This is a genomic window from Dyella mobilis, assembly GCF_016904945.1.
Taxonomy (GTDB): Bacteria; Pseudomonadota; Gammaproteobacteria; order Xanthomonadales; family Rhodanobacteraceae; genus Dyella_B; species Dyella_B mobilis.
The window spans coordinates 1-49,893 of sequence record NZ_JADIKF010000027.1; the positions used below are offsets into that span (position 1 = coordinate 1).

Consider the following 49,893-nt stretch of genomic DNA (forward strand, 5'->3'; position numbering starts at 1 on the left):
CGGGCACTCTCCCCACGTGCTTTGCCCACCATGATCGCGCCGCGCTCTTCGGCACTTAGATGACTGTAATTCCTCGCCATGCAGCACCTCGGTTGGGGGTGTTGCACTTGAGTCTAGAGACCGCCAACCAAAGAGAAGGGCACCCCCAGGGCGCGCTCGCCGGGCATCCATGCCCGGCAAGTGCGTGAAGGGTCGAAGGGGCTTTTCGACAGGGCATCCTGCCCTGACGAAAAGGCATGGACATCCGTGCCCATGCCCCCTGGCGGGGCCTGATCCTTCGCCCCTTCACCGCGCCCAAGGGGGCCCACAAAAGCTAAGCGCGCATCCATGCGCGCACTCGGTGCCGGCGCGTTGCGCCGGTAGAGCGCAGAGCGAGTGGTCGCAAACGTGGAAGTTGCAGCACTAGGTGCGAATGCGTACCAAGTGAGCAGGTTGGGTGACGACAAGCGAGGGCCGCTAGCGCTACTGCACCTTCACACTCTGCGCAGCTTCCATGAACTGCCTCGGCGTGCAGTTGTACTCGCGGCGGAATACCGCATACATGTATTGCAGCGAGGTAAAGCCGCTGCGCACGGCGACATCCGCCAATGGCATGGACGGATCAGCGAGCATGTTGCGAGCCATTTCCAGCTTGTGCTCGAGAATGGTCTGGTGCACCGATTTTTTCAGCTCGCGCTTGAAGTGTTCTTCCAGCAGCGTGCGCGAGATGCCGACGTAGTCGGCCACTTGTTCGGTCTTGATGCCCAGGCAGGCGTACTGGCGGATGTAGTGGCGCGCACGCATCACGTGCGGGCTCTTCAACGGTTGGTGCAGGCTGGTGGCTTGCACGTTGATGCCAACCGGAGGCACCAGGATGCGGGTGGTGGAGCAGTCGCCGCCGTGCAGCATCTGGTGCAGCACTTGCGCGGCCATGCGGCCCATTTCCTCGGCGCCCTGGATCACCGAGGTGAGCGGGATGCGGCTGAGCAACTGGGCGATCGGATCGTTGTCGATGCCGACGATGGCGATCTGTTCGGGGATCGGCACGTCCGCCACGATGCATGCCTGCAACAGCTGGCGGGCGCGGGCGTCGGTGACGGCGATGATGCCGATCGGCTTGGGCAGCGAGCGTACCCATTCGGCCATTTCTTCCTGCGAGCGGCCCCAGCCGCCGGCGCTGGTGGAGGAGCCGCGATAGACGATCCCTTCCAATCCGTCTGCATCGATCATGCGCTTGAAGGCCATTTCGCGTTCGCAGGCCCAGCGGTTGCCGGGCGCGGGAGGCAGGCCGTAGAAAGCGAAGCGTTGCAAGCCTTGTTCGATCAGGTGGTCGTAGGCGAGCCGCACCAGTTTCTGGTTGTCGGTGCCGACATACGGCGTGTTGTGCGGATATTGCGAATCGTCGGCATAGGAGCCGCCGACGGCGACCACGGGAATGGGCATGGCGGCCAGCGCTTCGGCCACCACGGGGTCGTCGAAGTCCGCGATGATGCCGTCGCCGCGCCAATGGTGGATGCCCACCGTGCGGCTGCGGAAATCCTCTTCCATGAAGAGGTCCCACTCGACCCGGGTGGAAGTGAGGTATTGCCCGATCCCCGAGATGACCTGCCGGTCGTAGACCTTGTTGGCGTTGAACAGCAATGCAATGCGATGAGGCGACATGTCGTAACCAGCCAGAAGAACCAGGCGGCGCTAGCCGTGCACCGGACGCTAACAGCTCAGTTGCCCTGGTACATGACGCATCGCGACAAAGAAAAATCTGGCACGGCTGGCGGATTTCGCAATTGCGGGCGGTAGTGGGCGGTTGCAGCATCCGAAACTCCACAGGAGCCCCGCATGAGCTATTTCGAGTCCATTTCCCCCATCCGTCCGGCGGGAGCCGACAACCCGAGCGCACTGGCTTTCCATCACTACGATCCCGCGCGCCTGGTGCTGGGCAAGCGCATGGACGAGCATCTGCGCCTGGCCGTCTGCTATTGGCACAGTTTCGTGTGGCCCGGCATCGACATGTTCGGCAGCGGCACGTTTCATCGCCCCTGGCAGGGCGCCGGCGAACCGATGGCGCTGGCGCGCCAGAAAGCGGATGCCGCGTTCGATTTTTTCCAGCGCCTGGGGGCGCCGTTCTACACCTTCCACGACACCGACGTGGCGCCGGAAGGCGACAGCCTTGCCGACTACGTGCGCAATCTCGCGGCGATGGTCGACGTGCTGGAGGCCAAGCAGGCCGAGACCGGCATGAAGCTGCTGTGGGGTACGGCAAATCTGTTCAGCCACCCGCGCTATGCGGCGGGTGCGGCCAGCAATCCGCAGCCGGAGGTGTTTGCCTGCGCCGCCACCCAGGTGTTTCACGCCATGAACGCTACCCAGCGCCTGGGTGGTGCCAATTACGTGTTGTGGGGCGGGCGCGAAGGGTATGACACGCTGCTCAATACCGATCTGCGCCGCGAGCGCGCGCAGTTGGGCCGCTTTTTCCAGATGGTGGTGGAACACAAGCACCGCATCGGCTTCAAGGGCACGATTCTGATCGAGCCCAAGCCGCAGGAGCCGACCAAGCATCAATACGACTACGACACCGCCACGGTCTACGGCTTCCTCAAGGAGTTCGGCCTGGAACAGGAAGTTCGCGTCAACCTGGAAGCCAACCACGCGACGCTGGCCGGGCATTCCTTCCATCACGAAGTGGCGACGGCCATTTCGCTCGGCGTGTTCGGCAGCATCGACGCCAATCGCGGCGATGCGCAGAACGGCTGGGATACCGATCAATTCCCCAACAGCGTGGAAGAACTCACGCTGGTGATGTACGAGATTCTTCGCCACGGCGGATTCACCACCGGCGGTTTCAACTTCGATACCAAGGTGCGCCGCCAGAGCAGCGACCCTGCCGATCTGTTCCACGGCCACATCGGCGCGATCGATGCGCTGGCCCTGGCGCTGGAGCGTGCGGCCGCGATGATCGAGCAGGATCTGCTGGCCGCGTTCAAGGCAGGGCGCTATGCCGGTTGGGAAGCACCTTTGGGCAAGCAGATACTGGACGGCGGTTTCACTTTGCAAGCGCTGGCCGATGAAGCCGTTCACCGCGATTTGCGTCCAGCGCACGTATCCGGCCAGCAGGAGTATCTGGAAAACCTCGTCAACCGCTACATCTACCGCTGAGCGCGCGCGTGTTCCTCGGTATTGATCTGGGCACCTCCGCCGTCAAGGCGGTGCTGCTCGACGGCGCGGGCGAGGTGCGTGCCCAGGCTGCGCATCCGTTGCCCATCTCCCATCCTCAACCGCGCTGGTCGGAGCAACAGCCGCAGGACTGGTGGTTGGCCGCACAATCGGCGATCGAACAACTGCTCGCCGCCATCGACAAGCAAGGCATTTCGCCGCGCCGGATCGCCGGCATCGGCTTGAGCGGGCAGATGCACGGTGCCGTCGTGCTGGACCGGGACGACCGCGTATTGCGCCCCGCGATCCTGTGGAACGATGGACGCAGCGATGCGCAATGCCGCCAGATGGAAGACTGGCCGGATTTCCGGGCGATCACCGGCAATCTGGCCATGCCCGGATTTACCGCGGCCAAGCTGCTGTGGTTGCGCGAGCACGAACCGGCCACCTTCGAACGCATTGCCAAGGTGTTGTTGCCCAAGGATTACCTGCGCCTGCGCCTGACCGGCGAATACGCCACCGATGCATCCGATGCCGCCGGCACCTTGTGGTTGAACGTGGCGCAGCGCAGCTGGAGCCGGCGCATGCTCGATGCCACCGGACTGTCGCACGACCACGTGCCTCCGGTGCTCGAAGGCAACGCGATTACCGGGTATCTCAATGCGGCATTGGCCGATCGCTGGGGCATGCAGCGCGTTCCGGTTGCCGCCGGCGGTGGCGACAACGCAGCGGGTGCGGTGGGCGCAGGTATCGTCCGGCACGGCCACGCGATGCTGTCGCTGGGAACCTCGGGCGTGTACTTCGCGGTATCCGATGGCTATCTCGCCCGGCCCGAGCAGGCCGTGCACAGTTTCTGCCATGCCTTGCCCGACACCTGGCATCTGATGTCGGTGATGCTCAATGCCGCCAGTTGCCTGGATTTCACCGCCAGGCTGGGCGGCTATCCGGATGTGGCGCAACTGCTGACGGATGCCGAACAGGCAGGGCAGCCCCGCGAAGGGCCGATGTTTCTGCCCTATTTGAGCGGCGAGCGCACGCCGCACAATGATGTGCACGCGTGCGGCGCTTTCACCGGATTGCGCGTGGACAGCGCGCGAAGTGACCTGGCCAATGCGACCCTGGAGGGTGTTGGCCTGGGCTTGCTGGATGGTATCGAGGCCGTGGATGCGGCGGGCTTGCGGGCCGATGACATCACCGTGATCGGCGGCGGCTCGCGCAGCGCCTATTGGACGCAGATGCTGGCCGATATCATCGGTCGCCCATTGACCCTGCGTGCAGGCGGCGAAGTAGGGGCCGCATTGGGTGCCGCACGACTGGCGCAGCTGGCGGTTGAACCCGGTGCAAGCCTCGACGAGGTATGCCGCATGCCCGAAACAGTGGCGGTGCGCGAGCCGGACGCCGCGCGTCACGCGTATTTTCGAGAGCGTCGCCAGCCGCGCTTTCGCTCGCTATATCGCCAACTCGCAGCGGTATACCGGGCGGAAGAGGGCGGGGCATGATGCGCATCAAAGCGTTTCTTCCCCGATGCCTGCTAATGCTTGCCGGGCTACTTTTTACCTTTGCGGCACACGCCAGCAAAGATCATCCCGTCATCGGCTTCTCCATCGACGATCTGCGTCTGGAGCGTTGGGCGCACGATCGCGACTATTTCGTCGCCGCCGCCACCCGGCTCGGTGCAACGGTCTACGTGCAATCGGCCGATGCCAGCGAAGAGCGCCAGGTGGCGCAATTGGAAAACCTGATTGCGCGCCAGGTCGACGTGCTGGTGATCGTGCCGTTCAATTCCAAGGTGCTCAGCAACGTGGTGGCCGAGGCGCGGCGCAATGGCATCAGGGTGGTTTCCTATGACCGCCTCATTCTCAATGCCGACGTCGACGCCTACATCACCTTCGACAACGAAAGGGTGGGCGAACTGCAGGCACAGGGCGTGCTGAATCTCGCACCGAAGGGCAATTACTTTTTGCTGGGTGGCTCGCCCACCGACAACAATGCCAAGATCATCCGCCAAGGCCAGATGAAAATTCTGCAGTCGGCGATCGACAGCGGCGCGATAAAGATCGTGGGGCAGCAGTGGACGCCGGACTGGGATGCGTCCAAAGCCTTGCGCATTATCGAAGATGCGTTGACGGCCAACGCCAACCACATCCAGGGCATCGTCGCGTCCAATGACGGCACCGCCGGCGGCGCCATCCAGGCGCTGGCGGCGCAGAAGCTGGCGGGGAAGGTGCCGGTATCGGGACAGGATGCGGATCTTGCCGCCGTGCGCCGCGTGATCGACGGCACGCAGGCGATGACCGTGTACAAGCCGATCAAGCAGATTGCCACGCGGGCGGCCGAGCTTTCCGTGCAACTGGTGCGCGGAGAGACGCCGCACTACGACACCGCGCTGAACAATGGCAGCAAGAGCGTGGACACCATCCTGTTGACCCCGATTCTGCTGACCCGCCAGAACGTGGATACGGTGATCGAGGACGGCTTCTATACCCATGCCCAAATCTACGGTCATTAGGGGCGCACCACGTGAGCGATTACCTGTTCGAAATGCGCGGGATCAAGAAGTCGTTCAACGGAGTGCCGGCCCTGAGCGGTATCGATTTGCGCGTTCGCCCGGGCGAATGCCTGGGCTTGTGCGGTGAAAACGGTGCCGGCAAGTCCACGCTGATGAAAGTGCTGTCGGGCGTTTATCCGCACGGCAGCTGGGAGGGCGACATTCTTTGGCAAGGCCGCCCGCTGCAGGCGCGTTCGGTGCGCGATAGCGAGCATGCCGGGATTGTGATCATTCACCAGGAACTGATGCTCGTGCCGGGTTTGTCGGTGCTCGAGAATCTGTTTCTCGGCAACGAATTGACCCGCCCGGGCGGACGCATGGATTACGAAGCCATGCAGGTGCGCGCCAAGGCCTTGCTGCAGGAACTGCAACTGGAGGATGTGGACGTATCGCTGCCGTTGATGCATTTCGGAGGCGGACATCAGCAGTTGTTCGAAATCGCCAAGGCCTTGGCCAAGCACGCCCGACTGCTGATCTTCGACGAGCCGACTTCTTCGTTGACCGCAAAAGAGACCGATGTCTTGCTGGGCATCATCGAACGACTGAAACGGCGTGGCATCGCCTGCATCTATATCTCGCACAAGCTGGACGAAGTGGCGCGCGTGTGCGACACCGTCAGCGTGATTCGCGATGGCAGGCACGTAGCGACGCATGCTGCGCACGAACTCGACGAGAACCGGATCATCGCCCTGATGGTCGGGCGCGAGATCGAGACGCTTTATCCCCGGGTGCCGCACGATATCGGCGATGTGCTGTTGCGCGCCGAGCACGTCGTTTGCCACGACGTGGCCGATCCTGCGCGCAAGCGCGTCGACGACGTTTCCTTCTCGTTGCGGCAGGGCGAAATCCTCGGCATAGCGGGCCTGGTCGGGGCGGGTCGCACCGAACTGGTCAGCGCGATCTTCGGCGCATATCCCGGGCACAGCGAAGCCCAGTTGTGGCTGGAGGGCGAACCGTTGCGGATCCGCTCGCCGCAGGATGCCATTCGAGCCGGGTTGGGCCTGGTGCCGGAGGATCGCAAGCGGCACGGCATCGTGCCGCTGATGGGCGTCGATCAGAACATCACGCTGGCGACCTTGCGCCACTACGCGCGGGCAGGGCGCGTCGACCGCGAGCACGAGGAGCGCGAAGCCGAGAACCAGATCGGCAGGATGCGCGTCAAAACGGCGAATGCCGCGCTGCCGATCGCCCTGCTTTCCGGCGGCAATCAGCAAAAGGCCTTGTTTGCGCGGATGCTGCTGACCAGGCCGAAGATCCTGATCCTCGACGAACCCACTCGCGGCGTAGACGTCGGCGCCAAGGCGGATATCTATCGCCTGATCTTCGAGCTGGCCGCCGAAGGCGTGTCGATCATCCTGGTTTCTTCGGAGCTGCCGGAAATACTGGGCGTAAGCGACCGCGTGCTGGTGATGAGCGAAGGACGCCTCACCGGCAACTTCGTCAATGCGGGGCTCACCCAGGAACAGATCATGGCTGCGGCGATCGGTTCGGCTTCGACCGCCGGGCCGGCAAACGTGCCTGGGCGCCAGGTCCACGAAGGCGAGCAACCGTTGGTTTTTTAGGCAGGACCGGTCTTCCACCCTGACGCTCTTTCCGTACCGGAAGGAGACTTTCGAGAGAGCCATCGCCCACCATGCACGCCCAAGACTTCCGCCGCCTGTTCGTCCGCTACAAAATCCTCGCGTTGCTGCTGGCTTTGGCTGCCATCTGGATCTTTTTTCACGTCGCCACCGGCGGCGCTTTCATCAGCGCCCGCAATCTTTCCAATCTGCTGCGCCAGACCTCGATCACCGGCATGCTCGCCTGCGGCATGGTGTTCGTGATCATCGCCGGCGAAATTGATTTGTCGGTGGGCTCCCTGCTGGGATTGCTGGGTGGCGTGGTGGCGGTGCTTACGGTCAACCTGCAGTGGTCGTCCTGGAGCGCCGTGCTGCTGGTGTTGCTGCTGGGCTTGGCAGCGGGGTTGTTCAACGGATTCATCGTCACGCGGCTGCGGGTGCCTTCGTTCATCGTCGGCCTTGGCGGCATGCTTGCGTTCCGCGGCGTTTTGCAGGGCATTACGCACGGTGCAACCATCGCGCCGGTACCGGCCGACCTGGTGTATCTGGCCGAAGGCTATCTGCCGCCGTGGCCATCGTCGCTGCTGGCAACGGGTGCGTTTGCGGTGTTGGTCGCGCTCACGCTGCTACGGCGTCGCCGCCGAAAGGCGCAGTCGATCCCGCAGGCTGCGGCATGGCTGGACGTGCTGAAACTGGCCGTGGCCGGCGCAGTGCTGGCGATTTTCACCAGCATGCTCAACCGCTATAGCGGCATACCGTTGCCGGTACTGTTGCTGCTCGCGCTGCTGGTGATCTTCAGCTACGTGGCGAGCCAGACGGTGCTGGGCCGGCACATCTACGCCGTGGGCGGCAACGTCGAGGCGAGCCGGCTGTCCGGCATCCGCGTGTCGGGCGTAAAGATGGTGGTGTTCGGCCTGATGGGACTGATGTGCGCCTTCGCCGGCATCATCAATACCGCCCGTCTTGCAGCGGGTTCGCCTTCGGCGGGAACCAATGGCGAACTGGATGCGATCGCGGCCTGTTTTATCGGCGGTACTTCCATGCGCGGCGGCGCCGGCACGGTACATGGGGCGTTGATAGGCGCGTTGGTGATGGCCAGCCTGGATAACGGCATGTCGATGATGGATGTCGACAATTACTGGCAGCTCATCGTGAAGGGCGCGATCCTGGTGATTGCCGTATGGGTCGATGTGCTGTCCGGCGCCAAGCGCGATTGACGCGCGGCGCGACGGCTGGAACGGGGTGCAAAAAAACGCGCCGGGAATGTAGGCGGTACATTCCCGGCGCTGCCAGTCCAAACGACGGTTATAAACGGGAGTAAAAAAACCGTCGTGCGAACTACGAAAAGGTCAATCGATCAAAGGTCGTCGGAAATCACGTCTGGCCAGGTAAGCCCTTGGAGAGGGTGGGGTGTTGCCGGGTTGCTGGTGCGTATTTACTACCGCGCATCAAACGCGGGTCAGGGATGAAAAAGTTTCAGGTCGATGGCATTGGCCATGGCCTGGTAGCCGGCACTGTTGGGATGCAGGTGGTCGCCGCTGTCGTAGGCGGCGAGCATGCGCTCCGGGTGCGCCGGATCGCGAACCGCCGCCTCGAAATCCACCACGCCGTCAAACGCACCCGACGTGCGGATCCAGGTATTCACCGCTTCGCGTTCCTGCTCGCCCACGACACTGTGGTAAGGCCATCCGGCGCCCCCGAACGGCGTAAGGGTGGCGCCGTAGATCTTCACGCCCTTGGTGTGAGCACGGGCAATCAAGGTTTTCATGCCGTCGATGATCTGCTGCGCGCTGACTTTGTCTTTGGCGGCGATGGCGTAGCCCGATCCGCCGATGTCGTTGATGCCCTCCAGCAGCACGACCCAGTGCACGCCGGGCTTGTCCAGCGCGTCGCGGTCGAATCGCGCCAGTGCGCTGGGGCCGAAGTTGTCCTGCAGGATGCGGTTGCCGCCGATGCCGGAGTTGGCCACGCCGATCGTTGCCAATGACTTGTCTACTTGCAGGCGTGCGGCAAGATAGTCCGGCCAGCGCTGGTTCGCGCCCGGGGTGGAGCCGACGCCATCGGTGATGGAATCGCCGAACGCGACGACGGTCTGCCGGGCGACGGGGCCGCTCACCGCGATATCGGTGATGAGGAACCGGTTGCCGCTGGTTTCGTCGGCGGGGAAGTGCACGGTTGATGTCGCATCGCCGCTTTCGTTGACGAAGGCGGTGGCCAAGCCTGCGTTGTGAATGGTCGATGGGCCGTCCACGCTGCCGGGCGGCACGTAAATGCTTACGGCCAGTTCCTGCAGTGCACCCACGTTCATGGCAACCGGATCGCTCCACACGCTCTGGCCCTTGGGGATCGTCACCCCGGATTTGCCTTCGAAGCGCAGCGCGTGATCGGTGCCAGGCACGATATCGGCGCCCGTTGCGTGCGATGCCAGGTGCACGTTGCCGACGGTAAGCGGGCCGCTGCCGAACAGGTTGGACAGCCGGATGCGAACCTGGGTACCGGCGACGCTGGTTCGCACGATCTGCCGCACGGTCTGTGCTTTGAGCAGCGCACCTGCGGAATCCGGGGCGCAGGCCCAGGTATCGACCCAGGCGGTGCGATCGGCGCCGATCGCCACAGTCGTGGCGACGAGGCCGCAGAGAGATACGGCGATGGCCCGTTTCAATATCCAATGCTGCACGAGGCGATTTCCCGGATGAGGGCGAAGCGACGGCGCATATAAGTAGCAGAAGGCGATTTAACTTAATGACGGCCGGGCTTTATAAAATTCACCACCCCGACCCATGACGAATGGGCCATCTCGGGTGGCGGCTCGCCATGCTGGTCTACAATCGAACGACTACGGCCAGGCCGGATCGGATCGAGGAAGCGAGTCATGAAAAACGAATATCGCGCAGGGCTGATGGTGGGAGCGATGACGGCCGCACTGACCTTCGCCACCTCGGCGTTCGCCGCGCTTGCGCCGGGCGCCCAGGCACCGGATTTCACCGCGCAGGCGAGCCTGGCCGGCAAGGGCTTTACCTTTTCCCTGAAGCAGGCTCTGCAGAAGGGGCCGGTGGTGGTCTATTTCTATCCCTCGGCCTATACCGGCGGCTGCGATATCGAGGCGCACACCTTCGCGACCCAAAAGGCCAGCTTCGACGCGGCCGGTGCAACCATCATCGGCGTCTCCGAAGACAGCCTGCAGCGCCTCAATACTTTTTCTGCCGACCCCAACTACTGCGCGGGCAAGTTCCCGGTGGCCTCCGATGCCAACGGGGCGATCGCCACCTCCTACCAGCTCAAGACCGAGGCGGCCCAGGCAGGCGCGAAGGACGTGCGAGGTGTCGAGATCGGCCATGGCTTCATCGAGCGCACGACCTTCGTGATCGGCAGCGACGGCAAGATCGTGGCCACGCTCTCCTCGGAGGCCGACCATCTCCATCCCGCCGACCACGTAAAGAAGTCGCTTCAGATCGTGCAAGAGATCAAGGCGGGCAAGGCGCCGTAAGGCTTGCAAGAGCTGAAAGCTTTCGGTCCGAAAGGATCGAAAGCTTTTGAAGCTTTAAGTCCACGTTTCAATCGCTGTGGCAACGCCTCGGCGCGTTTGCGAGCGTGCGGCCGATCACTCTTTTCAATCGGCAGGCAAGCATTGCTTTTTCAGTGCGCAATAATCGGTCGACAAGGCAGCTGAGTGTTTTTTAGGCAAAACCGACAGGCCCATTATTCAAGTGGCTGATTTGTAAGTTCATTGCTAATACGTTTCGGCAAGCGGTTTAATTCACGCAAATTTCACGCCGCAAAACACCCGTTGCCAGCCGATTCGATTAAGCATAAATTTATGCTGGTAACAGGGAGTGTCCTCACGAGTCGGAACGGATGACTTTGCGGCGTTTGCGCTGCCAGATCAGCTCGCTACGCAGACCCGCGAGGGGGAGCTACCAAAGCTTAAGTCGTTCACGGTTGCAGCATTTGCTCCGTCGGGTGACGCACGCCTGTCATTTGGCTGTCAATCGCCGGACCCGGCGAGTGGGTTCGAATGTTGCAGTTCTACTGTGGGTTGATCCTTTTCCAAGGAGACGTCGTATGGCAAAGCAAAGCAGTCAGAAGTTCATAGCGCGAAATCGCGCGCCTCGTGTACAGATCGAATACGACGTCGAGGTGTATGGCGCACAAAAGAAGGTGCAGGTTCCCTTCGTGATGGGCGTGATGTCCGATCTTTCCGGCGCCAACAACGCCGACCTGCCGCCGGTGGAAGAGCGCAAGGCGCTGGAGATCGATGTGGATAACTTCGACAGCCGCATGCAGGCCATGAAGCCGCGTGCCAGCTTCACGGTACCCAACACCCTGACCGGCGAAGGAAGCCTGAGCGTCGACATCACCTTCGAAAGCATGGACGACTTCTCCCCGGCGGCGGTGGCCCGCAAGGTCGGTGCGGTGGCCAAGCTGCTCGAGGCACGCACCCAGCTCGCCAATCTCGGCACCTATCTGGACGGCAAGGCCGGCGCGGAAAAGCTGATCGCCCAGGCGATCAACGACCCGGCGCTGCTGCAATCGCTGGCTTCGGCGCCCAAGCCGGGCGACGCGAAGGACGGGGAGTAAGCAATCATGGCAACTGAAAAACTGGCCGAACAGGGCGGCGCCGCGCAAACCATCGAAGCCGGCGACTTTGCGTCCCTGCTGAGCAAGGAATTCAAGCCCAAGAGCGAGCGCGCCAAGGAAGAGGTCGAGTCCGCCGTCCGCACGCTCGCCGAGCAGGTTCTGAACAAGTCGGAGATCGTTTCCGACGACGTCACCCAGACCATCAACGCCTACGTGGCCGAGCTGGATCGCAAGATCACCGAACAGCTCAACCTCATCATGCACCACGAGAATTTCCAGAAGCTGGAAAGCGCGTGGCGCGGCCTGCATTTCCTGGTCAACAACACCGAAACGGACCAGTTGCTGAAGATCCGCGTGATGAACATCTCCAAGAAGGAGCTGGGCAAGACGCTCAAGCGCTACAAGGGCACCGCCTGGGATCAGAGCCCGATCTTCAAGAAGGTCTACGAAGAGGAATACGGCCAGCTGGGTGGCGAACCCTATGGCTGCCTGGTCGGCGACTACTACTTCGACCACAGCGCGCCGGACGTGGAAATGCTGGCCGGCATCGCCCAGGTCGCCGCCGCGGCGCATGCGCCGTTCATCAGCGCCGCCAACTCCAGCCTGATGGGCATGGACAACTGGAACGAACTGGCCAATCCGCGCGACCTCGCCAAGATTTTCTCCACGCCGGACTACGCTGCATGGCGTTCGCTGCGTGAATCGGAAGACGCCAAGTACATCGGCCTGGCCATGCCGCGCACGCTGTCGCGCATGCCCTATGGCGCGAAGACCAACCCGGTGGAAGAGTTCGATTTCGAAGAAGATACCGCCGGCGCCGATTCGTCCAAGTACACCTGGCAGAACGCCGCCTACGCGATGGCGGTGAACATCAACCGTTCGTTCAAGGAATACGGCTGGTGCTCGCGCATCCGCGGTATCGAATCCGGCGGTGCGGTGGAAGGCCTGCCGGTGCATACCTTCCCGACCGACGACGGCGGCGTGGACATGAAGTGTCCCACCGAAATTGCCATCACCGACCGCCGTTCGGCCGAGCTGGACAAGATGGGCCTGATGCCGCTGGTGCACCGGAAGAATTCCGACATGGCGGCCTTCATCAGTGCCCAGTCGCTGGCCAAGCCGGAGGAATACGACAATCCCGACGCCACCGCCAATGCGGCGCTGGCGGCCCGCCTCCCGTACATGTTCGCTTGCTGCCGTTTCGCGCACTATCTGAAGTGCATCGTGCGCGACAAGATCGGCTCGTTCAGCAGCAGGGAGAGCGTACAGAATTGGCTGACCAACTGGATCAGCCAGTATATCGACGGCGATCCGCTCAATTCGAGCGAGGAGACCAAGGCGCGCAAGCCGCTTTCTGCCGCGGAAGTCGTGGTGGAAGAAGTGGAAGGCGCACCGGGGTACTACACCTCCAAGTTCTACCTCAAGCCGCATTACCAGCTTGAGGGTCTGACCGTATCGCTGCGTCTAGTTTCGCGTCTGCCGTCGGCGGCGAAAGCCTGAATCATCAGGAAGTGTGTTGCAAAGGGAACCGCCAGGTTCGGCGGTAGCCATCATCAATCAGGTAACCGAGGAGAGGTTTCATGGCATTCGATATGCACATCAAGTTTGGCTCTGGCAAGGTCAAGATCGAGGGCGCATCCAACCACAAGAAGCACAAGGGCGAAGTGCCGATCCTTGCGTGGTCGTGGGGCACCAGCAACACCGGCGATCTGCATGCCGGCGCCGGTTCCGCCAGCGGCGGCAAGGCTCACGTGCAGGACATTTCGATCACCAAGTATGTGGACGGCTGCTCCAACGCCCTGCTGCAGGCTTGCTGCACCGGCGCACGCATCGACCAGGCTTGGCTGTACGTCACCAACGCCACCGGCGAGCAGAGCGACTTCCTCACCATTGAGCTGAGCGAAGGCATTCTGATCACCTCGACCTCCACCGGCGGCAGCGGCGGCGAAGATCGCCTCACCGAAAACATCACGCTGCACTTCGGTAAGTTCAAGTACTCCTTCCAGCCGCAGGACGACAAGGGCGGCAAGCAGGGCGGTACGAAGGACTTCACCTTCGATATCCAGCAGGTCGCCAGCGCCTAAACCTGATTGGGCTCTTGCACTAGCTGAAAGTGGTATCAGCCCGGAATCTCGGCGCGTCTGCGCCGAGATTCCTGTCGCCTTACGAAAATGCTGGGCATGGACATGACTCCGGAAAACATGCTGAAAGAAGGTCGATTGGATGAGGCCTTGCAAGGGTTGACGGCGAAAGTCCGTGGCAATCCGGCGGACGCCAAGGCGCGGGTGTTTCTGTTTCAGCTGCTGTCGGTGCTGGGCCAATGGGAGCGCGCGCAAACGCAGTTGAAAGTGAGCGGCGAACTCGACGTCGGCAATACGCTGATGGTGGGCGCGTATAGCCGTGCATTGCAGGGCGAACTGGAACGCGCGGCCGTGGTGAAAGGCGAACGATCGCCGATGGTGATCGGCGAACCTGCGCAATGGCTGGCCTTGCTGCTGCAATCGCTGAAGTTGATGGGCGAGGGGCGTCACAAGGAGGCGTTGCCGCTGCGCGAGCAGGCCTTCGAAGAGGCCGACGCGATAAGCGGAACCATCGATGGCCAGCGCTTCGAGTGGCTTGCCGATGCCGATCCGCGGTTCGGTCCCTGCCTGGAAGTCATCGTCAACGGCGGTTATTCCTGGGTGCCGTTCTCGCGCATCAAGGAACTGAAATTCGATGCGCCGGCCGACCTGCGCGACAAGGTCTGGGCGCCGGTGCAGATTACCTGGAGCAACGGCGGCGAAGCGATCGGTTTCGTGCCGTGCCGTTACCCCGACTCCGAACGCGCGCAGGACAGCGATCTGGTGCTGGCCCGCAAGACCGACTGGGTCGAGATAGACGGCGATTGCTACGTAGGTTCCGGCCAGCGCATGCTGGCGACGGATGCCGGCGAATACCCTCTGCTGGACGTCCGCAACATTTCATTCGATCACTGAGCGTATGGCCGAGCTCACCACCCAGGAACGCCTGCAACCGTCGTTGCTGGATCGTTTGGCCGATGACGAACCCGCCAAGCACGAGGAGAGCCGCGAGAAACGCGTGATCTCCGCTGCGCGGCTGCGCGACTGCGTGACGCGGGATATTTCCTGGCTGCTCAATTGCGTGAACCTGGGGATCGAGGAGCAGTTGGCCGATTATCCGGACGTTGCCCGTTCGGTGCTCAATTTCGGCATTCCCGATCTCACCGGCACGGCCCTGGCCGGTGTCGATGCCCACGTATTGCAGCGACAGATCAGAGAGGCCTTGCTGGCGTTCGAGCCGCGGCTTACGCCCAGTACGTTGCGCGTCACCGTGCAGACCGATGCCAAGCGCATGGACCGTCAATCGCTCATCTTCAACATCGAATCGGAGATGTGGGCCCAGCCGATTCCGCTGAATCTCTACCTGAAGACGGAAGTGGACCTGGAAACCGGCAAATTCAACGTTTCGGAGAGCTTCGGCTAAGCATCATGGATCCGCGATTGCTGCGTTACTACAACCGCGAGCTGCAACACGTGCGGGAAATGGGCGCGGAGTTCGCGCGCGAGTACCCCAAGATCGCCGGGCGCCTGGGCATGGAGGGCTTCGAGTGCGCCGATCCCTACGTGGAGCGCCTGCTGGAAGGGTTTGCTTTCATGGCGGCGCGCATCCAGTTGAAGCTCGATGCGCAGTACCCGGTGTTCACCCAGCACCTGCTGGAGATGATCTACCCGCATTACCTGTCGCCGGTGCCGTCGATGGCGGTGGTGCAGTTGCTCCCCGATCCCAAGGAAAGTGCATTGGCCACCGGTTATACGGTGGCGCGCAATACGGCGCTGCGCAGTCTCATTTCGAACGACGACCGCACAGCTTGCGAATATCGCACGGCACACGACGTCACCCTGTGGCCGGTGGAGCTGACCGAGGCCAAATATTTTGAAACGCCTGCGGCCATTGCCGCCGCCGGCGTGCCGATTCCCGCCGGCAAAACGGTGCGCGCCGGCCTGCGCCTGAAATTCAGCATCATCGCCGGTGCACAAGCCAATATGCTGGCCATGGACGACCTGCCGGTATTCATCGCCGGCGCCGACGAACTGCCCAAGCGCTTGTACGAGCAGTTGCTGGGCAATGCGCAAGGCTACGTGGTGCGCATCGCCGGTCCCAATGGCCAACTGGTCGAGCATTTTCCGGCCGAGGCGATCCTCGACAAGGGCTTTGCCGACGAAGAGGCGCTGCTGCCTTACAGTGATCGATCCTTCAGCGGCTATCGGCTGCTGCAGGAGTATTTCGCCTGCCCGGAGCGCTTCCTGTTCGCGGTATTCACCGGATTGAAATCGGTGCTTTCGCGCTCGCAGGCCACGGAATTCGACCTCACCGTATTCTTCGATCGCAGCGTCGGCCGCCTGCACAATGCCGTCGACGCGAGCAATTTCAGGTTGTTCTGCACGCCGGCGATCAATCTGTTTCCGCGCCGCGCCGACCGCATCCACCTGCAGCAGGGCAGGACCGAATACCACGTGGTGCCCGACCGCACCCGACCGATGGATTTCGAAGTGCACAGTCTCAGCCAGGTCGAAGGATTCGGCGACCGGCAGGAGCCCGAGCAGCGCTTCCAGCCGTTCTACGGCTGCGACGAACGGGTCTGGCACAACGGCACGGCGGCGTTCTATAGCCTGCGGCGCGAACCGCGCATGCTGTCCGCCCGGCAGAAGTTGCAAGGCGCACGATCGAGCTACGTCGGCAGCGAAATGTTCATTTCGCTGGTGGATGCCAACGATGCTCCTTATTCCACGCGCCTGCGGCAGATCGGCATGATGCTGATGTGCACCAACCGCGATCTTCCCCTGCAGATGCCGGTAGGCAAGTCGCGCACCGATTTCACGCTGGAAACCGGGGCGCCGGTGGCGTCCATCCGTTGCGTGGCGGGCCCGACCAAGCCGCGTGCGCCGACCGCACACGGCGAAACCGCCTGGCGCCTGCTGAGCCACCTGCAACTCAATTACGTGTCATTGCTGGGCGACAGCGGCGAAGAAGGTGCCGCGGCGCTGCGCGAGATGCTTACGCTTTACTGCGATGAATTCGATGCCAGCGCTCGGCGCCAGATCGAAGGCGTGAAAGCGGTCAGTTCCAAATCGGTGGTGCGGCGCATTCCGGTGCCGGGGCCGATCGCATTCGGGCGCGGCCTGGAAATCACCCTGACCTGCGATGACGGTGCTTTTGAAGGTACGGGGGCCTTCCTGCTTGGTTCGGTGATGAAGCATTTCTTCGCGCGCTACGTATCGGTGAACTCGTTTACCGAAACCGTGCTGCGCACCCTGGAACGCAACGAGGTGGCTCGATGGCCGGCCCGACTCGGCAAACGCCAGATCCTGTAGCGCTGGAGAACGCGCTGCGCGACCGGCCCGAGAACTTCGAGTTCTTCGAGGCGTTGCGCTGGCTGGAATGCGCGTATCCGGACCGCCCGCGACTGGGCCGCTCCGCCAAGCCGGCAGAAGATGCCGTGCGCTTGTGCCAGACGCCTTCGCTGGCATTCGCGCCGCGCATGGTGGAGCGTTTCGAACGACAGCCCGCAGGCCGGCCGCCGCACATGCACGGCCTGTTCTTCGGTTTGTTCGGACCCAACGCGGCGATGCCGCTGCATTTGACCGAGTACGTGCTCGACCGCAAGCACAACGCACGCGACAACACCTTCATCGCGTTCGCGGACATTTTTCACCATCGCATGCTGAGCCTGTTTTACCGGGTCTGGGCAGACGCGCAGCCCACGGTGCAGCTCGATCGCCCGGCCGAGGACCGGTTTGGCCTTTACATGGGTGCGTTGGTGGGGTTGTCGACACCCAACCTGCAAGCACGCGATGCTTTGCCGGATCAATACAAACACTTTTTTGCGGGGCGCCTGTTGGCTCAGGCGCGCAATGCCGAAGGCCTCAAGCATCTGCTGGAACACTTCTTCGACATTCCGGTAAAAATTCTGGAATTCGTCACCGAATGGATGCGCCTGCCGGATTCGGCGCACTGCCGGCTGGGCCATTCGCGCGAAGTGGCTGGGTTGGGCATGACGGCCGTGCTCGGCGAATACGTGTGGGGCGCGCAGCAGCGCTTCCGCTTGCGGCTGGGACCGCTTACGCGTGCGCAGTTCAACAACTTCCTGCCGGGCGGATCGGCATTGAAGCAATTGGTGGCCGCAGTAAAAACGTACGTGGGCGAGGAAAAGGCCTGGGACGTGCAGCTCGTGCTCAAGCGCGAGGAAGTGCCTGGTACGCGCATGGGGCAGGGTGGCCGCATGGGTTTGACGACCTGGATGGGCGCTCCCCGGCGCGAGGATGATTGCGACGACGTGGTGTTGCGGCCGGTGGGATAGGCGTGCAGTTGGGGAGGTAGCGCGTCGGATTGGTGTAGCAGGCAAGGACGGAGGAAGCCGTGATCAGCATCTTTACGCTGTCGGCAGCGATATCTGCGGTTGAAGAAAAGATCCATGGTCTAAGGGAACAGATCGCGGTTGCGGATGATCCGGATCTTTCCCTGCTCGAGGAAGAGTTGCTTTGCTTTTCGAAAGCCAGGATGGAGCTGAAGGAGCTGTACGTGAAAGAGCAAAGAGGGACCAGCAATTTTCCGACTTATGACGAGCTTATCCGGATGACGCCAGCGTCCTGACCGTCGTGAGCGTTAACTGAACCTTTCACTCTCTCCCGAACCAGACGGAGAGACGAATCAACCCAAGGATCGTTGTCATGGCAGAGATCAGTCGCGGCGCCCTGTTCGGCAAACTCAACAAACTTACCTATCGCGGCATCGAGAGCGCCACGGTGTTCTGCAAGCTGCGTGGCAATCCCTATGTGGAGCTGGTGCACTGGATCCATCAGATCCTGCAGTTGCAGGATTCGGACCTGCATCGCATCGTCAAGCAGTTCAATATCAATCCGTCCAACCTTGCCGGCGACATCACCGATGCGCTGGACCGGTTGCCACGCGGCTCCAGCACTATTTCCGACCTGTCCGGCGACGTGGAGGAAGCGGTCGAGCGCGCCTGGGTCTTTGCGACCCTGATGTTCGGCGAAGCGCAAGTGCGCAGCGGCTACCTGATTTTCGGCGCGCTGCGCACGCGCCATCTGCGCAATGCCTTGCTCAACATCTCCAAGGAATTCGAGAAAATCAAAGTGGAAACCCTGGCGGAAAAATTTGCCGAGGTGGTAAGCGGCTCGCCCGAAGACGGGCAGAGCGCCAGCGACGGTTTTCGCATGGGCGGCGCTGCGCCGGGTGAGGCCAGCGGCGCCATTCCGCCGGCCCAGATGGGCAAACAGGAGGCACTGCGGCAGTTCACCGTCGACCTCACCGAACAGGCGCGCAGCGGCAAGATCGATCCGATCGTGGGGCGCGACGAAGAAATTCGCCAGGTGGTCGACATTCTCATGCGCCGCCGCCAGAACAACCCGATGCTGGTCGGCGAGGCCGGTGTCGGCAAGACCGCCGTGGTGGAAGGTTTCGCCTTGCGCATTGCCGCCGGCGACGTGCCACCGCAGTTGAAAGATGTGGAGCTGCGCACGCTCGACGTGGGCCTGTTGCAGGCCGGCGCCAGCATGAAAGGCGAGTTCGAGAACCGCCTGCGCCAGGTGATCGAAGAAGTGCAGTCTTCGCCCAAGCCGATCATCCTGTTCATCGACGAAGCGCACACCCTGGTCGGCGCCGGCGGTGCGGCGGGTACCGGCGATGCCGCCAACCTGCTCAAGCCCGCGTTGGCGCGTGGCAACCTGCGCACGGTGGGCGCCACCACCTGGGCCGAGTACAAAAAGCACATCGAGAAGGATCCGGCGCTGACCCGCCGTTTCCAGACCGTGCAGGTGGACGAGCCCAGCGAAGAGAAGGGCATCCTGATGATGCGCGGCGTGGCCAGCGTGATGGAGAAGCACCACCGCGTACAGATTCTGGACGAGGCGCTGGAAGCCGCAGTGAGGCTGTCGCATCGCTACATTCCCGCGCGCCAGCTGCCGGATAAATCGGTCAGCTTGCTCGATACGGCTTGCGCGCGCGTCGCCATCAGCCAGCATGCCGTGCCGCCGGAAGTGGACGACACGCGCAAGCGCATCCAGGCGCTGGAAACGGAGCTTGCGATCATCGCCCGCGAGAAGGTTATCGGCGTGAATGTGAGCGAGCGCGAAGCCAGTGCCACGCAAAAGCTGGCCGAACAGCAAATCCGGCTGGAAAAGCTCGAGGCCAACTGGCAGGCGGAAAAGGTCCTGGTCGAAAAGATCCTCACCATCCGCGGCAAGCTGCGCGGCGATCTTTCGCCGGTGGAGGGTACCGGCAGCAAGCTGGAGCAGGCGGCGGCTGCGGAAGCCAAGGCGGTCGAAGCGCCGGCCGAACTCAGCGATGCCGAGCGCACGAGCCTGTTGGAAGAGTTGCATGGCCTGCAGGCGCAACTGGCCGAGCTGCAAGGCGAGCATCCGCTGATTCTCCCCTCGGTGGATTACACCGCGGTGGGCTCGGTCGTCGCCGACTGGACCGGCATCCCCGTTGGCCGCATGGTCAAGAGCGAGCTGGAAACGGTGATGAATCTGGCCAAGATCATGAACCAGCGCGTGATCGGCCAGGATCACGCCATGGAAATGATCGCCAAGCGCATCCAGACCTCGCGCGCCGGTCTGGACAATCCCAACAAGCCGATCGGCGTATTCATGCTGGCCGGCACCTCCGGCGTCGGCAAGACCGAAACCGCGCTGGCTCTGGCCGAAGCGCTGTACGGCGGCGAGCAGAATCTCATAACCATCAACATGAGCGAGTTCCAGGAAGCGCATACGGTTTCCACGCTCAAAGGCGCACCTCCCGGTTACGTCGGCTATGGCGAGGGCGGCGTGCTGACCGAGGCCGTTCGCCGCAAACCCTATAGCGTGGTGCTGCTGGACGAAGTGGAGAAAGCGCATCCGGACGTGCACGAAATCTTCTTCCAGGTGTTCGACAAGGGCATGATGGAAGACGGCGAAGGTCGTCAGATCGATTTCAAGAACACGCTGATTCTGCTCACCACCAATGCCGGCACCGAGCTGATCGCCAGCATGTGCAAGGATCCGGAGTTGATGCCCGATCCGGACGGCATGTCCAAGGCATTGCGCGAACCGCTGCTGAAAATCTTCCCGCCTGCGCTGCTCGGCCGCCTGGTGACGATTCCGTATTACCCGCTCAGCGAAATCATGCTGGGCGAGATCGTCAAGCTGCAGCTGGGCCGCATCAAGAAGCGCATCGAGGCGCGCTACAAGATTCCGTTCGAGTTCAACGACGACGTAGTGAAGCTCGTAGTGAGCCGTTGCACGGAAAGCGAATCGGGCGGCCGCATGATCGACGCGATTCTCACCAATACCATGCTGCCGGACGTCAGCCGCGAGTTCCTCTTGCGCATGATCGATGGCAAGGCGGTGGGAGGCGTGAACGTCGGAGTGAACGGACAGGATTTCGATTACGGCTTTGCATGACGAGATGGAGGAACGGGACGGCCTGATTCTTCCAGAGTGCTGATCGTGAGCAAGGGCGGACCGAATCAATCCGCCCTTGCCGGAAGGCGAGGAATGAAAATCGAACTGGACGATGCCTTGATGCAGAAGGTCGGCGTGGACGGGAAGGAGGCGTTGGAGCTCCTGGCGATCGCGCTATACAAGTACAAGGGCATTCACGGTTCGTTGGCCGGAAAGTTGATCGGGAAGAGCGAGTTCGAGTTTCACCAGTTGCTGTCCCGGGCAGGAGAAACGGTCAATTACGGCGTCGACGATCTCGTGGATGACATGCGCAATCACGATCTATAGGGAGTGTCGTCATGGGCCGGAATGTGGCTGGTCAGGTGGCGGCGAACGTTTCCGGAAGCTGGGCAACGGCGCGCATTCGGAGCGGCGGAGGTCGGCAATGAATGTGCGTGGCGTGTCCTGGGCCATGGGGCTGCTGTGGTTGCCGTTGGTGGCACAGGCTTGCGATCTTGCTCCGGTGGTCATTGCAGCTGGTACGGCGAAGGTTGGCGACGTCGTCGTGAATTTTGGCGAGGCGGATGACTCCGTTCACCCCAGCGCCTGGCAAGGGCCGTTGCGTATAAGCAAAAGCGGGGCTCCGGCTTGCTCGGTCGATAGCGAGGTATCGATCGCCGAACAGCCGGTGATGTATGGGAACGGGGTTTTGTACGTCTCGACTTATTCGGGCAGCGACGATCGTGTTTACGCACTCGATACGCAAACGTGCGGAATTCTCTGGCGAAGCAACGGCTTTTCCGCAAAGCCTGTTTTCAAGAGGGACAGGCTGGTCATGGATGGAAAAGTAATGCTCATCGATCCGGCTTGCCGGCCATTGGATTCCCATCACGAGTGATGCGCCATCGCATCAGGGCGGAACGCTAGAACGCGCCGAAGGAGAATTTTATGCCTAAGAAGCTTCATGATTTCTGGACGACGGATGTGCCTGCGCTCGGCGAGGGCAAGAATGTGGCCGGCTTCATTCTCGGCAACAAGTTCAAATACGTCGTGTCGGAAAACGTTGCCCTGCCGGCGGCGGTCAATGCATTGCAGTTGTGCAACAAGAGGGGGCGTGTCTACACCAACTCGGCGGACGCCCTGAAATGGTTGAAGCATTACCCGGCCTTGAACATCAAATCGTCCGCCAACCTGGTGGCCGACAACGGCGACGGTGCCAAAAGCATTACGCCTGAACGCGTCGCCGTGCTGACGTGGCCCAAGCAGATTGAATCTTTGGGATTTACCGGGCCGCTGGCGGGGGGCGGGCTGTACGCCGCCGCTTCGAGCGTGATGGCCCAGGGGAAGGCTTACGCGCCGGCATCAGGCAAGGATAAGGCGCTGGTCAGTGCTTTGCGCTATTACATGCTTGCAGCGTATTCGCTGGTGGACATAAGCGCCGAAGAATCCTTCGCGGGACTGAAGAATTACGTTGGCGCGCTGCTGGTGAGCGATGCCGGCGAGATACTGAGTGCCGGCATCAACACCGGTGCCTTCCGGCATGCCGAGGTAAGCATGCTGCTGTCCTACTTCCGCAAGAATCCCGGCGTTACCAAGATTCCCGAGCGGAGCATCATTTTCAGTACGTTGACGCCCTGCAGGGGATGCACCGGATATCTGGAATTGAGCAAGTCCGCCAGCAGCGTCATCTACTTCGGGCAGATGGACACCGGAAAGGACGGCAAGGTGGGGGCAAAGATTTCCAAGCAGCTGAGCGACCAGACCAAGGCGCCGCAGGGAGTGGAAAAGGAAAAGTTCTCGATCAAGCTGGAAGACGAGGTCGGGGCGGTCGTAACACTCGCCACCTGCAGCAAGATCAACAAGACGCAGATCGACACCGGCCTGTCCAATTGCATGGGCGAAGGATCCATCGCTACCCAGATCGGTCATTCCGCGGATGCGAAGAAGGTGCTGCGGTCGGCAAGCGAAGCACTCATACACAAAGTGCTCAAGGATCGCCCTGCCGATGCGGAGCAGGACGTGAAGCACCAAGTATTGCAGTACGTGTGTTCGTGGCTGGGGACGGTCAAGCTGGGCGCATGAGGTCGGGGTGCAGTCGAGAGTGATCCGGTCATGGGTGTCCGTAACGTGGTGTTGATGGTGTACAGCGTGCTCTTTGTGTCGGTGCCGCCCGCATGGGTATCGACCGCGGCCAGGGCGGCTGATCCCCCGCCGAGGGATGCTGCCCGATCAACCGCAAACTCATCGCAGGAAGCCGTTTTGGCGAACCAGGATATGCCCAGCCCAAGCCGTCCATCTCCCCCCGTGGTGGAGCCGGTCGTCTATAAAGGTGTCCGCTATGAGCAGGATCTGCAAAGCTACCGGCACGGCGGGACCCAGCCGGGAGGATATTTGGCCGCGGTAGACGTAAAATCCAACGAGCGGCTGTGGATGCTGAAAGTCTATGAGGTACCCGGCCAGGATGCCGCCGGGGTCAGTACGCCGGGGCGCTATTTTCGAAGCATGCGGTTGCTGCAGGATCGCGGGGAAATCGAGATCGAGAACGAGGTTGGCGGCAAGTACGTCGTCGATCTGAGCAAACGGACTTCCACCTGGATATCGGGGCCCGATTCGGGGCACGGATGACTGGGGGACAGAGGTAACGGTACCGGGCTGCGCGCTACCCGCCGGCCAAATGGACGAGGACTGGATCATGCCACCTGCTGCACGCCTTACCGATATGCACACTTGCCCCATGACCACCGGGCCGGTGCCCCACGTTGGCGGTCCCATTGCGGGGCCCGGCGCGCCGACCGTCCTGATCGGCGGTCTGCCTGCCGCCTGCGTGGGCGACATTGCGGTTTGTGTCGGTCCGCCGGATGCGATTGCGATGGGCTCGCCGAAGGTTTTGGTGGGAGGGCGCCCCGTGGCGCGGCTGGGCGACAGCACAGCGCACGGCGGAGTGATCGTATTGGGCTGCTTTACGGTGTTGATCAGCTGAGCGGCAATCGTCTGCAGCAGCGCATCGTGCGGGTCACGACAGTGACACTTGAAGGGTTTACACCTTAATGCCGGGATTGGTTGCAGGTGAGGCTAAAGCGCCTCGTCATTACGAAGGAACGCATTATGGGATCTGCAAGGCGCGCTGAAGCGCGACGTGGAACGGGGTTCGGGGGAGGGGTCTTGAGTTTCAGCAAATCGAATCTTCGCAGGCGGCAGCAGGCGCGGCGGACCACTTTGGTGGGTGCGCTGGGATTGCTGGTGTTTTTGTTGTCGGGATTATCAGAGGGATGTGCAATGAGTGCGTTTGATCGTTTGGTGCTGTTTTCCGAAGTTCACGGCACGGTGCTGAAAGAAGGCAAGCCCGTGGAGGGCGCCCGGCTCACCCAGACTGTGGTTTGGTCGGACAACAAGAACGAGATTCCGGCGCAGCATGCCGTAACCGATGGGCAGGGAAGCTTTTCGTTTCCGACCATCGAGCACAAGCCCGGCATCCTTCGCATGGTTCCGCACCAGCCGGTGATACTCGAGAAAATCATGATCGACTATCAAGGCGTCGAATACACGGCGTGGCGCCATACCAAAGACACCTACGACGCCAATTCCGAGATGAACGGAAAGCCCATCAACCTGGTCTGCGAGCTCACTCGCGAGCCGGATTTCGAGGGCACGCACTACGGCATTTGCAAAGCCATCTGACAAACGCTTCGCTCGTTTCTTAAAAGGAGATAGGAACAATGGCTAGGGAACTTTCACCGGCCCAGGTGGGCGAGGTCGCCGAGAGCGTCTATGCGCTGCGCTTGTCGCGGGACGTGATCGACGTGGCCAACTCGGCCCCCGGAACACGCGAAATCTTCGACTTGCTCCGCAGCAGCTGCCTTACCGGCGTGACGGGACTGGGTGGCCCGATCCAGCAGACCACGGGTTTTGGCTACGTGGCGTGGGGAAAGGGCGGGCGCCAGGGCGAGTGCCTGATTGCGGTGCGCGGTACGTTCAAGACCAGTGCCTACGACTGGCTCACTAACATACGCATGGGCGGTGTGATCGGGCCCAGCGGATTTCTCGTCCACGCCGGTTTCTGGCGCGGCGCGCAATCGGTATTGCCGCAGATCAACGACAAACTGCGTGGCCGCAATCCTTCCACCTTGCACGTGGTCGGCCACAGTCTCGGCGGCGCGATGGCCACGTTGATCGCCGACAGCCTCAGCAGCATGGGTTGTCCCGTGCGACTGTATACGTTCGGCGCACCCAAATGCGGCCTGGAAGACCACGCGCAATACCTCACCTCGCGTTTGGGTGCGGACAACATCTATCGCGTCTATCACGATACCGACCCGGTACCGATGGTGCCGGTTTTCCCTTATTGCCACGTGCCGCTCGACAGCAACGCGTTCCGGCTCAAGGGCCCGGGAACCCGGATCAATGTTGGCGCCCACCTGATGCCGGAATATCGCAACTCGGTAGGCGACACGGCCTGGTCTGCATTGCCGGTGATTTTGCCCAAGCACAGCAGTTTCGAACAAGCCAGTGATTGGCTGGCGCAGGCGGCGAAGGATAGCGGCCCCTTCATCATGCTGTCGGCCACTGCGCTGCGTCTGATTCTTTCCGCGCTGGACTGGATTCTCAAGCAGGTAGGCAAGACTGCTGCCCTGGCACTCTACGTAGGGTCGACGCTGCTCGATGGCCTGGCCCGCTTGCTCTACAGCGGCGTGCTGCAATCCATTCAAATGGCGGAGACGATCCGCAACATGCTGAACGCGGCATTGCGCTTCATGGGGCGTACGGCCATCGCCACCGGCAACATGACGGTAAGCTTTATCGAATACGTGCTGGGCCTGCTGTTTCGCTTCGTTGCAGCGATAGCACGTCGTGCCGTGGACATGCTCGATTGAGACGGTCGTGAACGGTTCGGCGAACGCCCGCTCGCGGATACCTGAATGCGCAAAGGGTTAGACGCGTTTGCGGCGGGCGTTGGGAACCGGCGCGGGCGATGGGCGTGGCTCGCGCCTGTCGCCCTGGGTTTGCTCGTGTATGTGCCTACCGGATATGCCAAGGGTGTGTTCGATCGTCTGGTGCTGCTTTCCGGAATCCACGGCACGGTACTGACCGATAGCGTGTATGTGCTGCGTGACGACACGGATGGAAACATGGGCTTTTAGGGCTCTTCAGCCCTTCAATTTCAGAGGCAGGCAAGTCAAATCGATGAGTGCTAAGGCGTGAACAAAGTACGGTCTCGTAGATCCACCCGCCAGCCGGCCGGTGGGGCGGATTATCGCGTCACGCTTAAAAAGGCCATGCAGTCGCACCAGGCCGGCGACCTGGACGCGGCGGAGCGGATGTATCGCGAGGTGCTCGAGCTGCGCGCAGCGCAGCCCGATGCACTGCATTACCTGGGGGTGCTCTGCCATCAGCGCGGGCGCAGCGACGAAGGCGTCAACCTGATCGGTACCGCCTTGCGCATCACGCCCAAGCACCCGGATGCGCACAACAATCTCGGCAATATCCACAAGGAGTGCGGGCGCCTTGCCGATGCCGAGGCCTGTTATCGGCGTGCGCTGGCCCATGGGCCGCAGCACTACAACGCCTTGAACAACCTGGCCGTGGTGCTGGAAGCGCAGGACCGCCTGGAGGAGGCATTCGAGGCTTACGGCAAGCTGGTGCAGCAAGCGCCGAAGTTTGCGCATGGCCATTACCTGATGGGCATGTTTCTTCGCTCCAACGCGCAGTGCATCGAGCACGTGGAGCAGTCGGTGGAGTGCTTCCGCACGGCCTACGAGCTCGATCCGCGCAACGTGCGTGCACTGGAGTCGCTGGGCGTTTCGCTCTACGCCTTGCACCGGCGCGAAGAGGCGGCGCAGGTATATCGCGACTGGCTTGCGCGCGACCCGAACGATCCGATTCCCAGGCACATGCTGGCCGCTTGCGGCGGCGCTGAAGCGCCGCCCCGCGCCAACGACGATTATGTCCGCAACGTCTTCGATTCCTTTGCCGAAAGCTTCGACGAGCAGTTGCTGAAGAACCTGAACTACCGGGCCCCGGAAGTGCTGGCCAAGGCCCTGGCCGGCGTATTGCCGCCTCCGGCCGGCGACCTGGATATCGTGGACGCCGGTTGCGGCACCGGTTTGTGCGGCTCCTGGCTGCGCCCCTATGCGCGGCGCCTGACCGGCGTGGATCTTTCCGGCGGCATGATTGAAAAGGCGCAGCAACGCGGTTCCTACGACGATCTGCAGGAGGCCGAGCTGACCGCTTTCCTGCAGTCCCATCCGCAAGGCTGCGACGTGGTGATGTCGGCCGATACCCTGATCTACTTCGGGGCCTTGGAGGAAGTGCTGGCCGCGGCGCATCAGGCCCTGCGTCCCGGCGGCTGGCTGGCTTTTTCGCTGGAGCTAGCCGAAGGCGAGGACGAACGCGTGGACCTTACCCCCAGCGGCCGTTACCAGCACACGCGCAGCTACGTGGAACGGGTGATGCGGGCGTCGGGTTTTGCCCAGGCGCGCATCGACTCGGAGGTGCTGCGAAAGGAAGGAGGGCAGCCGGTCGTCGGTTGGGTGGTGTTGGCCCAGTGCGGGCATCCTTCCGGGACGTGAAGGGTGTTTTGCCTTGCTCGCCGGCAGCGGGCAGGGAGCTCGGGGCGCCGCAACACTTTGCGACCATCGAGGGGGTGTCCACTGTCGATGGCAAGGCCGGCGGACTCCTTTCAGATGGGGAGGCAAGCCAGCCGCCAGTAACAAAGCCGAAAGAAAGCGGACGGCAGGGCGGTTCGGGAGGTCCGTATGGGACCTTGTGAGCGTTTCGATGAAAGAACTGCTGGATTCAATCCTGTCCGTAGGCGAAACTTTACGCCGGAGCCACGGGGGTTCTAGGGATCGACGAAGAAGCCCCCGCTTCATCACCGCAGTCCGGTGTATGGGGCCGTTCGGTTATGTGCACATCATGGAAACGCATAGGGTCGAAAAGGCCCCGAGGAGATTCGCATAATGGCTGCCCAGATAACCATTTCTTCCGCCAATGTTCCGGATCTGCTGTTTCGCAGCATGACCGCCGACGAACACCTGGGGCGCCTGTTTTCGTTTCAGGTCCAGTTTGAAAGCGAAAACCCGAATATCGACCTGAGCGGCCTGCTTGGGTCGCCGATGACCGTGCAGATCGCCACCGAAGACGGCTTCCTGCGCTATTTCAACGGTATGGTTTGCGAGGCGCAGCAGGTCGGCGTGGAAACGGTCGACAATCTGGTCTACGCCCAGTATTCCGTGCGGCTGGTACCCAAGCCGTGGTTGCTGGGGCAGAGGGTGGATTGCCGCATCTATACCGATATGACCGTGCCGGACATCGTCAAGTCGGTGCTCAGCGATGCCGGCTACAGCGACGTGAAGTTGAGCCTCACCGGCAACTATGCCACGCGTGAATATTGTGTGCAGTACCGCGAGGACTGCCTCAATTTCATCAGCCGCCTGCTGGAGCAGGAGGGCATCTATTACTTCTTCACCCACGATGCCGACTCGCACACCATGGTGCTGGCCGATGGGGTAAGCGCCCATGCGGTAAACGGCGAGTTTGCGCGGGTTCCGTATCTGAACAGCAAGGACAGCGTCCTGCGCCGCGAGGCCACCGTTACCAATTGGTGGTCGTCGCGCGGGATGGACGCGGCCAAATATCAGCTCACCGACTTCGACCCGATGGCGCCGAAGACCTCGCTGCTCGCTACCGGCACCAATGACGGCCATGGCACGGCAGGCTCGACCAACGGCCTGGTGGCGTTCGACTTTCCGGGCGCACACAGCGTGGCCGACGTGGGCCAGCATTACGCGCAGGTGCGTGCCGAGGCCTTTACCGTCGCGCGTTCACACTACACTGGCAGTACCGAGGCTGCCGGCGTCGAAATCGGCGCGCTGTTCACGCTGAGTGACTACCCGCGCGCGGAGCTCAACCGCGAATACCTGATCGTCAGCACCGCCATTCACCTGGTGGGCGGCGGTAATGCGTCGGGTAGCGGCGGCGACGAGCCGTCGTTCCATTGCAATTTCGACGTCATCGAAAGCAGCCAGACCTACCGCACCCTGCCCACCGCGGTAAAGCCCACCGTGGTGGCTTTGCAGACCGCCATCGTCTGCGGCAGCGATACCGACGAGGACATCGCCGTCGACAAATACGGCCGCGTGCAGGTGACCTTTCACTGGAACAAACCCGACAAGCCCAACGCCAAGAGCTCCTGCCCGGTGCGCGTGGCAACCCCGTGGGCCGGCAAGAACTGGGGCGCGGTGAGCATTCCGCGCGTGGGCCAGGAAGTGGTGGTCAGCTTCCTGGAGGGCGATCCGGATCGCCCTCTGATCATCGGCAGCGTCTACAACGGCGACAACCCGGTGCCGTACACGCTGCCGGACAACAAGACCCAGAGCGGCATCAAGAGCCGCAGCCTGCTGGGCGGCACTTCCGATTTCAACGAGCTGCGTTTCGAAGACAAGAAGGGCAGCGAAGACTTCTTCATGCATGCGCAGAAAGACATGCACGAGGAAGTGGAGAACGATCACGTCGTCACCATCGACCACGACGAGACGCTCACCATCAAGAACGATCGCAACCACACGATCAATAACAACGACACCAACAATGTCGGCAAGAATTTCAAGCTGGTTGCCGGCACGCAGATCGAACTCATCACCGGCTCCTCGAGTATAGTTCTCAAGAGCACGGGCGAGATCCAGATCAGCGGCGTCAGCATCACCATCACCGGCAGTTCGTCGGTATCGGTGGAAGGCCAGGTGCAGGTCGGCATCAAGGCCGGCGCCACCATGGACATCGGCGCCGGCGCAAGCATGAAGGTTCATTCCGACGCCATGCTCGACGTGGAAGGCAGTGCAATGACCACCGTGAAAGGTGCCATGGTCACCGCCAGCGGCGATGCCATGACACAGGTATCGGGCGGGATTATCATGATCGGCTGATAGCCGGGCCATGGAAGATAACGAGGATCGGGCAAGGGGACCCAGTATGTCGGTCGTTACGCAGGCTTCGATGCAAATGGGTTTGTCCTCGCCGGCCAATGCCAGGCTGCGCGCGGACATGACGCCGCAAATCGCCGTCCAGACGCTGCTCGATGCCGGCGATACGCAGGACGCGCTGAAACTTCTGGCGCGCTTGTTGCCCAAGCGCTACGCCGTGGCGTGGTTGCTGCAATGCGCGCGCGACCAGCCGCTGGGCCTGGAAGACAAGGCCGGCGCATCGCTCGCCGAAAAATGGGTGCGCGAGCCCAACGAAGACAATCGCCGCGCCGCGTTCGAGTTCGCCAACGCCGGCGGCTATCGGTCGCTCGGCTCGTGGCTGGCGGCTGCGGCCGGCTGGTCCGGCGGCAGCCTCGCGCCCGCCTCGCAGGAAAAAGCAGTACCGCCGCCGGAACACCTCACTGCACGTGCCACTGTCGCGGCCATCAACTTGATGGCGGCCTTGGTCAGCGAGCAATTCGAGGTGCGCCGCCAAGGCTTTGTCGAGCGCGCGATGAGCCTGCTCAATGCCAGCACCGGTGCTGGCCAGCCGCATTGAGCAGGAGAACCAGGTGCCCGCGCCACAGACATTGACGCTCGTCGTGCAAGGCCCGCAAGCGGCGCAGTTCGGCAGCCGCAGCCAGCGGACCTTTCGCGGCAAGGACGGCAGCATCGGGCGTTCGGACGACTGTGACTGGGTGCTGAGCGCCTCCGGTGTGTCGCGCGTGCATGCGATGGTGCGCTACCTCAACGGCATCTATTTCATCGAGGACCGCAGCACCAACGGCATGCTGCTCAACGGATCACCGTTGCCCAAGGGCGATCCGGCATCCTTGAAGCACGGCGATCGCCTGCAGATCGATACCTTCGAAGTGGCCGTGCACATCGAGCAGGACAGCGAAACCATCGTGCAGCCGAGTGCGTCGATTCCGCCGGCGCCGGCACCCGCGTATGCGCCGGCCCCGGTTGCGCCGGCGTCTTCGTCGTTCGGCACCGATCCGCTGGATTTCGATTTCCTCAACCCGCTGCCCGCTTCGTCGCCATCGCGCGCGGCACCGATCGATAGCCTCATTCCCGGCGGCAGCGGCGGCCATGGCGCGCCGGCAGGCGGCGCGGATCTGGATCCGCTGAGCTTTCTCGACGCGCCGTTCGGCGCGCCGGAACCGGCGCCCGCACCCGCGCCGAGCTGGAATCACAGCGCGAGCGTCAGCGACCACTTTCGCCCGCCCACGACCGACGTGCAGCGCAAGGCGAATGTATTGCCGGAGAACTGGGATCTGACCATGGGCGATTTTTCGCCCGCGCCGTCGGCACCCCAGCCGGAACCGGCGCCCGCACCGGCACCCGTGGCGGCGGTTCCGGCGCCAGCTCCCGCACCAGCCCCAGCCCCGATCCCGGCTCCCGCAGTGGTTGCGCCGGCATCCGTGCCTGCTCCGGCAGGCGCGATATCGGCAGACATGGAGCCGATTTTCCGCATCGTGGTCGAAGGCGTGATGGACGTGCTGCGTGCGCGCGCGGAAATCAAGAACACCTTCCGGTTGCCGGTGACGATCATCCAGCGCTCGGAAAACAATCCGCTGAAATTCGCGCTGGGCACGGACGAGGCGATGCAGAAAATCCTCGGTCCGGCCAATCCCGGATTCCTTTCCGGCAGCGCCGCGTTCCAGGATGCCTTCGACGACATCCGCTGCCACCAGATGGCCATGCTCGCCGGTGTGCGCGCGGGCTTCGAAGCGCTGCTGACGCATTTCAACCCCGATCGCTACGAGCAGGACGGCAGCGGCAGCAAGCTCGCCGCGTTCGGCGGCAAGGGGCGCTATTGGGACAAGTACCGGGAAAACTTCGAAGGGTTGATGAAGAACCCCGACGATTGTTTCCGTCGCCTGTTCGGCGACGAGTTCGCACGTGCCTACGAAGAACAACTGGCGCGGTTGAAATCCACCCGCCGCAAAGAACACCGCTAAGGACAGCTGGACAGACGGACGCGATACATGACGCAAAACAACAAAGTGGTGTGGAGCGAGGGGCTGTTCTTGAGGCCCCAACATTTGCAGCAGCAGGAACGCTACCTGGAGCGCTTCGTGGAGCTTCGCTCCGGCGGACTGCGCCCGTATGCGTGGGGCTTTTACGAGCTGGAACTGGAAGCGGATTTGCTGGCGATCGGCAAAATCGGCATCAAGCGTGCACGGGGCGTGTTCCCCGACGGCACGCCGTTCTCGATGCCCAACGACGATCCCTTGCCGCCGGCGCTGGAAGTGGGGCCGAACTGGCGCGACGAAACCGTCTATCTGACCTTGCCGCTGCGTTCTCCCACCCAGCCGGACAGCGGACGCCCTGAAGCGCCGCCGGAAAAACTGTTCCGTTACCGCGCGCGCGAAGCTGAAGTGCGCGACGCGTCCGGCAGCGTGGACGGGCTGACCGTGCTGGAAGTCGGCGGCATGAGCAGCCGCCTGCTGCCGCAGTCGCAGCCGATGGAAGGGCTGTGCCAGATTCCGTTGGCGCGCATCGTCGAATGCCGCGCCGACCGCCGCGTGGTGCTGGACGACGCCTTCATGCCCACCGGTATGAGCTGCCAGGCCGTGCCGCGGCTGGTTACCTTTCTTACCGAATTGCTCGGCCTGCTGCACCAGCGCGGTGAGGCGCTGGCCAGCCGCGTTGCCGTGACTGATCGCGGCGGCGCGGCGGAAATCGCCGATTTCCTGTTGCTGCAGGTGGTCAACCGCTATCAGCCGTTGATCGCGCACCTGTCCGCAGCACCCGTCGCGCACCCGGAAGATATTTATCGCGTGGCCGTGTCGATGGCCGGCGAGCTGGCCACCTTTACCGCACCAGGCAAGCGGGCCCAGGCATTCCCGCCGTACCGGCACGAATTCATGCGCGAAAGTTTCGAGCCGGTGATCGTGGCGCTGCGCAACAGCCTGAGCGCGGTGATGGAACAGACCGCCGTGCCGATTCCGCTGCAGCAGCGCAAGTTCGGCGTGTGGGTGGCGGTGGTGCCGGATCTGACCTTGCTCGATACCGCGGCTTTCGTGCTGTCGGCCAAGGCGGATATGAAATCCGAAGACCTGCGTCGCCAGCTGCCTGCGCAGTCGAAGATCGGTCCGGTGGAAAAGATCCGCGACCTGGTGAATCTGCAATTGCCGGGTATCGCCGTGGCGCCGATGCCGGTGGCACCGCGACAGATTCCCTACAACGCCGGTTATCTCTACTTCGAGTTCGACCGCAATTCCACCATGTGGCGGATGCTGAAGACATCCGGCGGTATCGCTTTCCACTTCGGCGAAGAATTCGGCGGTCTTGATTTGCAACTCTGGGCGATCAGAGGCGGAACATGAGCCAAGGCAACGGCCCCAACGACGATATGCGCGACGCCACCATCGTGCGGCCGCACGGTGCGGCACCTGCGCCGTCCCCTGCCTACGCACCGGCGCCAGCGCCGGCAGCGGGTGCGCCGGCACAGCTCAACGAGTTCCTGGACAGCGGCAGCAATCCGCTGCTGCAGGCAGCCAGCCCGTTGCTGCTGCTTGCCGTACAGGTGCGCCACAGCGCCGCGCCCACCGACGCCAATCATCTGCGCGAGCAGGTCGTGGCGCAGATGCGCCGCTTCGAAAGCCTGGCCCAGGCGGCCAACGTGCCTTCGCAGACGATCCTCGCAGCGCGTTACGTGCTGTGCACGATGCTGGACGAGGCCGTGCTCAATTCGCCCTGGGGCGAACACAGCGGCTGGGCGCAGAAAACCCTGCTGGTGACCTTCCACAGCGAGTCCTACGGCGGCGCGAAGTTCTTCCAGATATTGGAACGCCTGTGTTCGGATTTCTCCAAGCACATCGATCTGATCGAGCTGATGTACATCTGCTTGGCGCTGGGTTTCGCCGGGCGTTATCACATCGAAGCCGGCGGCCGCGCCAAGCTGGCCGACATCCAGCAGGATCTTTACCAGCGCATCCAGGCGCAGCGCGCCCGGCCGGCCGACGAATTGGCGCCGCACTGGCGCGGCATCGACGATCGCCGCAATCCGCTGATCCGCTATGTGCCGCTGTGGGTGGTCGCTGCGTTTGCCGCGGTGATACTGCTGGGTGCGTTCGTCTTCTTCTACTCCCGGCTCAACGATCTTTCCTCGCCGATCAGCGGGCAGCTTGCGCGCGTAGGCCTGGAAAACGGCGTGCCGCCGGACACCGCGCGCCAGCCGCATCCAGCGCGCAAGAGCCTCAAGCAATTGCTGTCGCCCGAGGAACAGGCCGGTTTGCTCAGCGTGGATGAGCAAGCCAATGGCCAGGCGCAGGTGCGTCTGTCGGCCACCGGCATGTTCCCCTCCGGCGGCGTCGACGTAGGCGCCGATCAGATTCCGCTGCTGCACAAGATCACCGCTGCGCTGAACCAGGTGCAGGGCAGGGTGATCGTAGTGGGCCACACCGACGACCAGCCGATCCGCTCGCTGAAGTACAAGGACAACTTCGAGCTGTCTGCGGCGCGCGCCAAATCGGTCGCGGCCATTCTCAGCCAAGGTCTGGACAACGCCGCGCGTATCGAATCCAGCGGGGCAGGTTCGTCCCAGCCGATCGCCTTGCCGCCCGATCTTCCGGCCAACCGCACGCGTAACCGGCGCGTGGAAATCATGTTCATTCCGGAGGATTGAACCTCGTGAAGAAGCTGCTGACGTTGTTCAAATCCGGTTGGTTCATTGCGCTGATCGGCGTGGTGTTGCTGGCGGTACTGATCTGGATGGGCGGTCCGTATCTGGGGATCGGCGATTCGCAACCGCTGGCAAGTGCCGTCGCGCGCCTGGTGGCGATCGTGGTGATTCTCGCCGTGTGGGCGATCTGGTTGCAGGTGCTGCAACTGCGCGCGCGCAGCAAGGCGCGACAGATGTCCGGCGACATGGTTTCGCAGGATGCCAAGCCTCAAGGGGGCGATGGCGACGAGCGCAGCACCGCCGAGCGCACGCAACTGCAAGGGCGCTTTCAGGAAGCGGTCGATACGCTGCGCAAGAATCCGCGCGGCGGCAGCAACCTGTATACCTTGCCGTGGTATGTGGTGATCGGTCCGCCGGGGTCCGGCAAGAGCACGCTGCTGCAGAACTCGGGTTTGAATTTCCCCTTGTCCGAGCGCTTCGGCAAACAGGCGCTGCGCGGCGTGGGTGGCACCCGCAATTGCGATTGGTGGTTCACCGATGAAGCGGTGTTTCTCGATACCGCCGGCCGCTACACCATGCAGGACTCGGACCAGGCCACGGATGCTTCGGCCTGGAGCGAATTCCTCAAGCTGCTGCGCAAGTACCGCAAGCGCCGGCCGGTCAATGGCGTGCTGATTGCGATGAGCATGTCCGACCTGCTCACGCTGGACCAGAACGGCATGCAGGAGCACGTGCAGTCGATCCGTCGACGACTGGATGAACTGGCGACGCAACTGCGCATCGGCGTGCCGGTGTACCTGGTGCTGACCAAGTGCGACCTGATCGCCGGATTCACCGAATTTTTCGACGACCTCAACCCCGAACTGCGCAGCCAGGTATGGGGCGTGTCGTTCCCGGTCGAGCAGACCATGAACGGCGGTGCCGCCAAGCAATTTGCCGGCGAGTTCGATCTGCTGCTGAATCGTTTGCAGACGCGCATTCTCAGCCGACTGCATGCGGAGCGCGATCTCAACCGCCGCGCCGCGATCCTGTCGTTCCCGCGCCAGCTCGGCGCGATGCGCGAAACCCTGCGCCAGTTCGTCGAAGGCGTATTTACCGGCTATGCCTACGGTACGCCGCCGCTGTTGCGCGGCGTGTACCTTACGTCGGGTACGCAGGAAGGCACGCCGATCGACCGCATGATGACGGCCGTGGCGCGCACGTTCGGGCTCGATGCCGCGCAGGTGCACGCGCCGGGTGCGCAGCAGCGCACCTTCTTCGTCGAGCGCCTGCTCAAGGACGTGCTGTTCCGCGAGTCCGGTTTCGCTGGCACCAACCCGGCGCTGGAGCGGCAGAAGATCTTGCTGCAGGCCGCCTCGTATCTGGGCGTGCTGGTCGTGACCGTGCTGCTGCTGGCCGGGTTGATCGACAGCTACGGACGCAACAGCACTTACCTGGGACAGGTCGAGGATGCGCTGAAAAACTATCCGGCCACCAGCGATCTTTCCGGCGCGGATACGCAGAAGGAATATTTTGCGCGGGTGCTGGCCCGCCTGGAAGGTCTTTCCTCGGTGCAGGACGCTGCGCAGCAATACAAGGACCACGTGCCCTTGACCATGCGCCTTGGGCTGTACCAGGGCAATGCGGTCGGCGGCGAAGTGCACGATGCCTACGTGCGCGAGCTCAACGGTTTGCTGCTGCCGGGCGTGGCGTCGCAGTTCCGTACCGGCCTTACCGCCAGCAGCGGCGATCCGCAGGCGCTTTACTATTATCTGAAGGGCTATCTGATGCTGGGTGAGCCCGAGCACCAGAACGCGGACGAACTGGTGGCGCTCACCGATATCGAATGGCGCAAGGTCTTCCCGGGCGATCCGGTGCTGCAAAAAGCCTTGTCCAAGCACTTCAATGCATTGGTTTCCCAGCCTGGACAATTGCGCCCGCTGACCCTGGACGACGCGCTGGTGGAGCAGGCGCGCAGCACACTGCGCACCGCCGACCTTTCCACCTTGATCTACGGCAGCCTCAAGCTCAGTGCGGACAGTTCCGGACAGCCGCCGTTGCAGCTGGACAAGGAACTGGGCCTGTTGGGCAACGTGTTCCAGCGACGCAGCGGCGCATCCCTGGCGGAACCCATACCCGCGCTCTATACGCAGCCGATGTTCGCGCAAGAGGTCAACAAAGGTATCGAGCAGGCGGTCAAGCAGTTCACCAAGGACGACTGGGTATTCGGTGCCGGCAAGATCGATGCGATCCGCCAGGCCAGGCTGGCCCAGCAGGTGCTCGCGCTTTACCAGGACGACTACATCAAGACCTGGGACAACCTGTTGGGCGATCTGCAACTGCAACCCATCGGCAACATCCAGGACGCCAGCGCCATTGCCGGAAAACTCTCCGGACTCAGTTCGCCGTTGAAATCGCTGCTGATGCTGGTGCGCGACAACACGCACGACCTGCTGCGCGAGCCGCCGCCGAGCGACGCCGACAAGGCGGAAGGCGCGCTGAAGAAGGTGGCCGAAAGAAAGGCTACGCAGAGTGCGCTGATGCGTGCCCTGGCCGACAGCGGCGTCGGCACCGGCGAGGCCGAGGCCACTGCGGCCAAGCCCGGCGATGCGATTAGCGCGCACTTCGATACGCTCAACAAGCTGACCGACGGCGCACCGGGCAACACGCCGATCGATCACACGCTGAGCGTGCTCGACCAGCTCAGTAAAACGTTGCTGACCATGACCGACTTCAGCAACGCTGCCGGCCAACCCAACCCGCAATTGTTGATGGCCCAGCAGGAGGCCGCGCAGCTTCCGCCGCCGGTATCGGGCTGGGTCGCCGCGCTGACCGGCAAGAGCCAGGCACTGGTCGCCACCGGTACCACCGGTGCGCTGGGCGATGCGTTCCAGCAAGGCGTGGGCAAGGATTGCGCCAGCTTTACCGCTGGGCGATATCCGTTCTCGCCGAACAGCGCCACGGATATTCCGTTGCAAAATTTCGGCGAGCTGTTCGGCTACGGCGGTCGTTTCGACAGCTTCTACAAGCAGACGCTCGACAAGCTGGTCGACGCCAGCGGCGGCACCTGGAAATGGAAGACCGGCCCCGGTGCGGTAAGCGGTTCGCCGGGCATGTTGGCGCAAATGCAGCTGGCAGACAGCATCAAGCAGATGTATTTCCGCAACAACGGCAACGTGCCCGAGGTCGACTTCACCCTGGTGGCGCCGTCGCTGGATCCGGGCATCGGCAAGTTTGCGATGACCGTGGACGGGCAGAAGTTCGAATACCAGCCCGGCGGCACCAGCAGCATGGGCATGAAGTGGCCCGGCCCGCAGCCGGGGCACGTCACGATCTCCGCCTGGGATACCTCTGGCAATCTGCTCAGCACCTTCGATTACCAGGGCGACTGGGCGTTCTTCCATGCCTTGCAGGCCGCCAACCTGCAAAAGCAGTCGGACCTGCGCTATGTCGCCAATTTCAATTTCGGCGGACACGTGGCCAAGCTCACCATCCAGGCGGACAACCTGAAGAACCCGTTCCTCAATACCACCGTGCAACGTTTCAGGTGCGGAGGCTAAGCGGGGATGAATCCGACAGGGGCGGGGTTTTTTGGGAAGCTTCCGGGTGTGGGCGATTTCGTCCAGCGCCGCTTGCCGGCGCAGTTCGTCGACGTCTGGGACAAGCATTTCGAGCACGCGGTCAGCGACAGCCGCAACGCGCTGGGCGATACGTGGCAGCACGCTTATCGCAGCAGCCCGCCTTGGCGATTCCTGTTGTCTGCGCAGGTGTGCGGTGCTTCCGCCTGGGTAGGGGTGATGGGAGCGGGCGGCGATCGTGTCGGGCGCTGTTTTCCGATGGTGATCGCGGCGCCGCTGGATGATTTTTCCTCCGCTGCCCAAGTATTGCGGCATGGCGATGCATGGTATGCGGCGATCGAACGCGTTCACGTGGCGGCACAGGCCAACGCATCCATCGGCGTCGATGCCTTTGATGCGGAACTGCTCGCCCTGGCAGATATGCCGCTGGTCGAATCCGGGACAGCTGCGCCGCACGGACTGGAACACGTTGCCTGGCAAAACGCGCAGCAATGGCGCCTGCCGTTGCCGGACCGCCGCGCCGATGGCGATTTCCTCGCCGACCTGTGGGAGCGCGTTGCCGAAAGCGGCAGCGGCTGGTGCCTGTGGTGGACCCGCGGTGGCGGCCACGTACCGCCCAGCGTGCTGGTGACGCGGGGCTTGCCGCAGCCGTCCACTTATGCGGGTTTTCTCGACGCGGGGCATGCCGACGAAGGCTGGCAATCGCTGGGTGTGTTCCAGCCGCCGGCGCATCACCATTCGCATCCGCAGCAGGCAGCCAACGTGTCGGTCACGGCACCGGTCGTTGCATCCGCGCGGCAATTGCTGCCGGACGACTTGAGCGAGCTGTTCGCCGATCTCGTGCCGCAGGTATCCATGTCGGTTGCTGGCAGCAGCACGCAGGAGGAAAGCCCGCGCGCAGACAGCGCCGGCGCCACCACGGCCTACCGCAGCGATATCGCCCTGGCGCTGGTTGCCGCCGACGAAGGCGGCCACGACCCGCGCCGACAGGCTGCGGCTGCGGCCAGCCAGGTGGCGAACGAGCTGAGCGCGGGCGATCTGGCCAACGATTTGCAGCCGCTGCGGCAACGGTTGCTGGCGCTGCATCCGCAGTTGCGCGAGCGCAGCGAAGACCTGATCAACCCCATTCCGGAAGACGGTTCGGTGATCGCCGTACACCTCAGTCGGCGCTGGGCCAACCTGTTGCGCATCGGTACGGCGGCGGCCTGGCATTGGCGCAACGGAGCGCTGCAATCGCTGTTTTCCACGGCAACGGCATCCGGCGAAGAGAACGCGCTGGGCGGCGATTTCGACGATCTGCTGTTTACCCGCGCGGCGCCGGTGGCTTCCGGCCTGGGCGGCCCGGCCGAACCGTTGTGCGACGAAGTGGTGTGCGCGGTGGAGGAGGGCGACCGCCTGTTGCTGGTGGTTACGCAGAACCTCGTGCAACTTTCGCCCGATATCTACGCACGTGCGCTGGCCATGCCGTCCTGCGACGAAGCGCGTGCGCGCGTCGCGGCTGCGGCGGGCTTGGGGGCCGAGCCGGCAAGCTGGCCGTTGACCGTGATCGAGGTGACGTCGTGACGCTGCATTACTCGTCCGTGGGGCACACCGATACCGGCAAGGTCCGCGGGCACAACGAGGACGCGATCCTGGTGCGCGAGGATGTCGGCCTGTGGGTGGTGGCCGATGGCCTGGGTGGGCATTCGGCCGGCGACTACGCCAGCAGCTTGATCGTAGAGCGCCTGGGCGGCCTGCCGCGCAACGGCAGCGTGTTCGACTTCGTGGAATCGATCGAAGACGCGCTGGTGCAGGTGAACGCCGACCTGCGCAACGCCGCCCGGGAACGCAACGTCGACGTCATCGGCTCGACCGTGGTGGTGCTGGTGCACGACAAGGAGTTCATGCTTTGCGGCTGGGTGGGCGACAGCCGCGGCTATTGCTTCGAAGAGGGACGCCTGCGGCAGATCACGCGCGACCACGTGCACGGCCACAAGAACGACGACACGCGGCTGGGGCAATCGCCGCCCGCCGGTTCCGGCGTGCTGACCCGCGCCATCGGTGCCGAAGAGACGCTGTTCGTCGATTGGGTGGTGGCCGGCAATCGTCCCGGCATGGCGTTCCTGCTGTGCACCGACGGCATCAACAAAGAACTGTCCGACGCCGAGTTGGACGAAGAGTACCGCACGCATTCCGATCCGCAGATTCTGTTGGCCCGATTGTTCGAGCTGTCGCTCGGTCGCAGCGCGCGCGACAACATTTCCGCCGTGATCGTGCGGCTGCAGGATTGAACCTTTACCGCACGCCATGACCTCCCTGACCGAACTGATCGAAGATTTTCACGCGCGCCGCCGCAAGCTGCCGGAACTGTTCCAGGCGCTGACCGACCGCGGCCCGCAGCCGGACGAGGTGTTCCGCGCCGACGTCGCGCAGATCGAGCGTGCCCAGGGCGAAGGAGTGCTGACTCCGGAAATCGCGCGTGCACTGATCGCCAAGATGAGCGCCGTGCAGCACGTGGCGGGCACCGGGTCGGACGATGCGACCGTAGTGAAGCCGACCTCGGCCCCCGCCAGCGATGCCTCCCGGGAGGCGGAAGTCACCCAGGTCAAACCGCGAACCGCACCGGCGTCTTCGGATGCCGAGGCCACCGTGGTCAAACCCGCCTCGACACCGTCGCAAACCACTACCGGACACACCGCGCAGACGACCGGCGGCGCCACCGGCAGCTCCATCAGCAGCAGCTCCAGCGAAAGCTGGCAGCGCGTGGCGCAGGCCGAGGGCGGCGAATACGCAACCGTGGGCATGTTGTTGAAAGGGCGTTTCCTGCTCGAGCGCGAAATCGGCCGCGGCGGCATGGGCGTGGTGTTCCTTGCCCGCGACGAGCGCAAGGTCGAGGCACGCGACCGCGATCCGTATGTCGCGGTGAAAGTGCTGAATGACGAATTCCGCCGCCATCCCGATTCGCTGATTGCGCTGCAGCGCGAAGCACGTCGTTCGCAGTTGCTGGCGCACGACAACATCGTGCGCGTGTTCGACTTCGACAAGGACGGCACCATCGTTTTCATGACGATGGAATATGTCGACGGCCAGGACCTCAAGGCCTTGATCCGCGAGCGTGCGTTCAACGGCATGTCGCTGCCCGAAGCGCGGCCGCTGATCGAAGGCATGTCCTGGGCGCTCAAGCGCGCGCACGGTGCCGGCGTGGTCCACTCGGACTTCAAGCCCGGCAACGTGATGGTCACGCGCGAGGGCATACCCAAGGTCTTCGACTTCGGTATCGCACGCGCAGGCAAGCATGCCGGCGACGTCGCCGGCGAGCAGACCTTGTTCGATGCCGGCACCCTGGGCGCGTTGACGCCGGCCTACGCCAGCCTGGAAATGATCCAGGGCAAGGAACCGACCCCCAGCGACGACATCTATGCGCTGGGCTGCGTGTCGTTCGAACTGCTTACCGGCAAGCATCCGTTCGACAAGGTGAGCGCGGAAGTCGCCTTGCGCGAAGGCCTGCGCCCGCCGCCGGTGCCCGGCCTGACCAAGCGCCAATACAAGACGCTGTGCGACGCGGTGGCTTTCCACGGCGGACAGCGCCTGAAGACGGTGGCCGAATTCATCGAGGGCATGCGCGAGATCAGCCTGCGCGAACGCATCGGACCGCAGCTCGCCTACGGTGGCGGTGCGCTGGTGCTGCTGATCGGTGCCGGCTGGGGCATCACCCATTACCTGCACAACCGCAACGTGGCGCACCTGATCGAGCGCTTCGGGCCCAATGCGCCCGATCGTTACGGCAACGAAGACCAGGCGGCACAGGCCCTCAATAGCTTGAGCGACGACGAGCGCAAGAGCATCGTGCTCGATCAGGGCGACGTGATTCAAAGCTACCTGATGAATCGCATCAACAATTACTGGGATCCGGCGCAAAACCGCTACGACTACGCCGGCACCCAGCACGTGTTCCAGTTGCGCGACCAGCTGAAGCTATATTCGCCCCAGCTGGATGCCAAGCGCAGCGCCATCGAGCAGCAGAAAAACGATCTGTTGAACACGCTCGATACGCAATTGACGCAACGCATCGATGCCGGCGCCATTTTCGAAAGCCAGCCGAACAACGCCGTGCAGACCCTGGCGCAGATCCGGGCGATCGACCCGCATAGCGCATTGCTGCAAAACGCCGAGCTGGAATTGAAGTACGACATCGCCATCGGCCAGGCATTGAGCGCCGACCACGTCGACGAAGCCAAGGCAGACCTGGCATTGGCCACGCGGCTGTTCCCCGATTCGGCGCGCTTGAAGCAACGTGAGGCGCAGCTCGCCGGCATGGGCGCGGTGGCAGTGACGCCCTCGGCGGCAACGGCACAGAGCCTGCCGCAGGCCCGCAAGGCGCTGGCGGCCCTGATTGCCCAACCGGCGATGACCCCGGAATGGCAGCAATCCGTCGCCACTGCGATGAGTGCGCTGCGCGGCGACAACGCCCCCGATACGCGCAAGCTGGTCGACAGCCTGGCCAGCACTATCGCCACCCAGGCCAGTACGCAGACCGATCCGCTGCAACTGCAGCAGGCCAGCAACCTGGTCAACCTCGGCTTGCAATACGCGCCGCAGTCCGCGCCGTTGCGGGCGCAACGCAGCCGCCTGGATACCTTGCTACAACAACAGCAGGCGCAGCTCAACCAGGAAAGCGTTGCCGCCGAAGTGACGTCGCGCATCGAGTCGGTCAAGCGCGCCGCGGCGGCCAACGACATCGGCAAGGCGGAAGAATCGCTGGCGCGCATCCGCAGCCTGCAGCCGGATAACGCTTTCCTTACCCAGGATGGTCCGCAGCTGCTCGCCGCCGCGTATATCGGCCAGGCCGATGCATCGGCTCAGCACAGCCGCTACCAGGCCGCCGCCGATCTGTTGGGCCGTGGCATGAAGACGCTGGGCGCCCGACCCGACTTGCGCAACGCCAAGGCCCGTTACGACCTGGTCGTCGCGGTCATGGCGGCACGCGGCAAGTCGGTGACCAGCTCCGACCTGGACCGCATGAAGAAACAGCTGGCCGATGCGCGTAAGGCCGATTCGGACGGATTGAAGCAGTTGGAATCGGACATGAAGCAGCGCGGCCAGCTGGAAGGCAGCCTGGCGGATCTGCTCAACGGCATGAAGCCGGCCGAATCCACCGCACCGGCTTCGCTGCCGGCGACGCCGACGCAACCGGTTGCCGGCACCACGCCGGTTCCCGGGACGCCGGCTGGGAAGCCGTCGCCCAATGGCAAAACTGCCGCCAATACCGCAGCGCCTGCCGCCGGCAATGTGGCCACTCCGGTTGCCGGTGCACCCAGCGCGGACCCCTGCAACCGTCCTGAGCTGATCGGCAAGGGCAGGGTCTGTTTCGACACCCTGGGCCAGCGCCACGGCCCTTCGTTGGTGGTGGTGCCAGGCGTGTCCGGAGGCAAGCCGTACGCGTTGTCGCGCGCGGAGATCACGGTCGCCGAATTCAATCGTTTTTGCAGTGCCACGGGGCAGTGTTCGGCGCAGTCGAGCAGCGACCCGGATGCCGGCAGCCTGCCCATCAGCAACATCAGCCTGGCCCAGGCCAAGGCGTATACGGCGTGGCTCAGTTCCGCCAGTGGCGGCTATGTTTATCGCCTGCCGACCGATGCGGAGTGGATGCACGCAGCCAAGGGCGGCGGTAGCTGGTCGCAGGCCTCGGACAGCAATTGCATTCCGCCGACGGCCGGCAGCGGCGATGACAGTGGCGCCGCCCCGATTTCGGCGCGCGGCCGCGAAACCAATCCGTGGGGCTTGGTGAATGTGACAGGTAATGTGTGGGAATGGGTCACCAGCGGTGGCGGTGTGATGGTGCGCGGCGGCAGCTATAACAGCTACTGGTCCGATTGCACCGTGGACACGCATCGGGAAGACACGGGTGCACCACAGAAAGATGTAGGGTTCCGCGTGCTGAGGGAGCTCAAATGACCGAACGGGAGCGTCACGTCAATCAAAGCCTGCGCGCACTGGACGAAGCGCACCGGCTTGGCCGGATCACCCGGGAGGAATACCGGTCGCGCCGTCGGCACCTTTTGGGCACGATGAGCGAAAGCCACGCGGTGACGGCGCGCAATGCGATCGTGCGCCCCGTGACTCGCCAGCATAGTGTCCAGCCGGACACGCAAGGCGATGTGCTGCCCGGACTGTTTCCGCCTCGGCATACCACCCGCAAGCTGGTGGTGGCCTTGGTCGCGGTGGTGTTGCTATGTGCCTTGCTGGTGTACGGCTGGCTTCGTATGTGACGGATGCGTGAAGCAAAAAAGATGCCTTCGGGTCAACCGGCTGCATGATCTTGCCGCTTGGAACCTAGTACGAATTCGAGGCATCATAAGCAGTCTGGCACCGTGGCACGGCAGGGGGCTGCAAGGGAATGGCGACACCGTCGCCCTTGCGCGCGTACTTCGCCAGGTAAGGGGTCCGAGTAAGCACATTTGATTGAAAGGGAGCGCAGGGCGCGCTCCCTCACCCAGAGTCACCACCGCGTTTCGATTCAGAGGGAAAGTATCGTGCGGATTGCATGCATGGCAGCAGCATTGTCGTTGGCGTTGGGTAGCAGCGCGATTTGGGCGCAGGGCACGACGTCTACACCGGCGCAGAACATCCTGGTCAGCGGTGTACCGGCATCATCGCCGGATATTCAGAAAATCATCGATGGGGAATATCAAAAGGCAGCAGTCGGCGCAGGCGCCGGCGGTGTGGGTGCGCTCGATCACGCGCACCTGCAAAAGCTGGCCGAGCGCATTACGGCTGCGCTGAAGAAAGCCGGCTATCCCCAGGCGCACGCCTATCTGGCGGACCAGTTCGCCACTTACAGTTTCGGGCCCGGCGCCAAGGGCGCAACGGCCAATGCGGAAGCTGCGGCCAGCGTTACGCCGCCGCCGACCGCCGCACAGGGCGGCGCCCTGGCGTCGGCTCCCAGCGAGGCCGGTGTGGTGCCTCCGGTCGCAGAACGCGAAAGCGGCAGCGCCGCAACCCAGCAGATTGCCGTACGCGGTTTCCGCGTCAACGGCGTGGGCGATCACCCCGATGCGGGCATTACCTTCGACAGCATCCAGGGCATGGCCAACGCCCAATACCGCAAGCTCGGCGGCAGCGCCAGCCAGCCGGCGATGCTGACCTTCGCGCAGATGCAGGAAGTCGCTGACAAGATCACCGACCGGTACCGCAAGGCCGGTTTCATCGTGGCCGACGCGTTCCTGCCGGCGCAGACCATCGGCAACGACCAGATGGTGCAGATCCAGATTCTGGAAGGCCGCGTGGGACGGGTCATCGTCAAGGGCAACAAGCGCTATTACGCCGGTGTCATCGCGGCGCCGGCGCAACAGCTCAAGGGCGAACCGCTGCAGAAGAGCTCGGTCGATTCCGCCCTGCTGTACGTGCGCGATCTCCCGGGCGTAACGGTGGCTTCCACCTTCCAGCCCGGCCAGCAGACCGGCGACACCGATCTGATCATGGTGGCGCACGAGGCACGCAATCCGTTCACCTTCACCACCGGTGCGGACAACTACGGCACCTCGCTTACCGGCCGTTATCGCGCCAACGCAGGCGTCACCTGGAACAGCCCGCTGGGCATCGGCGACAGCCTTGCCGCGAACGTGGAATACGCGCTCGACCCGAACCAGAACGCCTACGGTTCGTTGAATTACACCGCGCCGCTGGTGGTCGTCCCGGGCGTGGATTTTGCCGGCGGCGTCACGCGCAGCCAGCTGCAGATCAACTCCGGCAATTTTGCGGCGCTGAAGGTGCGCGGCCCGACCACCACCTGGTTTGCCGGCAGCGACTGGAAATTCATCAACACCGACGACCTGAAGATGCAGACCTCGCTGCACGTGATGCGCGAGCAGTCGATCCTCAGCACGCCGGGCATGGAGCTGTCGAGCGAAAAGTTCAACGTGCTCGAACTCGCCTATGCGATGAACCAGACTGATCGCCGTTTCCACGGCGTGAACCTGTTGCAGGTGACGGTGCGCAAGTCGCTCGACGACCAGTCGCATGAACCGGACCTGGTCGCCCCCGATCACGCCCACGATTTCACCGTGGCGAAGGTGTCGTACACGCGCCTGCAGTTCCTCACCGACGCGCAGCGCCTGTACTTCAAGTTCAACGGACAGTGGACCCCGGACGCGCTGGTGCCGATGGAGCAGTTCACCATCGGCGGCCCGGACAGCGTGCGCGCCTATCCGATTGCCGACGGCTTGACGGATCGCGGTTACTACACGTCGCTGGAATACCACGTCGACGCCCCCGGCTTCGGCAACGTCGCCTCGCCGTTCTACGGCCGTCCGTGGCGTGAATTGCTGGAACTGGAAACCTTCCTCGATTACGCACGCGGCTTCGCCGCCGGTGCAGACCTGCGCAGCAGCACGCCTCCGCTGAACTTCAGCGGTTTCGGCGCCGGTTTCATCTTCCGCCTGCCGCAGTTCCATCATCTCGAATTCCATCTGGACGGCTCGGTGCCCATCGGTAGTCAGCAGGCATCGGATCGTCACGGATATCACGTATATGGACGTATGGGCTTGACCTTTTAATGGAGACGGTCATGAACACGAGCAACGGCAAGCAGCACATTTCCCGTCACCCCAATGGATTGCAGGTATTTCGGCGCAAGCTGCTGCCGGCCAGCATGATGTCGCTGCTGGGCCTATTCGCCTACGGCAACGATGCCTGGGCAGGCGGCCACGTATCGGTCAACACCACGCCGACCGGCGGATCGATCGTCGGCGGCAACGGTACGATCCTGCAGAACGGCGCCCTCACCACGATCCAGCAGAATTCGCAGCTGCTGTCGATCAATTGGCAAAGCTTCAACGTGGGCGCGAACGCCTCGGTGCTGTTCAAGCAGCCTTCGTTCACTTCCGTTGCGCTCAACCGCATTCTCGACCAGAACGCCAGCCAGATTTTCGGCCACATCAATTCCAACGGCCAGGTGTTCCTTATCAACACCCACGGCATCATTTTCGGCCGCACGTCGCAGCTGAATGTGGGCGGCCTGATGGCCAGCACGCTCGACCTCACGCCCACCGACTTCCTCTCCAATCATTTCAACCTGGATGCGCACGGCGGCAGCGCCGGCATCGTCAACCACGGCACGATCGATGCGGCCAGCGGTTCGGTCAGCCTGGTCGGCGGACAGGTGGTCAATGACGGCCTGATCATCGCCAATTACGGCCACATCAACCTCGACGGTGCCGACCGCGCCGTGCTCGATTTCGACGGCGACGGCCTGATCGACATCCAGATCACCGGTGCGCTGCAGAAGCGCCTCAACGCCGACGAAGCCGCGGTCACCAACAAGGGCAAGCTGCAGGCGGATGGCGGCACCGTAGTGCTGCAGGCTTCCGCGGCGAAGGACCTGTTCACCAACCTGGTGAACAACACCGGCGTCGTCAGCGCCGGCGGCATCAGTACCCATGGCGGCAAGGTGCAGTTGATCGCCAGCGGTGGCAACGCCGTAACCAGCGGCACCATCGACGTTTCCGGTGCGCAGGGCGGTAGCGTGCAGGTGCTGTCGGATCAGAATGTTTCCGTGACCGGCAATATCAATGCGTCAGGTACGAATGGCGGCGGCAGCATCCGCGTCGGCGGCGGTTTCCACGGCGGAGAAGGGCTGACCACGGCCAATACCGCGTATGTCGGCCCATCGGCCACGCTCAATGCCGATGCCACCCAAACGGGCAACGGCGGCTCCGTCGTGGTCTGGGGCAACCAGGGCAACGATTTCGAAGGCAGCATCACGGCGCGCGGTGGCGCGCTGGGTGGGAATGGCGGGCAGGTCGAAACCTCGGCGCACAACGGATTGAATGCGGACGGTGACGTGAATGCCTCTGCAGCCCACGGCACGACCGGTTCGTGGTTGCTCGATCCTTACAATGTAACGATCGGAGGCAGCAACTCCGGATATAGCACGATCAACGGTTCGGGCACGGTCGAGTACAGCGCGAACGCCAATTCCTCGAACATCAAGGCCAGCACAATTGGCGCTGCCCTGAATAACGGTACCGATGTATTTGTCTACACCAACAATGCGGGCGGTTCGCAGAACGGCGACATCACCGTCAGCAGGGGGATCACTGCCAACGGGCAGGGTTCGCTTTACCTGCAGGCGTCCGGCAGCATCTTCGTCAATAACAATATTTCCGGAGATAATTTCGGCGACGCGCTGAATGTTTATCTGTGGGCCAATTATTCCGGTACTGGCGGTGCAACCGCTTATTCCAGGGGGACTTGCGCATCCAGCACCGGTTGCGTCGTGCAGATAGGGAATGGCGCCGGCATCACGACCAACGGCGGCAACCTCGATATCGAGACGAACGGTGGGGTGTCTCTCGCTGCGGGCTCCGGTGGCGGTTCCTCCATTTCGACAGGTGGAGGTAACGTCACCATTGGAACCAGCAGCAACCCGGTTAACTCGCTCTCGGTGACTGGCGGTTCCTCCATTGCCACTTTTGGCGGCAACATCGACGTAGAGACCGGCGGTCAGGCTTCCGTCGACTCGACGTCTTACATCGACACCACCAACACGGTTGGAGCACTCGGCAACCTCGCCATCAATGCCGGCGCCGGCATCAATGCGGCAGGCGCGCTGACTATTTCCGGAACCACGACACTCAACGGCGGCGCCGGTGCTATTTCCGCATATGACAGCGGCAACGGAAACAACAACCTCGTAGGGACGGTTTCCATTACCAACGAGGGCAATAACGCCGTTATCGTGAGCAACGACAGCGGCGTGCTCAACCTGGGCAAAGTGTCCGTAGGAACGAGCACGCTATCGCTCTCCGGTGTAGGCATTGCCCAGAGCAGCGGAACCACGATTAGTCAGGCATCGGGTACAAATCCCGTCACCAGCGAGGCGGTCACGCTAATCGGCGGTTCGGCGGCCATCACGTTGAACAATGCCAATGATTTTGTCGGAGGCATAACCGCCAGCAACAGCGGTGCTTCCAATGGCATTACGCTGAACAACGGCAGTAACGCAATGACGTTGGCCGGTGTCACGGCGGGCGGCGGCCTGCTTGCCACCAGCACCGGTGGCATCGACCTCGCCGGAACCATCACCACCGGTACCGGGCAAAATTACCAGGGCGCGGTGACGCTGACGGCAGACAGCTCGCTGGCGAGCAACACCGGCGGGGCCATTGTCTTTAATTCAACGGTGGACGGTGCGCAGAACCTTTCCATTACCAACGGCGGCACGACCACCTTCAATGGCACCGTCGGCAGCACTGTCGCATTGCAATCCTTGAACGTGCTGGGCGGCGGCAAGACCGTCCTGGACGCCAATGTCACCACGGCGGGCACTCAGAGTTACGGCACTTTGGCGCTTGGCAACAGTGTCATCCTTGCCAGCACGTCGGCAGGGGTGACATTCAACGGCACCGTCGACAATGCGACGTCGACTACGCAGGAAGCGCTGACGATCAATGCAGCCGGTCCGGTGGCCTTCGACGGCGCCGTCGGCGCCATCGGCAACGGTGCGCTGAGCA

Annotated in this window: 38 protein-coding genes; 36 read left to right on the top strand and 2 right to left on the bottom strand. The window is 63.0% G+C overall.

The window, feature by feature from the left end; translation table 11 throughout:
- Window positions 1–462 precede the first annotated feature (462 nt).
- Window positions 463–1,641: a XylR family transcriptional regulator gene (locus ISS99_RS00255; RefSeq protein ID WP_204629559.1), complete on the bottom strand. Its 1,179-nt coding sequence runs from the start codon at window positions 1,639–1,641 to the stop codon at window positions 463–465.
- 174 nt (window positions 1,642–1,815) lie between these two features.
- Here ISS99_RS00255 and xylA point away from each other — a divergent pair, with 174 nt between their 5' ends.
- From xylA to ISS99_RS00280, 5 genes are all read left to right on the top strand, one after another.
- Window positions 1,816–3,132 carry a xylose isomerase gene (gene xylA / locus ISS99_RS00260; RefSeq protein WP_204629560.1) on the top strand — a complete coding sequence of 439 codons (1,317 nt, stop codon included), beginning with the start codon at window positions 1,816–1,818 and terminating at the stop codon, window positions 3,130–3,132.
- Between the two features lie 8 nt (window positions 3,133–3,140).
- The gene (gene xylB / locus ISS99_RS00265) at window positions 3,141–4,628 is read left to right on the top strand and encodes a xylulokinase (protein ID WP_204629561.1); all 1,488 of its coding nucleotides are present in this window, start codon (window positions 3,141–3,143) and stop codon (window positions 4,626–4,628) included.
- Entirely contained in the window at window positions 4,625–5,638 is a 1,014-nt protein-coding gene (xylF, locus tag ISS99_RS00270) for a D-xylose ABC transporter substrate-binding protein (protein ID WP_239537508.1), read from the top strand. Before xylB ends, xylF begins: the two co-directional genes overlap by 4 nt.
- Window positions 5,639–5,649: 11 nt before the next feature.
- The gene (xylG, locus tag ISS99_RS00275) at window positions 5,650–7,239 is read left to right on the top strand and encodes a D-xylose ABC transporter ATP-binding protein (RefSeq protein ID WP_284343819.1); all 1,590 of its coding nucleotides are present in this window, start codon (window positions 5,650–5,652) and stop codon (window positions 7,237–7,239) included.
- 71 nt (window positions 7,240–7,310) lie between these two features.
- Entirely contained in the window at window positions 7,311–8,453 is a 1,143-nt protein-coding gene (locus ISS99_RS00280; protein WP_204629562.1) for a sugar ABC transporter permease, read from the top strand.
- Window positions 8,454–8,695: 242 nt separating this feature from the next.
- Here the strand turns inward: ISS99_RS00280 and ISS99_RS00285 are convergent, their stop codons facing one another.
- A complete protein-coding gene (locus tag ISS99_RS00285; protein WP_204629563.1) occupies window positions 8,696–9,913 on the bottom strand; it encodes an SGNH/GDSL hydrolase family protein in 1,218 nt (405 codons plus the stop codon).
- A 234-nt stretch (window positions 9,914–10,147) separates the two neighbouring features.
- On the opposite strand from ISS99_RS00285, the gene ISS99_RS00290 reads away from it, so the two are divergent.
- From ISS99_RS00290 to ISS99_RS00435, 31 genes are all read left to right on the top strand, one after another.
- Window positions 10,148–10,723: a peroxiredoxin gene (locus ISS99_RS00290; protein ID WP_239537509.1), complete on the top strand. Its 576-nt coding sequence runs from the start codon at window positions 10,148–10,150 to the stop codon at window positions 10,721–10,723.
- A 575-nt stretch (window positions 10,724–11,298) separates the two neighbouring features.
- Window positions 11,299–11,814, top strand: coding sequence for a type VI secretion system contractile sheath small subunit (gene tssB / locus ISS99_RS00295; RefSeq protein WP_204629564.1), 516 nt, complete (start codon window positions 11,299–11,301; stop codon window positions 11,812–11,814).
- A gap of 6 nt (window positions 11,815–11,820) precedes the next feature.
- Window positions 11,821–13,314, top strand: coding sequence for a type VI secretion system contractile sheath large subunit (gene tssC / locus ISS99_RS00300; RefSeq protein ID WP_204629565.1), 1,494 nt, complete (start codon window positions 11,821–11,823; stop codon window positions 13,312–13,314).
- A gap of 80 nt (window positions 13,315–13,394) precedes the next feature.
- A complete protein-coding gene (locus ISS99_RS00305) occupies window positions 13,395–13,898 on the top strand; it encodes an Hcp family type VI secretion system effector (RefSeq protein ID WP_204629566.1) in 504 nt (167 codons plus the stop codon).
- Between the two features lie 96 nt (window positions 13,899–13,994).
- A complete protein-coding gene (locus tag ISS99_RS00310) occupies window positions 13,995–14,789 on the top strand; it encodes a type VI secretion system accessory protein TagJ (protein WP_204629567.1) in 795 nt (264 codons plus the stop codon).
- A gap of 4 nt (window positions 14,790–14,793) precedes the next feature.
- On the top strand, window positions 14,794–15,297 hold the full coding sequence (gene tssE / locus ISS99_RS00315) for a type VI secretion system baseplate subunit TssE (RefSeq protein WP_204629568.1): 504 nt from the start codon (window positions 14,794–14,796) through the stop codon (window positions 15,295–15,297).
- Between the two features lie 5 nt (window positions 15,298–15,302).
- Entirely contained in the window at window positions 15,303–17,186 is a 1,884-nt protein-coding gene (tssF, locus tag ISS99_RS00320) for a type VI secretion system baseplate subunit TssF (RefSeq protein ID WP_204629569.1), read from the top strand.
- Window positions 17,150–18,172, top strand: coding sequence for a type VI secretion system baseplate subunit TssG (gene tssG, locus ISS99_RS00325; RefSeq protein WP_204629570.1), 1,023 nt, complete (start codon window positions 17,150–17,152; stop codon window positions 18,170–18,172). Before tssF ends, tssG begins: the two co-directional genes overlap by 37 nt.
- 59 nt (window positions 18,173–18,231) lie before the next feature.
- The gene (locus ISS99_RS00330; protein ID WP_204629571.1) at window positions 18,232–18,465 is read left to right on the top strand and encodes a hypothetical protein; all 234 of its coding nucleotides are present in this window, start codon (window positions 18,232–18,234) and stop codon (window positions 18,463–18,465) included.
- Window positions 18,466–18,542: 77 nt separating this feature from the next.
- Window positions 18,543–21,275: a type VI secretion system ATPase TssH gene (tssH, locus tag ISS99_RS00335; RefSeq protein ID WP_204629572.1), complete on the top strand. Its 2,733-nt coding sequence runs from the start codon at window positions 18,543–18,545 to the stop codon at window positions 21,273–21,275.
- Window positions 21,276–21,368: 93 nt separating this feature from the next.
- A complete protein-coding gene (locus ISS99_RS00340; protein WP_204629573.1) occupies window positions 21,369–21,602 on the top strand; it encodes a UPF0175 family protein in 234 nt (77 codons plus the stop codon).
- A 124-nt stretch (window positions 21,603–21,726) separates the two neighbouring features.
- Window positions 21,727–22,152, top strand: coding sequence for a PQQ-binding-like beta-propeller repeat protein (locus tag ISS99_RS00345; protein ID WP_204629574.1), 426 nt, complete (start codon window positions 21,727–21,729; stop codon window positions 22,150–22,152).
- A 50-nt stretch (window positions 22,153–22,202) separates the two neighbouring features.
- The gene (locus tag ISS99_RS00350; protein WP_204629575.1) at window positions 22,203–23,336 is read left to right on the top strand and encodes a cytidine/deoxycytidylate deaminase family protein; all 1,134 of its coding nucleotides are present in this window, start codon (window positions 22,203–22,205) and stop codon (window positions 23,334–23,336) included.
- Window positions 23,337–23,366: 30 nt separating this feature from the next.
- A complete protein-coding gene (locus tag ISS99_RS00355; protein ID WP_204629576.1) occupies window positions 23,367–23,879 on the top strand; it encodes a hypothetical protein in 513 nt (170 codons plus the stop codon).
- A 67-nt stretch (window positions 23,880–23,946) separates the two neighbouring features.
- Window positions 23,947–24,234, top strand: a complete 288-nt coding sequence (locus tag ISS99_RS00360) for a PAAR domain-containing protein (protein ID WP_204629577.1) — start codon at window positions 23,947–23,949, stop codon at window positions 24,232–24,234.
- A gap of 182 nt (window positions 24,235–24,416) precedes the next feature.
- Complete coding sequence (locus ISS99_RS00365) at window positions 24,417–24,932, top strand: DUF6795 domain-containing protein (RefSeq protein WP_239537510.1); 516 nt, start codon at window positions 24,417–24,419, stop codon at window positions 24,930–24,932.
- Between the two features lie 38 nt (window positions 24,933–24,970).
- On the top strand, window positions 24,971–26,125 hold the full coding sequence (locus tag ISS99_RS00370; RefSeq protein ID WP_204629578.1) for a lipase family protein: 1,155 nt from the start codon (window positions 24,971–24,973) through the stop codon (window positions 26,123–26,125).
- A gap of 45 nt (window positions 26,126–26,170) precedes the next feature.
- Complete coding sequence (locus tag ISS99_RS00375) at window positions 26,171–26,392, top strand: hypothetical protein (RefSeq protein ID WP_204629579.1); 222 nt, start codon at window positions 26,171–26,173, stop codon at window positions 26,390–26,392.
- 135 nt (window positions 26,393–26,527) lie between these two features.
- Window positions 26,528–27,820, top strand: a complete 1,293-nt coding sequence (locus ISS99_RS00380; RefSeq protein ID WP_204629594.1) for a tetratricopeptide repeat protein — start codon at window positions 26,528–26,530, stop codon at window positions 27,818–27,820.
- A 390-nt stretch (window positions 27,821–28,210) separates the two neighbouring features.
- Window positions 28,211–30,175 carry a type VI secretion system Vgr family protein gene (locus ISS99_RS00385; protein WP_204629580.1) on the top strand — a complete coding sequence of 655 codons (1,965 nt, stop codon included), beginning with the start codon at window positions 28,211–28,213 and terminating at the stop codon, window positions 30,173–30,175.
- Window positions 30,176–30,221: 46 nt separating this feature from the next.
- Window positions 30,222–30,770, top strand: a complete 549-nt coding sequence (locus ISS99_RS00390; RefSeq protein WP_204629581.1) for a DUF6931 family protein — start codon at window positions 30,222–30,224, stop codon at window positions 30,768–30,770.
- Window positions 30,739–32,175: a type VI secretion system-associated FHA domain protein TagH gene (tagH, locus tag ISS99_RS00395; RefSeq protein ID WP_204629582.1), complete on the top strand. Its 1,437-nt coding sequence runs from the start codon at window positions 30,739–30,741 to the stop codon at window positions 32,173–32,175. The genes ISS99_RS00390 and tagH overlap by 32 nt, the downstream gene beginning before the upstream one ends.
- 27 nt (window positions 32,176–32,202) lie before the next feature.
- The gene (tssK, locus tag ISS99_RS00400; RefSeq protein ID WP_204629583.1) at window positions 32,203–33,546 is read left to right on the top strand and encodes a type VI secretion system baseplate subunit TssK; all 1,344 of its coding nucleotides are present in this window, start codon (window positions 32,203–32,205) and stop codon (window positions 33,544–33,546) included.
- Window positions 33,543–34,847 (top strand): type IVB secretion system protein IcmH/DotU, encoded by a 1,305-nt coding sequence (icmH, locus tag ISS99_RS00405; RefSeq protein WP_204629584.1) that lies wholly within the window; start codon window positions 33,543–33,545, stop codon window positions 34,845–34,847. Before tssK ends, icmH begins: the two co-directional genes overlap by 4 nt.
- 5 nt (window positions 34,848–34,852) lie before the next feature.
- Window positions 34,853–38,383, top strand: a complete 3,531-nt coding sequence (gene tssM / locus ISS99_RS00410; RefSeq protein WP_204629585.1) for a type VI secretion system membrane subunit TssM — start codon at window positions 34,853–34,855, stop codon at window positions 38,381–38,383.
- 6 nt (window positions 38,384–38,389) lie between these two features.
- A complete protein-coding gene (gene tagF / locus ISS99_RS23100; RefSeq protein ID WP_239537512.1) occupies window positions 38,390–39,964 on the top strand; it encodes a type VI secretion system-associated protein TagF in 1,575 nt (524 codons plus the stop codon).
- Window positions 39,961–40,671 (top strand): PP2C family protein-serine/threonine phosphatase, encoded by a 711-nt coding sequence (locus ISS99_RS23105; RefSeq protein ID WP_284343817.1) that lies wholly within the window; start codon window positions 39,961–39,963, stop codon window positions 40,669–40,671. Before tagF ends, ISS99_RS23105 begins: the two co-directional genes overlap by 4 nt.
- 16 nt (window positions 40,672–40,687) lie before the next feature.
- A complete protein-coding gene (locus tag ISS99_RS00420) occupies window positions 40,688–44,335 on the top strand; it encodes a bifunctional serine/threonine-protein kinase/formylglycine-generating enzyme family protein (protein ID WP_204629586.1) in 3,648 nt (1,215 codons plus the stop codon).
- A complete protein-coding gene (locus tag ISS99_RS00425; RefSeq protein WP_204629587.1) occupies window positions 44,332–44,649 on the top strand; it encodes a hypothetical protein in 318 nt (105 codons plus the stop codon). The genes ISS99_RS00420 and ISS99_RS00425 overlap by 4 nt, the downstream gene beginning before the upstream one ends.
- 279 nt (window positions 44,650–44,928) lie before the next feature.
- Complete coding sequence (locus ISS99_RS00430; RefSeq protein WP_204629588.1) at window positions 44,929–46,935, top strand: ShlB/FhaC/HecB family hemolysin secretion/activation protein; 2,007 nt, start codon at window positions 44,929–44,931, stop codon at window positions 46,933–46,935.
- A gap of 11 nt (window positions 46,936–46,946) precedes the next feature.
- On the top strand, window positions 46,947–49,893 hold a 2,947-nt coding region (locus ISS99_RS00435; protein ID WP_204629589.1), incomplete at its 3' end, for a beta strand repeat-containing protein.

Bases quoted from the DNA above. Each gene is read 5' to 3' on its own strand.
- ISS99_RS00255 (WP_204629559.1), bottom strand. From the start codon at position 1,641: ATGTCGCCTCATCGCATTGCATTGCTGTTCAACGCCAACAAGGTCTAC.
- xylA (WP_204629560.1), top strand. From the start codon at position 1,816: ATGAGCTATTTCGAGTCCATTTCCCCCATCCGTCCGGCGGGAGCCGAC.
- xylF (WP_239537508.1), top strand. From the start codon at position 4,625: ATGATGCGCATCAAAGCGTTTCTTCCCCGATGCCTGCTAATGCTTGCC.
- ISS99_RS00280 (WP_204629562.1), top strand. From the start codon at position 7,311: ATGCACGCCCAAGACTTCCGCCGCCTGTTCGTCCGCTACAAAATCCTC.
- ISS99_RS00290 (WP_239537509.1), top strand. From the start codon at position 10,148: ATGACGGCCGCACTGACCTTCGCCACCTCGGCGTTCGCCGCGCTTGCG.
- tssB (WP_204629564.1), top strand. From the start codon at position 11,299: ATGGCAAAGCAAAGCAGTCAGAAGTTCATAGCGCGAAATCGCGCGCCT.
- tssC (WP_204629565.1), top strand. From the start codon at position 11,821: ATGGCAACTGAAAAACTGGCCGAACAGGGCGGCGCCGCGCAAACCATC.
- ISS99_RS00305 (WP_204629566.1), top strand. From the start codon at position 13,395: ATGGCATTCGATATGCACATCAAGTTTGGCTCTGGCAAGGTCAAGATC.
- ISS99_RS00310 (WP_204629567.1), top strand. From the start codon at position 13,995: ATGGACATGACTCCGGAAAACATGCTGAAAGAAGGTCGATTGGATGAG.
- tssE (WP_204629568.1), top strand. From the start codon at position 14,794: ATGGCCGAGCTCACCACCCAGGAACGCCTGCAACCGTCGTTGCTGGAT.
- tssF (WP_204629569.1), top strand. From the start codon at position 15,303: ATGGATCCGCGATTGCTGCGTTACTACAACCGCGAGCTGCAACACGTG.
- tssG (WP_204629570.1), top strand. From the start codon at position 17,150: ATGGCCGGCCCGACTCGGCAAACGCCAGATCCTGTAGCGCTGGAGAAC.
- tssH (WP_204629572.1), top strand. From the start codon at position 18,543: ATGGCAGAGATCAGTCGCGGCGCCCTGTTCGGCAAACTCAACAAACTT.
- ISS99_RS00340 (WP_204629573.1), top strand. From the start codon at position 21,369: ATGAAAATCGAACTGGACGATGCCTTGATGCAGAAGGTCGGCGTGGAC.
- ISS99_RS00345 (WP_204629574.1), top strand. From the start codon at position 21,727: ATGGGGCTGCTGTGGTTGCCGTTGGTGGCACAGGCTTGCGATCTTGCT.
- ISS99_RS00350 (WP_204629575.1), top strand. From the start codon at position 22,203: ATGCCTAAGAAGCTTCATGATTTCTGGACGACGGATGTGCCTGCGCTC.
- ISS99_RS00355 (WP_204629576.1), top strand. From the start codon at position 23,367: ATGGGTGTCCGTAACGTGGTGTTGATGGTGTACAGCGTGCTCTTTGTG.
- ISS99_RS00360 (WP_204629577.1), top strand. From the start codon at position 23,947: ATGCCACCTGCTGCACGCCTTACCGATATGCACACTTGCCCCATGACC.
- ISS99_RS00370 (WP_204629578.1), top strand. From the start codon at position 24,971: ATGGCTAGGGAACTTTCACCGGCCCAGGTGGGCGAGGTCGCCGAGAGC.
- ISS99_RS00375 (WP_204629579.1), top strand. From the start codon at position 26,171: ATGCGCAAAGGGTTAGACGCGTTTGCGGCGGGCGTTGGGAACCGGCGC.
- ISS99_RS00380 (WP_204629594.1), top strand. From the start codon at position 26,528: ATGCAGTCGCACCAGGCCGGCGACCTGGACGCGGCGGAGCGGATGTAT.
- ISS99_RS00385 (WP_204629580.1), top strand. From the start codon at position 28,211: ATGGCTGCCCAGATAACCATTTCTTCCGCCAATGTTCCGGATCTGCTG.
- ISS99_RS00390 (WP_204629581.1), top strand. From the start codon at position 30,222: ATGTCGGTCGTTACGCAGGCTTCGATGCAAATGGGTTTGTCCTCGCCG.
- tagH (WP_204629582.1), top strand. From the start codon at position 30,739: ATGCCAGCACCGGTGCTGGCCAGCCGCATTGAGCAGGAGAACCAGGTG.
- tssK (WP_204629583.1), top strand. From the start codon at position 32,203: ATGACGCAAAACAACAAAGTGGTGTGGAGCGAGGGGCTGTTCTTGAGG.
- icmH (WP_204629584.1), top strand. From the start codon at position 33,543: ATGAGCCAAGGCAACGGCCCCAACGACGATATGCGCGACGCCACCATC.
- tagF (WP_239537512.1), top strand. From the start codon at position 38,390: ATGAATCCGACAGGGGCGGGGTTTTTTGGGAAGCTTCCGGGTGTGGGC.
- ISS99_RS00420 (WP_204629586.1), top strand. From the start codon at position 40,688: ATGACCTCCCTGACCGAACTGATCGAAGATTTTCACGCGCGCCGCCGC.
- ISS99_RS00425 (WP_204629587.1), top strand. From the start codon at position 44,332: ATGACCGAACGGGAGCGTCACGTCAATCAAAGCCTGCGCGCACTGGAC.
- ISS99_RS00430 (WP_204629588.1), top strand. From the start codon at position 44,929: ATGGCAGCAGCATTGTCGTTGGCGTTGGGTAGCAGCGCGATTTGGGCG.